52 protein-coding genes (2 of these 52 cut by a window edge) are annotated in these 57671 nt (G+C 42.2%); 42 read left to right on the top strand and 10 right to left on the bottom strand.

What is annotated here, in order from left to right:
- The 3 genes from NKI27_RS12055 to NKI27_RS12045 form a co-directional block, all read left to right on the top strand.
- A protein-coding gene (locus NKI27_RS12055) for a LysR family transcriptional regulator (RefSeq protein WP_265046299.1) crosses the window boundary here: on the top strand, window positions 1-165 show its 3' end. The gene continues 759 nt to the left of window position 1, outside the view; the window shows 165 of its 924 coding nt (coding positions 760-924); its start codon lies off the left edge, out of view; it ends in the stop codon at window positions 163-165.
- A gap of 148 nt (window positions 166-313) precedes the next feature.
- Complete coding sequence (locus NKI27_RS12050) at window positions 314-1645, top strand: Na+/H+ antiporter family protein (protein ID WP_265046298.1); 1332 nt, start codon at window positions 314-316, stop codon at window positions 1643-1645.
- Window positions 1646-2053: 408 nt separating this feature from the next.
- Window positions 2054-2941 carry a bile acid:sodium symporter family protein gene (locus NKI27_RS12045; protein WP_265046297.1) on the top strand — a complete coding sequence of 296 codons (888 nt, stop codon included), beginning with the start codon at window positions 2054-2056 and terminating at the stop codon, window positions 2939-2941.
- A 71-nt stretch (window positions 2942-3012) separates the two neighbouring features.
- Here the strand turns inward: NKI27_RS12045 and NKI27_RS12040 are convergent, their stop codons facing one another.
- Both NKI27_RS12040 and NKI27_RS12035 read right to left on the bottom strand, forming a co-directional pair.
- Window positions 3013-3738 carry a DUF481 domain-containing protein gene (locus NKI27_RS12040; RefSeq protein WP_265046296.1) on the bottom strand — a complete coding sequence of 242 codons (726 nt, stop codon included), beginning with the start codon at window positions 3736-3738 and terminating at the stop codon, window positions 3013-3015.
- A 134-nt stretch (window positions 3739-3872) separates the two neighbouring features.
- The gene (locus tag NKI27_RS12035; protein WP_265046295.1) at window positions 3873-4736 is read right to left on the bottom strand and encodes a hypothetical protein; all 864 of its coding nucleotides are present in this window, start codon (window positions 4734-4736) and stop codon (window positions 3873-3875) included.
- A 268-nt stretch (window positions 4737-5004) separates the two neighbouring features.
- On the opposite strand from NKI27_RS12035, the gene NKI27_RS12030 reads away from it, so the two are divergent.
- The 14 genes from NKI27_RS12030 to NKI27_RS11965 all read left to right on the top strand — a co-directional run bounded on the left by NKI27_RS12030 (window position 5005) and on the right by NKI27_RS11965 (window position 23012).
- Window positions 5005-6585, top strand: coding sequence for an AAA family ATPase (locus NKI27_RS12030; RefSeq protein WP_265046294.1), 1581 nt, complete (start codon window positions 5005-5007; stop codon window positions 6583-6585).
- 11 nt (window positions 6586-6596) lie between these two features.
- The gene (locus tag NKI27_RS12025) at window positions 6597-7610 is read left to right on the top strand and encodes a hypothetical protein (protein ID WP_265046293.1); all 1014 of its coding nucleotides are present in this window, start codon (window positions 6597-6599) and stop codon (window positions 7608-7610) included.
- A 2-nt stretch (window positions 7611-7612) separates the two neighbouring features.
- The gene (locus NKI27_RS12020) at window positions 7613-9388 is read left to right on the top strand and encodes a hypothetical protein (protein ID WP_265046292.1); all 1776 of its coding nucleotides are present in this window, start codon (window positions 7613-7615) and stop codon (window positions 9386-9388) included.
- 41 nt (window positions 9389-9429) lie between these two features.
- Window positions 9430-10020 (top strand): hypothetical protein, encoded by a 591-nt coding sequence (locus NKI27_RS12015; protein WP_265046291.1) that lies wholly within the window; start codon window positions 9430-9432, stop codon window positions 10018-10020.
- The gene (locus NKI27_RS12010) at window positions 10020-11363 is read left to right on the top strand and encodes a phenylacetate--CoA ligase family protein (RefSeq protein WP_265046290.1); all 1344 of its coding nucleotides are present in this window, start codon (window positions 10020-10022) and stop codon (window positions 11361-11363) included. Before NKI27_RS12015 ends, NKI27_RS12010 begins: the two co-directional genes overlap by 1 nt.
- Window positions 11364-11365: 2 nt before the next feature.
- Window positions 11366-11965 carry a nicotinamide riboside transporter PnuC gene (gene pnuC, locus NKI27_RS12005; protein ID WP_265046289.1) on the top strand — a complete coding sequence of 200 codons (600 nt, stop codon included), beginning with the start codon at window positions 11366-11368 and terminating at the stop codon, window positions 11963-11965.
- The gene (locus NKI27_RS12000; protein ID WP_265046288.1) at window positions 11935-13014 is read left to right on the top strand and encodes an AAA family ATPase; all 1080 of its coding nucleotides are present in this window, start codon (window positions 11935-11937) and stop codon (window positions 13012-13014) included. Before pnuC ends, NKI27_RS12000 begins: the two co-directional genes overlap by 31 nt.
- A gap of 65 nt (window positions 13015-13079) precedes the next feature.
- The gene (locus tag NKI27_RS11995; RefSeq protein ID WP_265046287.1) at window positions 13080-14537 is read left to right on the top strand and encodes a YcjX family GTP-binding protein; all 1458 of its coding nucleotides are present in this window, start codon (window positions 13080-13082) and stop codon (window positions 14535-14537) included.
- Complete coding sequence (locus tag NKI27_RS11990) at window positions 14534-15613, top strand: TIGR01620 family protein (RefSeq protein ID WP_265046286.1); 1080 nt, start codon at window positions 14534-14536, stop codon at window positions 15611-15613. Before NKI27_RS11995 ends, NKI27_RS11990 begins: the two co-directional genes overlap by 4 nt.
- 174 nt (window positions 15614-15787) lie before the next feature.
- Window positions 15788-17053 carry a phospholipase effector Tle1 domain-containing protein gene (locus NKI27_RS11985; RefSeq protein WP_265046285.1) on the top strand — a complete coding sequence of 422 codons (1266 nt, stop codon included), beginning with the start codon at window positions 15788-15790 and terminating at the stop codon, window positions 17051-17053.
- Between the two features lie 199 nt (window positions 17054-17252).
- The gene (locus tag NKI27_RS11980) at window positions 17253-18278 is read left to right on the top strand and encodes a helix-turn-helix domain-containing protein (RefSeq protein ID WP_265046284.1); all 1026 of its coding nucleotides are present in this window, start codon (window positions 17253-17255) and stop codon (window positions 18276-18278) included.
- A gap of 159 nt (window positions 18279-18437) precedes the next feature.
- Window positions 18438-20126 carry an AMP-binding protein gene (locus NKI27_RS11975; RefSeq protein ID WP_265046283.1) on the top strand — a complete coding sequence of 563 codons (1689 nt, stop codon included), beginning with the start codon at window positions 18438-18440 and terminating at the stop codon, window positions 20124-20126.
- A gap of 72 nt (window positions 20127-20198) precedes the next feature.
- On the top strand, window positions 20199-22244 hold the full coding sequence (locus NKI27_RS11970) for a hypothetical protein (protein WP_265046282.1): 2046 nt from the start codon (window positions 20199-20201) through the stop codon (window positions 22242-22244).
- A 153-nt stretch (window positions 22245-22397) separates the two neighbouring features.
- On the top strand, window positions 22398-23012 hold the full coding sequence (locus NKI27_RS11965) for a MarC family protein (protein WP_265046281.1): 615 nt from the start codon (window positions 22398-22400) through the stop codon (window positions 23010-23012).
- A 31-nt stretch (window positions 23013-23043) separates the two neighbouring features.
- Here NKI27_RS11965 and NKI27_RS11960 read toward each other — a convergent pair whose 3' ends face one another.
- On the bottom strand, window positions 23044-23901 hold the full coding sequence (locus NKI27_RS11960) for a PA4780 family RIO1-like protein kinase (protein ID WP_265046280.1): 858 nt from the start codon (window positions 23899-23901) through the stop codon (window positions 23044-23046).
- Between the two features lie 386 nt (window positions 23902-24287).
- On the opposite strand from NKI27_RS11960, the gene NKI27_RS11955 reads away from it, so the two are divergent.
- The 13 genes from NKI27_RS11955 (at window position 24288) to NKI27_RS11900 (ending at window position 34889) form a co-directional block, all read left to right on the top strand.
- Entirely contained in the window at window positions 24288-24494 is a 207-nt protein-coding gene (locus NKI27_RS11955; protein ID WP_251812809.1) for a cold-shock protein, read from the top strand.
- 153 nt (window positions 24495-24647) lie between these two features.
- Window positions 24648-25376 (top strand): patatin-like phospholipase family protein, encoded by a 729-nt coding sequence (locus tag NKI27_RS11950; RefSeq protein WP_265046279.1) that lies wholly within the window; start codon window positions 24648-24650, stop codon window positions 25374-25376.
- Between the two features lie 504 nt (window positions 25377-25880).
- A complete protein-coding gene (locus NKI27_RS11945; RefSeq protein WP_265046278.1) occupies window positions 25881-27476 on the top strand; it encodes an isocitrate lyase in 1596 nt (531 codons plus the stop codon).
- Between the two features lie 250 nt (window positions 27477-27726).
- Window positions 27727-28671, top strand: coding sequence for a LysR family transcriptional regulator (locus NKI27_RS11940; protein WP_265046277.1), 945 nt, complete (start codon window positions 27727-27729; stop codon window positions 28669-28671).
- 155 nt (window positions 28672-28826) lie between these two features.
- Window positions 28827-29855, top strand: a complete 1029-nt coding sequence (astA, locus tag NKI27_RS11935; protein ID WP_265046276.1) for an arginine N-succinyltransferase — start codon at window positions 28827-28829, stop codon at window positions 29853-29855.
- Between the two features lie 31 nt (window positions 29856-29886).
- A complete protein-coding gene (locus NKI27_RS11930; RefSeq protein WP_265049511.1) occupies window positions 29887-30693 on the top strand; it encodes a DUF1338 domain-containing protein in 807 nt (268 codons plus the stop codon).
- Between the two features lie 385 nt (window positions 30694-31078).
- A complete protein-coding gene (locus tag NKI27_RS11925) occupies window positions 31079-31477 on the top strand; it encodes a GFA family protein (RefSeq protein ID WP_265046275.1) in 399 nt (132 codons plus the stop codon).
- A gap of 49 nt (window positions 31478-31526) precedes the next feature.
- Window positions 31527-32039, top strand: coding sequence for a GNAT family N-acetyltransferase (locus NKI27_RS11920; RefSeq protein WP_265046274.1), 513 nt, complete (start codon window positions 31527-31529; stop codon window positions 32037-32039).
- Window positions 32040-32233: 194 nt separating this feature from the next.
- On the top strand, window positions 32234-32749 hold the full coding sequence (locus tag NKI27_RS11915) for a hypothetical protein (protein WP_265046273.1): 516 nt from the start codon (window positions 32234-32236) through the stop codon (window positions 32747-32749).
- A gap of 254 nt (window positions 32750-33003) precedes the next feature.
- A complete protein-coding gene (locus NKI27_RS11910; RefSeq protein WP_265046272.1) occupies window positions 33004-33396 on the top strand; it encodes a DUF7079 family protein in 393 nt (130 codons plus the stop codon).
- 77 nt (window positions 33397-33473) lie between these two features.
- Window positions 33474-33674, top strand: a complete 201-nt coding sequence (locus tag NKI27_RS19465; protein ID WP_406802390.1) for a DUF3465 domain-containing protein — start codon at window positions 33474-33476, stop codon at window positions 33672-33674.
- Window positions 33665-34042, top strand: coding sequence for a VOC family protein (locus tag NKI27_RS11905; protein ID WP_320109463.1), 378 nt, complete (start codon window positions 33665-33667; stop codon window positions 34040-34042). The genes NKI27_RS19465 and NKI27_RS11905 overlap by 10 nt, the downstream gene beginning before the upstream one ends.
- 49 nt (window positions 34043-34091) lie before the next feature.
- A complete protein-coding gene (locus NKI27_RS11900; protein WP_265046270.1) occupies window positions 34092-34889 on the top strand; it encodes a PhzF family phenazine biosynthesis protein in 798 nt (265 codons plus the stop codon).
- Window positions 34890-35548: 659 nt separating this feature from the next.
- On the opposite strand, the gene putP is transcribed toward NKI27_RS11900, so the two are convergent.
- The 4 genes from putP to NKI27_RS11880 form a co-directional block, all read right to left on the bottom strand.
- Window positions 35549-37078 (bottom strand): sodium/proline symporter PutP, encoded by a 1530-nt coding sequence (gene putP, locus NKI27_RS11895; RefSeq protein ID WP_265046269.1) that lies wholly within the window; start codon window positions 37076-37078, stop codon window positions 35549-35551.
- A gap of 29 nt (window positions 37079-37107) precedes the next feature.
- Window positions 37108-40341, bottom strand: coding sequence for a bifunctional proline dehydrogenase/L-glutamate gamma-semialdehyde dehydrogenase PutA (gene putA / locus NKI27_RS11890; RefSeq protein ID WP_265046268.1), 3234 nt, complete (start codon window positions 40339-40341; stop codon window positions 37108-37110).
- Between the two features lie 314 nt (window positions 40342-40655).
- Window positions 40656-42089: a wax ester/triacylglycerol synthase family O-acyltransferase gene (locus tag NKI27_RS11885; protein ID WP_265046267.1), complete on the bottom strand. Its 1434-nt coding sequence runs from the start codon at window positions 42087-42089 to the stop codon at window positions 40656-40658.
- A gap of 171 nt (window positions 42090-42260) precedes the next feature.
- Window positions 42261-43034 carry a pseudouridine synthase gene (locus NKI27_RS11880; RefSeq protein WP_265046266.1) on the bottom strand — a complete coding sequence of 258 codons (774 nt, stop codon included), beginning with the start codon at window positions 43032-43034 and terminating at the stop codon, window positions 42261-42263.
- A gap of 272 nt (window positions 43035-43306) precedes the next feature.
- Between NKI27_RS11880 and NKI27_RS11875 the strand changes: the two genes are divergently transcribed.
- Window positions 43307-45268: an AarF/UbiB family protein gene (locus tag NKI27_RS11875; protein WP_265046265.1), complete on the top strand. Its 1962-nt coding sequence runs from the start codon at window positions 43307-43309 to the stop codon at window positions 45266-45268.
- Window positions 45268-46002 (top strand): TIGR01621 family pseudouridine synthase, encoded by a 735-nt coding sequence (locus NKI27_RS11870; protein WP_265046264.1) that lies wholly within the window; start codon window positions 45268-45270, stop codon window positions 46000-46002. Before NKI27_RS11875 ends, NKI27_RS11870 begins: the two co-directional genes overlap by 1 nt.
- 13 nt (window positions 46003-46015) lie before the next feature.
- On the opposite strand, the gene NKI27_RS11865 is transcribed toward NKI27_RS11870, so the two are convergent.
- The gene (locus tag NKI27_RS11865) at window positions 46016-46201 is read right to left on the bottom strand and encodes a hypothetical protein (protein ID WP_265046263.1); all 186 of its coding nucleotides are present in this window, start codon (window positions 46199-46201) and stop codon (window positions 46016-46018) included.
- 151 nt (window positions 46202-46352) lie between these two features.
- Here NKI27_RS11865 and NKI27_RS11860 point away from each other — a divergent pair, with 151 nt between their 5' ends.
- The 3 genes from NKI27_RS11860 (at window position 46353) to NKI27_RS11850 (ending at window position 49279) form a co-directional block, all read left to right on the top strand.
- The gene (locus NKI27_RS11860; protein WP_265046262.1) at window positions 46353-47228 is read left to right on the top strand and encodes a cell envelope integrity protein TolA; all 876 of its coding nucleotides are present in this window, start codon (window positions 46353-46355) and stop codon (window positions 47226-47228) included.
- Between the two features lie 178 nt (window positions 47229-47406).
- A complete protein-coding gene (locus tag NKI27_RS11855; protein ID WP_265046261.1) occupies window positions 47407-48414 on the top strand; it encodes a methyltransferase in 1008 nt (335 codons plus the stop codon).
- 67 nt (window positions 48415-48481) lie between these two features.
- Window positions 48482-49279 (top strand): methyltransferase, encoded by a 798-nt coding sequence (locus NKI27_RS11850; RefSeq protein WP_265046260.1) that lies wholly within the window; start codon window positions 48482-48484, stop codon window positions 49277-49279.
- 30 nt (window positions 49280-49309) lie between these two features.
- On the opposite strand, the gene NKI27_RS11845 is transcribed toward NKI27_RS11850, so the two are convergent.
- Window positions 49310-49816, bottom strand: coding sequence for an acyl-CoA thioesterase (locus tag NKI27_RS11845; protein WP_265046259.1), 507 nt, complete (start codon window positions 49814-49816; stop codon window positions 49310-49312).
- A gap of 148 nt (window positions 49817-49964) precedes the next feature.
- Between NKI27_RS11845 and msrA the strand changes: the two genes are divergently transcribed.
- Window positions 49965-50606: a peptide-methionine (S)-S-oxide reductase MsrA gene (msrA, locus tag NKI27_RS11840; RefSeq protein WP_265046258.1), complete on the top strand. Its 642-nt coding sequence runs from the start codon at window positions 49965-49967 to the stop codon at window positions 50604-50606.
- 110 nt (window positions 50607-50716) lie between these two features.
- On the opposite strand, the gene NKI27_RS11835 is transcribed toward msrA, so the two are convergent.
- The gene (locus NKI27_RS11835) at window positions 50717-51133 is read right to left on the bottom strand and encodes a hypothetical protein (RefSeq protein WP_265046257.1); all 417 of its coding nucleotides are present in this window, start codon (window positions 51131-51133) and stop codon (window positions 50717-50719) included.
- A gap of 444 nt (window positions 51134-51577) precedes the next feature.
- On the opposite strand from NKI27_RS11835, the gene urtA reads away from it, so the two are divergent.
- From urtA to NKI27_RS11805, 6 genes are all read left to right on the top strand, one after another.
- Window positions 51578-52870 carry an urea ABC transporter substrate-binding protein gene (gene urtA / locus NKI27_RS11830; RefSeq protein ID WP_265046256.1) on the top strand — a complete coding sequence of 431 codons (1293 nt, stop codon included), beginning with the start codon at window positions 51578-51580 and terminating at the stop codon, window positions 52868-52870.
- 125 nt (window positions 52871-52995) lie between these two features.
- On the top strand, window positions 52996-54642 hold the full coding sequence (gene urtB, locus NKI27_RS11825) for an urea ABC transporter permease subunit UrtB (protein WP_265046255.1): 1647 nt from the start codon (window positions 52996-52998) through the stop codon (window positions 54640-54642).
- Window positions 54643-54645: 3 nt separating this feature from the next.
- The gene (gene urtC / locus NKI27_RS11820; protein ID WP_265046254.1) at window positions 54646-55731 is read left to right on the top strand and encodes an urea ABC transporter permease subunit UrtC; all 1086 of its coding nucleotides are present in this window, start codon (window positions 54646-54648) and stop codon (window positions 55729-55731) included.
- A 104-nt stretch (window positions 55732-55835) separates the two neighbouring features.
- Complete coding sequence (gene urtD, locus NKI27_RS11815) at window positions 55836-56564, top strand: urea ABC transporter ATP-binding protein UrtD (RefSeq protein ID WP_406803153.1); 729 nt, start codon at window positions 55836-55838, stop codon at window positions 56562-56564.
- A gap of 4 nt (window positions 56565-56568) precedes the next feature.
- Window positions 56569-57264 carry an urea ABC transporter ATP-binding subunit UrtE gene (urtE, locus tag NKI27_RS11810; protein WP_265046252.1) on the top strand — a complete coding sequence of 232 codons (696 nt, stop codon included), beginning with the start codon at window positions 56569-56571 and terminating at the stop codon, window positions 57262-57264.
- A 123-nt stretch (window positions 57265-57387) separates the two neighbouring features.
- On the top strand, window positions 57388-57671 hold the start of the coding sequence (locus NKI27_RS11805; RefSeq protein ID WP_265046251.1) for a spermidine synthase. 391 nt of this gene lie beyond the right edge of the window; 284 of the gene's 675 nt are visible here — the first part of the coding sequence; its start codon is at window positions 57388-57390; the stop codon falls past the right edge of the window.

The raw sequence follows: 57671 nt of genomic DNA, 5'->3' as shown, positions 1-57671 counted from the left end.
GGAAGATTGGTTCTCTTAACATTGGAGTCGCCCAGGCTTCCTGAAGACATATCGGTAGCTTGGCGTCGCGGCAATACAGGAAAAGGCCTCAATTGGTTTGTTGGGCGCCTTAAACAGATGAGTCTTGACCCTCAGCAGGGTGTGCTGACTCAAGATATTGAATGATGTTGATCATAAGAAGGGGGGGATTTATGAACATTGCCCTGCTTATTTTACAATCTGACTACATACTTTTTTAGTGACTATGCTATCTTTCGTGCGCCCAGTTATCCGGCCCGTTTTTAATCATTTATCAAATTTATAAAGGTGTTATATGAATGCTGTTTTAGTCGCGGTGACGTTGATGTTAGCTCTAAGTGTGGCGCGGCTTCATGTTATGCTCTCCATGATCGTCGCAGCCTTTGTGGGTGGTTGGATTGCCGGTATGGATGTTGACGCCACACTCAAGGCTTTTAATGCAGGTATTGGAGGGGGAGCAGGTATTGCATTGAGCTATGCGCTTCTCGGTGGTTTTGCTGTTGCTATTTCGTTATCAGGTTTACCCCACTTATTGGCTAAAAAGATTCTATCTCTTATTGGTAGTGGGCAAACGCCTTCTAATAAAAGTACGTTTTTACTGCGTAATGCCTTACTGCTAGGATTGATGTTAATCGCGGTGAGCTCTCAAAACATCATACCGATTCATATTGCGTTTATTCCTATTCTTGTACCGCCCCTATTACTCGTGATGACACGATTAGATCTAGACCGACGTTTAGTGGCTTGCGTATTAACATTTGGGCTAGTGACGCCTTATATGTTTTTACCTATTGGTTTCGGGAATATTTATTTGAATGAAATTCTATTATCTAATGTGGGTAGCGCAGGGCTCGATACTGAAACTGTATCGGTTGTTTCTGCGATGGCTATTCCTGCATTAGGTATGTTGATTGGTTTATTGATTGCGGCTTTATTTAGTTATCGTAAACCTCGACATTATAAATTAGAGACTGATCAAGCAGTCGTAGATCAAACAGATCAAGAATTCAGTGCTAAATCGTTATGGGTTGCAGGGGCTGCAATAGTAATCGCCTTTGTGGTTCAGTTGTATCTAGGCAGTATGGTGCTAGGTGCAATGGCCGGTTTTTTATTGTTCTCGGCGACAGGTGTTATACACTGGAGTGAGTCTGATGGCGTGTTGGTTGACGGTATGAAAATGATGGCTTCCATTGGCTTTATTATGATTGCAGCTTCTGGTTTTTCTGAAGTGATAAAGGCGACTGGTCATATCGATAGCCTAGTAAATGGTGCTTCTGGTTGGTTGGGGGATAATAAAGCCTTAGCCGCTTTACTATTATTAATCGTGGGTTTAGTGCTCACTATGGGAATTGGTTCATCATTTTCGACGATTCCGATTATTGCCGCTATTTACGTGCCTCTATGCATGCAGTTAGGCTTTAGCCCATTGGCTATCGTGGCGTTGGTCGGAACCGCAGGCGCATTAGGTGATGCGGGTTCTCCTGCATCAGACTCTACGCTAGGCCCAACGGCAGGCCTAAATGCTGACGGACAGCATAATCATATGAGTGACACGGTGATTCCAACGTTTATACACTTTAACTTGCCATTGTTGGCGGCGGGTTGGGTGGCTGCAATGGTACTTTAAAGACTACTGGTTGATTCATAATTAAGCCTATTTAAAAAATAGGCGTATTATAAATATACTATGCGGCCTTATTAATGATCGTTTAGGTATTCTTATTACGGTTTTACCATTCTTTGCATGTAAAGCACATAGACTTAATCGCTATAGTCGAGGATACGCTCTTAAACTTGACGGCAAGTGGTGAGCTATTGAAGATGAAGGGGAAAATTGAAAGGCAGGCTTTAGCAGAGTTAACTTCAAACTAAGAACCCCATCATATACCGCTCTATTTCTACTAGATTTGATAAACGTTATCTAATACTGTTGTGTCAGGCTCGTTCTTCTACTGACTAAGTGTTATAGGGACATGCTAAACAGACGTAATGGAATGGCTTCATCTAATAATAATTATAAAAGGGTACATGCAGGATGAATGGAGTCTTAGCATCGATAGTTCTCCCGCTGAGCTTGGCGGTTATAATGCTTGGAATGGGCTTATCGCTCACAGCAGCAGACTTTAAACGCGTTTTATTTTACCCCAAAGCTGTCGCGATAGGTCTTGCGGGGCAGATTCTGATATTACCTTTTATAGGTTACTTTTTTGCTTCTCAGTTTGGGCTAAGTCCAGAAAATGCTGTTGGTTTAATGGTGTTAGTGGCCTGCGCCGGCGGTGCTACGTCGAATCTAATTGTTTATTTGGCGAGAGGGGATGTGGCACTCTCTGTAACGCTTACAGCAATTAGTAGTTGTATCACGGTGCTTACCATTCCCTTTATTGTTAATTTTGCGCTCTTTCGCTTTATGGGCGCGACAGAAGAAACCGCTTTGCCTATTGGCAGCACCAATATGAAACTGTTTTTCATTACTGTAGTGCCGGTATTATTGGGAATGCTAATTCGATATTATTTTTCCGGCTTTGCCAAACGCATGGAAAAGCCAATGAATAAACTGGCTACGGTATTTTTTATACTGATTGTTGGGGGGATTCTGCTTAAAGAATATAAAGAACTTGTACAAAGTTTGCTGACGGTTGGTCCTGCGACATTTTTACTTAACTTAGCGAGTATGCTTGTGGGGTTTGTTGCTGCTCGCTTGTTCCTCCTGAACGATCAACAAAGTACAACCGTCAGTATTGAAATTGGGGTTCAAAACAGCGCGACAGGCATATTTATAGCGACAACGTTATTAAATAATTCTGAGATTGCGATAGTGCCAGCTGTATATTCATTAATGATGTACATAAATGCGGGGTTGTTACTATTTTTGATGCATGGGCGAGTTAAGCGAAGAGGCACCAAGGGCAGTATCACAAACTGATGGCTTGGCTTTAGAGACTGTATTTTTTAAAAACTAGGCTAATGAAAATGCTTCATTAGCCTAGGGCTAAGTTAGATCTTATAAACGAGAGTAATCGCCGTTTCACGATCTGTTTTATCTATGTCTGCAGCAACATCAGAATTATGAATGACGTTGTAGCTTACTTTCATCGATAAATCACCTGCCACTTGGCTTGTTAGTGCCACACCAAAACGTGTTTCAGTGTTGCTTTCACCTGACTCGACTTTTAAGTGTTGGTTAAAGGTAGATGATTTGCTGAATTTCCATTCAAAGATTTCAGCCGCACGTACAATGGCATCTTCTTCTGTATTGTAACTCTCATCTTCAGTTTTACGATAACCTGGTGCGAGCTCAAGATTAAGTTTCATTTCGTTGGTTCTAATCGCTTTGTAACCTAGACCTGTCGCGATAGATGCTTGATAGTTTAAGCCACTAAAGTTGTCGTTTTCCCAGTTGGCTACACCAAAGGCATAGGTTCTGTCGCTTAACGCGTAGTCTGATTGACCTTCTACTCTATATTTTTCAGCTGAACGTATATCGTTTGAAACACTTTTAAGTGCCTCTAGTTCAACTTGATGAGTCCACTTTGTATACGTTGTTTCTGCTTTAAACTTGGTGTTAAGTGTTTCAGTATCTGAATTCCCTGATGTCTTGATATAACCTAACTCTGCCGCAGCATTCCACGTTTGTTCAACTTTTGCGTCTTCTGCTTGGGCGTATAGACTGCTTGAAAGGCAAAGAATTGAAATAGGTAAAGTTAGATGTTTTTTAAGCATGAAATAGTGATCCTTTTTTGTCGATGAATGTTTGTGTTATTTTCGGCGCAGGATGATACACATAAAGAAGGTATAAGCCTAGTTAGCAGGTAACCAGGCCCTAGAGTGTAAGTAATAACGTTAGAGCTAAAGTGTTAGGAATTATCGTTAGGTTTGTAGGTGATGATCTTGTAAGTAATGATATAGCCCACCAGCTTTATACCCAGCCATAAAAAAGCAATCGGCATAAGCAGAGTTAGCAAAACGAAAGAAATGATTAGATCTGTCATGTTATCGACTGCATTGCTGGCTTTGTCTTTGAGTTTTTCAAGATCAAGTGTGTTGCTCATGCTCTCTTGAAAGTTATCCCACTTGTTCTTCATGTCGTTTAAAAATGAACGCTCTTGGTCGTCAGTTTTAACCTGTATTGATGGGCTTGCTTTTATCTCTTCAGCGGAGATTTTGAGAGAGGCTAGGGATTCACTTTGGTTGCTTTCAATGATATTTATATAAACGGCTTGGTTGAGCAGCAGGCTTAAAGCGATAAAGAACCTAAAGACGATAAGCAGTAAGCAGGTTTTATATGCAACAATTCGAACCCCTTGAGGTGCAAGTTGAGGTTTTAGAATAAGCACTAAACCAGTGAGAGTAGACAGGACGACTAATAGGTTTATAAGTGTTGTTGAAGCGATGCTGATTAAAATTTGTTGAATGCCCAGTGAGGTGATTGCTGCAAGTACCACCAACGAAAAGCGCTCGATCATATCGTTAATAGGGTCAAGTACCTCTCCCACGGTTAACGTGGTGCCAACCCCCGCGGGTGATAACGTCACTTCAGTGCCTTGAGCTATTGAAATACCGGCATTCAGGGACCTCGCAACTGCAAAAGTAATTGCTGCGATTTCTATTTGCTCAGCGGCATATTCACTGCCTTTATTATCACACCAGCCTGTGAATGTTAAAATTACGATTATAAGCGCTGCAATGGATATTGATATTTTGTACTTTGTAGATGCCATTTTTAACCCCGTTGATGTTATGTTTACTGGAAAAACAGGTGTTGAGCAAACGTATTAGTATGCCCCATGATGAGTCAAAGTACTTGGCCGCATTGAAAATAAGGGCGCGTCATTATAATAGTATGTGATAAATGTATAGTTTTATCACTTGCGACCCACATCAGGGGTGTTGATATCGCGACTGTTGTATATTATCGCGTTAACATTCAAATGAATATTTGTTAGAAAGCGGCTTTGATAAGAAGGAACTAAACAATGAGAATGATTAATGAGTAAGTTTAATCTATTTGGTCGGCTATCTGCTTCACCAACAAACCCCAAGAACCACCCAAAAGCTAAATCATTTGATGTTGCTGACCTTTATGCAGGCCCCTTTGGCGCTGATAATAATGAGTTATCGGAGCAAACATTGGGGTTGGATGAAAAGCTTAGACAGGCGTACTTTTGGATTGTTAATAACGCCATTATCAGCCCTCATTACGATATTGAATACAACGATAAACCGCCTCAGCAGTTTCGAGCGGGTGATAGCCATAGCACGATTAATCTACCCACAGAGCAGTCTTACTCAAGCTATATATTGCTTCCATTGCTTACGTTCGCAACCCAGAGTAAATGCCTTTTTATTGGTGGGCCAGGGCGGGGAAAGACCGCTAGCGCTTTGCTGATGGGTGTTTTGGGCGGATACACTACCAAAGAAGTTAAAAGAGCGATGCAGCATGGTCACCCTCAGATGACGGTGGCAGATTTGTTGGGCAACCCATTGCCGGCAGACTTGGCGACGGCTCAATCGGTTGAAGATATTCGAATATCCTGGCGTAAATGGTTAGGCATGCGGGTCAAAATTGTAGATGAGTACAACCGAATACCCACCCGAACACAAAGCTCACTCCTCACAGTGATGGGCGACAATTATGCTGAATTATACAATCAAGTATTTGAATGCCCTGACGCAGCATGGTTTTTAACCGCTAATGATGATCAAGGGGGCGGTACGTACCAAGTCATTGAGGCGTTAAAAGACCGAATTGATGTGGTCGTTCAAGCGCTATCATTCAACCCACGTTTTTTGAGCCAATTACTCTTACGTATTGAAGAAGGCGTAAAGCCTGAAGATATGGTGCCCCCTCAAATTATTTTCTCAGAAGACGAAATCAGCCAGATGTCGCTGGCGATCAGAAATATTGAGATACCAGACGATATTCGACGAAGAATTGAGTTTTTTGGCAGTCACTTTGAGTTCTCAGAATATTCTGCTTCACAGTTCGAATACAAAACTAAAGATACCTCTCGGTTATCGGGTGTTAAAGCCCACATTTTAGCGTCTATGGATAACGGACGTGACAGACTCAAAGACTTAGGTTGCCAGACGCTTAATGGTATTTCTGTTCGTTCGCTCATGTCATTACTTCAGTTCTCAAAAGCTTTAGCGTATTTCAGAGGAAACGACGCCGTTGAGCTAGATGATGTGAGGCAAGTGTTGCCTTTTGTTTTTCACTCACGCTTATTTGCAGACTGTGACTCACCGTTTTTTGAGCTGCCAGAGAACGCGTTTTTCCGAAGTGATAAAATTGGTTGGCTGCGGTTCTTGTTTGATTCTTCTTGTAGGGAGTTTGATCGGTTGGGCCTAGGTAACAGTGACTCCGTTGAAGCGCTTTCAAATGAGTTTGATGAAGGTTTAGATGGTTTGACGGTTAAGGCGGCTAAAAAACGTATCAATCGAATTGAGACAGAAATAGCGCAGTTGGTTGAAGGTAAAAAAATGTATGGCCATATCTATGAGGATGTCGTAAAGCTCAAGTATCTTCATCAGCGATATACCAATTACTTAAAATGGCTAGAGTCCTGAGCGCTTATCTTATGAAGTCTTTAGCGTTACAACTTTTTTTTCAGGCAGAGCGTGAGTTATGCAATCAAATGGTTGCCAGTATTCGACATCAATCTCAGCAATTTGATATGGGTGAATTTAATGGCTTTTTATCTAATTGCTTAGACCCGTTAATGGTTAATTTTGATGGCCACAGCAATAAGGACTCGTTTGCTGTGGCACAGGCCGGCTTTACCCATGGCCTAGAGCTCGCGTCGTTAAATTGGTTAAAACAAGGAATTAAACAAGACATTGTTTTAACAACTTGGCGTGAGTTTCATCAAAATACGCTGACTATTATTCAACAAAACCCTAGCAAGGCTTTTTCTGAAACAAGCAACGTATTAAGTCACTTGCTTGGATTTGGTGATGACAAGCCGATGAAGTGGCTCGCCTTGATGAATAAGGTAATAAGCCAACTTGATACCCGTGAATCACTTAAATGTGCGGGCGTTGTTTGTGCGTGGATGTCAGGATTGGCGCATTTTAGGCCCTTAGCATTAAAACAATTAGAGGATTTATCATCCCAAATCGGCCGCATATTGTTAGGTGTTTCTGAGAGCGATGATTTAGGCCATCACTTACAAACGCTAAAAACGAATCGGTGGTCAATGGTTAGCCCTTCGAGGCCTCAAGATGACCAAGCACAATATCATGTGGAGAGGCGAATAGGGCGATGCGACTTATTAGGCGGTGAGTTTAAAACCCCTCCAAACGTTTTTGCTTCGGGTGATCAGTTGTACGTATGCGCGGGAGACCACGCATGGAAACTGTATGTTGATGGGTTTGGTGAAACACTTTTTCCATTTGATATTGATGAGGTTAAAAGAATAGCTGAGGCATCTAATCCAGCGAGTGATTTGTCTCGTTTTAGTCAAATGGATGGGTTAAGTGATATCAGTGAAGTCACCTCAGTTGTTACGTTAAATGATACTGTAGCCCTCACATCCAATGAAACGTTTTCTGTGGTTATCTTAAGTATTACAAGCCCAGCGGCAGGACGTTAAAGATGGGAGCAGCTGAGTTGTTAGTATCGCAATGGCAAACATCTTGGGATGACGCATTAAACCTGTGGAGCCGCTACACAAAAATTCGATCACCTAAATTATGTAAAACCCATGTTGAGGCCTCGAAAGAGGGGTTGTCAGAAAGCTTTGCAATGATTCGGCTTCAAGATCAAACCGTCGTCGTTGACCTTGAAGCGATTGCTAAGTATCAGTTGCAAGACTATGCCGTCGAAGTCTTAGCGCACGAAATAGGGCATCACATTCTGTCGCCAGCCACCATTACTGATCATGCCAAAATGATTTCGCGGATGCATGTGAACCTCCCTACGCTTGAGAATAAAGCAGGCATGGTGGCGAATCTGTATTCCGACTTATTGATTAATAATCATCTAAAAAGACAGTTCGGTTTACGAATGGATGAAGTTTACCAAAAGCTGAATAACGGTCCTACCCATAGCCGAGTTTGGAAACTCTATATGCGGGTATACGAAAATCTATGGCTGCTAAAGCCCGGTTCGTTAGGGGGGATATGCGACTCAGATGCCATGGAAGGAGACGCATGGTTAGGTGCAAGAATTATTAAAGTCTATGCGAGCGACTGGCTTAAAGGTGCTTCAAGATTTGCGGCGTTATTATTGCCATATTTAGTAGATGAACGCGAAGGCGATGATCAAATCGCTAAGTTGATGGATACTAAGCATGCGGGTGATGGGCAGTTTCCATCAGGTTTGATCAGTAAAGATTTAGGTGAAGACGATAACGTTCACCCCTCAAATGACCCTGAGCTTGTCGGAGAGTCAAATGGCAACGACACCGACGCTGACAGTGAATGGCCGATTGAAATTGAGAACCCAGAGCAAGGCTATGGTCAATTTCGGGAACCGTTTGAGTATGGTGAAATTCTTAAATCAGCCGGTTTGAATTTGTCTGACCATGATATCGCTGTTCGTTATTACAAAGAGCGGTCTGTGCCTTTATTGGTTCCTTTTCCTTCTAAACGATTACCCTCAAAAGCTGATTTAGTACCAGAGGGTACGACGCTATGGGAGCCAGGTGAACCCGTTGAAAATATTGACTGGTTTAGCTCTATGTCGATGAGTTCTGTGGTCATACCAGGCGTGACCACCGTCCAGCGTGAGTGGGGCGAGTCTGAAGGTTCTGAGCCCGATACGGAGCCATGTGACTTAGACCTTTATGTCGATTGCTCTGGCTCTATGCCGAACCCGCAACAGCATATTTCTTACACAGCGCTAGCGGGTGCTATTTTGTGCCTTTCGGCACTTAGGGCTGGTTCCGCCGTTCAAGTCACGCTTTGGAGTGGTGTTCATCAATTTAAAACCACGAATGGGTTTATAAGAAACGAAAAAGAGATTTTACAGGTACTCACTGATTACTTTGGTGGTGGGACTGCATTTCCAATCCATATACTGAGAAAAACACATATAGAAAAGCGTAGAGAGCGTCACTCACATGTGGTTATTTTATCTGACGATGGTGTCACTACGCTGTTTAATCAAGACGAAAAGGGAAATTATGGCTGGGATATCGCTAAGCAAGCATTAGACAATGCAAAAGGAGGGGGAACAATGGTGTTAAACCTTAACTGGAACTACGCTGATAATTCGCCCCCTAAGTGGTATGCAAAAGACGGTGCGCTATTGAAACGGGCAGAGAAAGAGCAAGGGTGGTCTGTTTTTCCTGTTTCATCTTGGGAAGAAATGACCAACTTCGCTCAAGCGTTTAGCCGTAAACACTATCAATCTGCAGAATCGGTCTAGGCAAAGATGCCATTTAGTCGAAAAAGGGAGGCAAATATTCCATGAGTGACACACCCTGCGTGGCATCACACTATCAAGAAGGGCCGGATATTAATGTGTTGCATCATCGCCTAACGGACTTTCCAGAGGAGTGGATGAGTGCAGAACTGCCTCATTATTTTTCTGCCATCATTCATGATGTTGTTTTTGCTCATTGCGAAAATATACACGCCTCAGAGCTTGCCGTATTTCGCAGACCTCAACAACAATGTGAGTGGTACAGAATGAGCCTCCTTGTTGCTTATTTTTTGGCTGATGAGAGCTTTGATTCATTTACCTTTACATCAAACACACTCATTTTACTACTAGAGGCAACCGCTAAAGCGTTAGCCGAAGCGGGGCAGAATAACGTTTATATTAATGATGTTGATCGTAGAGAAGAATTTATACGGGTTGTTTTAGATGCTTTAGGTTTATTTCCAAAAGGCGAAAACAGTACGGTGGCAGATGATCGCCTGCAAGCAGTAAGTTCTCAAGCACGATTAAACGTGCTTCGAGCAGCCAAGGCCGCTGAAAAACGTTCAAACGATTTGCGTGTAGCGTTAGCAAAGCAAAAAGCCAGAGAGTCGGCTGACAAAATGACACGAGAGTGATGATGAAGGCCTATTCTTTAGACGCCGATGAGCGAATGCCTGACCTACACCTTGAAGGTAGTGAAAGGTTAAACGCGTTAATCGATCAACCTCATGCGCCCATATATAGAAACCGTTCAGGCCATCATCTTCAACCTGCGGAGCTTGATGCGTTAAAACAATTCACAACCGAAGAGTTCGCTAAAAAAGTTTCAGCCAAGTGTGCAGATAATGATTGGCTACAACAATTCATTGCTCATTGCTTTAGTGAGGTTCCTTTTTATCGTCAATATGTCCGTTCGTCCTACGATATTGAGGCCATTCCGACAATCAATCGAGCCGATTTGAGCCAAGATATTACAGGTTTTGTGCCTGACGGCCTGCCGACCGATCGCCTTATAACATTTGAAACGTCAGGCACCACTGGCCACCCCTTAATGATACCTTCGCATCCTACTGTTGCTGCAAAATACAGTGCTTATCATAAGAAGGCGTTAGCCTGGAACGGGGTGAATACCGATGATTTTAAAAGTGATCTAGCGATAATACTGGCTGGTTATCAAGAGAAGTGCTTTACCTACGCATCCATTTCGCCTTATTTGAATAACAAAGGGTTAGTAAAGCTCAACTTTCATCCAAATGATTGGCATGACCCTGATGATAGGCACCAATATATCGATAACAATAAACCAGATTTAATTTCGGGCGACCCTATATCATTGGGGGCGCTTTCAAAAATCCCTTTTTCGCACCAACCGAAAGCCATTTTAACGACGTCAATGACCTTACTTTCAGGCTGTAAACAGCTACTTAATCAACGTTTTGGTTGCCCGATTATTGACCTGTACTCGTTGAATGAAATTGGACCTGTAGGCTGTAGTGTTCTAGGCAAAAAAGGGTTTAAGCTGCTTCAATCTAAGCTGTATGTTGAAATACTAGACACGAATGACACTCCTGTTGCGCCAGGGCAACGAGGGGAAATAACCGTCACCGGCGGTTTTAATCATTACCTCCCTCTATTACGATACCGAACAGGCGATTTTGGTCGGCTTGAACAAGAAGGGAATGATTGGTTTATACAAGACTTAGAAGGGCGTCCGCCTGTGCAGTTTAAGACGTCGAAAGGTGTCTGGCTCAATAATGTCGATGTCACCCATCTTTTGCAGGCGTTTCCTTTAACTCAATTCTCGTTGCATCAGCATGTTGATGGAACACTTACGGTCAAAGTATTAAAAACAGCCAACACAGATGAGCTTATCCATGCTTTAACTCAAAAATTTGGTTATCCGGTAGACGTGAAGCAGATAGAAAAGGTCAACAGCGAAAAGAAAATTATTCAATATACCAGCGATTTAAGGGCTTAAACTTGATTAGTTATTTAGAGTGGGCCGCTAATGCGGTGTTTGTATTAAGTGTAGTATTAGCTGCCAGGAATAATATCAACACATGGTGGACGGGCATCATTGGTTGCGGTCTCTTTGCTGTATTATTTTATCAATACAATCTATATGCTGATGTGACACTGATGATATTTTTTATCTTCACCAGTGTGTATGGCTGGACCTATTGGGGGGCAAAGAAAGAGTTGCACGCGATTCAGCGTACCCCCGTAACTGCGTTTATAAACCTTGTACTCCTTGCCGCACTTGCGACAGTGGCTTACGGTTGGATTCTTCACTCGTCGACAGATGCCTATGCACCGTTTATTGATTCCATCATCTTGATGTTTAGTGTGTTGGCTCAGTTTTTATTGATGCAAAGGCGAGTTGAAACTTGGGTTTGCTGGCTTATTGTTGATACCGTGGCAGTGCCACTTTATGCCTCGAGAGAGCTTTATTTAACCTCATTCGTTTACGGCTTATTTTGGTGTAACGCATGGTTCGGGCTATATACATGGATCAAATTATATAAAAAGGAAAAGTCAGGAGCGGATAAGTGGCCAACAAACCCTATCGCCGCGGATTAGTCGTTGGAAAGTTTTCGCCTTTCCATAAAGGCCATGAATACCTGCTAAATGTAGCCGCTCAACATTGCTCTGAAGTGCTAGTTATTAGTTATTCTAGGCCTGAGTTTCCGTCCTGTTCAGCCGCAGTGAGAGCGTCTTGGCTTAAACAATTTGCCCCGAACGCAAGGGTTCTGAGTGTTAACGCGGCTACGGTTGAACGGTGGCGATCAGAAGAGGGGTGGCCTTTAGAAATGCCTCTCAATTCAGATGATGATGAATCGCATCGCGAATTCACCTATAAATTGATTGCCGAAAAACTCAAGCTAGACATCGACGTTGTATTGACTAGTGAAGACTATGGAGATGGCTTCGCCCGATACCTTAGTCATCATGAAAAAGGGTTTGGTCATACCGTTCAGCATGTATGTGTTGATAGGCATCGCCTTATAGTGCCTGTGAGTGGCACCGCTGTAAGGCGCTCAAATACCTTGGCAGAGCGTAAAGTGAATTCCACAGTATGGGCTGATTTTAAGGTTCAAAAAATATGTTTTTTAGGTGCCGAGTCTACGGGAAAGACAACATTATCTAAGCTGCTTGCTGAGGCCTATGATGACCCTGTTGTTGACGAATACGGACGAACGTTATGGGAACTCAATAACGGCGTCTTGACGCCAGAAGACCTCGTTAAAATAGGCCAGACCCAAACAGAAAATGAAGATAAGGCACAACAGCTCGCTCGCAACTATATTTTTTGCGATACCTCACCTCTAACAACGTTATGTTATTCAGACGCACTGTTTAACGATAGACCCCGCATACTAGAAGCTTTTGCAGAGCAGCCTTACCACCATACTTTTTTATGTGAACCGGACTTTCCACTTGTTCAAGATGGTACAAGAAAGGACGAAGCATTCAGGGCGTGGCAGCATGGTTGGTATTTAAAAGTCCTTCGTCAACGCAAGATACCTTATACCGCATTAAAAGGACCTCTTAGCAAAAGGGTGCAGATGGTAAAAAAATGCATAGAGCAAGGTGCGTTGAAATTTTGTTCAAGTGCCATTATATCCTAAGGGGTAAGTGTGGCTTATACTGTAAATCGTTGTACTCGCCTTCATAAACTGAAATACAGAATCTAATGAATCAATCAAAAGACAAAACCGCTCAGTTTTTTCAGGGCGCCTATAAAAAAATGGCTAAGTTAACGGATGAAGGCTTGGCGAGTATGGATAAGCTGAGAGATCGGCGGTTCTGTATCGGGATTACTGGGTTGAGTCAGAGTGGTAAGTCGACCTTTATTACTAGTTTGATTAATCAATTACAGCAATATAAAACATCGAGTTTGCCAGGTTTTTCACCTGTACTTACTGAGCGTTTATTGAATGTTAAGGTTCATCCATTAGAAGACGTAGCGCTCACTCAGTTTCCTTATGATGAGGCCTATAAGCGTCTCACAAACCCCGATCCGCAATGGCCTATTCCGACAAAAGATATTAGTGGTTGTTTGTTGGAGCTTAGACTGGCTAAAAAGGTCAGTAAGTTGAACCCTTTTGGTCGCGACCAGTTTTCGCTCTTTTTAGAAATACGGGACTATCCTGGTGAGTGGCTGCTAGATCTTCCGTTACTCGAAACAAGTTATCTGCGGTGGTCTGCCCAGTGCAATACACAATATACCCAGCGACCTCGTTCTGAATTGTTGGGTGAGTTGTTGCACGACCTTCAGCACATTGACCCCTTAGCAGAGGTAGATGAAGCACATTTAATTGAATTGAATAAACGCTTTCTTGAGTTTCTACATGATTGCAAATACAAAGGGAAGGGGCTAAGCCTGATTCAACCTGGCCGATTTCTAATCCCGGGAGGCGTGGAAGACCCGAGTATCCTATGTTTTTTGCCGCTGCTTAAAAGTGGAAATTATACAGAGGGGCAGTTAGCCGCAGCCAGTGAAAATAGCTATTTCAAAGTGTGCGAGCGACGATATAAGCGCTATATCAAAGAGCTCGTTAAACCTTTTTATAAAAAATTCTTTAGCCGTATAGACCGACAGCTAGTATTAGTTGATGTGGTTAATGCTCTCAATGCAGGGCCTGAATACATTGATGATATGCGTCATGCGCTGACTAATATTACCGACAGCTTTGCCTACGGAAGTCAGAATCGTTTTCTTCAATTATTTAAACCTAAAATAGACAAAGTCGTATTTGCAGCGACCAAGATTGATCAAGTCGTATCAGAAGACCATGAGGCGGTAAGGCAATTACTGGCGGTATTAGTGAGTCAAGCATATAAAAATGCTCAACATGAAGGTGTTCATCCAACCTGTGAGGCCACCGCGGCAGTTCGTTCATCTAAAGAAATTGACCACGCTGGCGAGCGAGGTATTACGGGCCTAGGTAGTGATGGTTCGCCGATAGGTTATACACATCCTACTATACCGTCTCGTATACCTGAAGGCCGTGATTGGCAGCCGTTTATAGACTGGAAAATACCTGTATTAAAGCCACCTAAGGGATTATCGTATCAAAACTCTGATGCCATTCCCCACATTCGCCTTGATACTGTATTGAATATTCTCATAGGGGATAAATGTGTATGAGTACTAAGAAGGATGAGCGGTCGTTACGAACAGAAGGGCGACACTTTGATATTCCAGAGACGAATACAAAGGCTAAAAAAGGTGGCCGTAAAGGTAAGACGTTTATTCCTAGCCAAAACGACACGCTTAATCAGGTGCCAGAGTCAATTACAGCAGGAGAACGCTTACCGCATATATCTGAATATTCAGGGCTTTCGTTGGAGGCGGTGCCGGTAAAAGGTTTAAGATCATTTTTATATGGTTTGTTTGCGTTGTTAATGGTGCTAGTAGGGTGGGAGGTCTACACGGTTCTAAAAAGTGCACTAGATGTACACTGGCTGTTAGCAAGTGGGTTTGCAGGCCTTTTGGTGGTTGTGGCTGGGTTAAGTATTCGTTTGCTAAGAGGGTTCGTTCGTGACCAAGAAAACCTAGGTGCTTTAGAGGCCGTTCAAAAACAAGCAGAGCGATTGAGTGAAGCCTGTAATGTAGGTGATGCTAAGGTTTTTATTGACACACTACAGGTATTTTATGCCGATAAACCTCAGCTTGTTTATTTTCAGCGGTGTATTGAAAAACTGCCAGACTATAGTAATGATCGTGAAGTGGTCGACCATATTGAACGTGTCTTCTTAAAACCGCTTGATAAAGAAGCGTTACGAAGAATATCAAATGTAAGTTTGCAAACCGGTGCCGTTGTTGCTGCAAGCCCTTGGGCCTCTCTTGATATGCTCCTTTCATTATGGCGCAGTGTCAAAATGATTGATGACATTGCTCAGGTCTATGGTATGCGACCGTCGTTGGTTAACCGTTATAAATTATTGAAACTGGTCGTTCACCAAATGGCATTTGTTGGGGCCAGCGAAATAGTGATAGATCAAGTGATGGAGGAGTTTGGGTCGTCTACCCTAACCAGTATGGCAAGTGCGCGTTTAGGTCAAGGGTTGGGTGCAGGTATATACACAGCAAGAATAGGTATAGCCGCGATGAAAGTGAGTCGCCCCATCGTGTTTATTAAAGAGTCTCAACCCAGCACAAAATCTATCATAATTCCCATGATAGACCGCCTTAAATTAATGGTTAGAGGTTTTAGGGGGTAGTTCAAATAACAGACATGAGTAAGGCGCTCTATTTAACATCTAAATATGTATCTGGTTAAATAATGAACAGTTGTTGAATGCTCGACTATACTTAATCTACTTAAACCGCCAATGCAGTCTATGACGGTAGTGAATTACTATCTTTAACTATTCATTGTTATTGGAGGCTCCATCATGGCGTTCCAGCATAAAAGAATTGTTATTTGTTGTGATGGCACATGGAATAAACCTGATAGTGAACCTACTAATGTGGTTCAGCTAGCAAGAGGGGTTCTACCTTTTGCGAACAATTGTCATCAGGTGGTTTTTTATGATCAAGGTGTCGGTACAGAAGGTTTTTTTGATAAATATATCGGGGGGGCGTTTGGTGTCGGTGTCGCGAAAAATATTCTCGATGCGTATCGTTTTATTGTTCACAATTATCAAGTAGGCGATGAGATATTTTGCTTTGGCTTTAGCCGAGGTGCATACACCGTCAGAGCACTGGGTGGTCTATTGAATACTATTGGGTTACTGCCTAAGGGACGGCTCGAAAATCTTCCAGAAGCATATACATATTACCGTACACACCCAGAAGAACGCGATGCTAATGCCTATCAAGATTGCTTTCGCCCTGATATAAAAATGATGGGGGTTTGGGATACCGTCGGCGCATTAGGGTCGCCAACACCGCTTTTGGGTAAGCTTGCTAAGCGCCGTTGGATTGGGTTCTTCGACACGTCTATCTCTGCCTATATCAAAAATGCTTATCATGCGCTGGCTATTGATGAAAAACGGCAGCCTTTTAAGGCCGATTTATGGACCGGAAATATAAACGATGATCAATGTGTGGAGCAACGTTGGTTTCCGGGTGTTCATTCTAATGTTGGGGGAGGCTATGAAGATACCGGGCTGTCTGATTTGGCTTTATTTTGGATGGTAGGGAAAGCAGAACAGTTAGGTCTAGGGTTTGACGCGGCATTTATTCAATCATTAAGGCCTCACTTTAATGGTGAATTGTATGATTCATTTACATCGGTTTACCATTTGTTTGAAAATATAAATGGTGCGTCAGGTGTTCGTACTATCGAAGGCGAGAAAGACAATCCCCCTATAAATGTGCGTATTGACCATAGTGTTTATTTACGAACTAATATTGTTGCTGATTATCAACCTCAAAACCTTTTAGAAAAACATTTAGAAGAGGAAATGCATTTTACTATGGCTGTTCAGCATAGAGCGTTCATGCGTGAAGAGACACCAGGCCTTGTTGCTGAGGTGGAAATCGGTGCTCAATCGTCAGCGTGTAAAGTGGTTAATATATCAGAAGGAGGGGTTCAGCTAATTTATGATGGAGAAATTAAGGGGCCCGTTAAAATTAGCTCTTCAAAATTTAACACTAAAGTCGCAAATATCGCATGGCATCGAAAAAATCAATATGGTCTAAAGTTTGCTGCTTAGCGATTACTTTTAGGTTTGCAGAGCTTGAGCCTTTTGGCTATTCTGGCTGTGTTAGTTAGAATAGTCATTTCTATATATGACAGGGTAAGATGAAATTAAAGTCTTACCCTTATAATAATAAAGCTGTACCTGTATTTAACGGGTTTTATATTGTTCATTAAACCCTGATGGTTAGCAGCGCTGTTGGAAAACCACAATAATGAGTTCTGAACAAGCCAAAATAACCAGTAAGATGGTTCGCGGGTTAGTTAATCACTTAGTAAAAAAGGGTGTTTCTCGTGAGCTGGTTTTGAGCCAGCTACAAATCGACGAGCAAGATCTTAATAATCCCGATTATTATTTCCTCCTAGAGATCTATAATGATCTATATCAGCTTGGCGAAGTGCAAACTGGCGATACTTGTCTCGGGATGTCATTTGGATTGGACTCAGACCCCGACGTAGGAAGTCAATTTGGCTTAATCGCCCGCACCTGTGAAACCGTCGCTGATGTTTTAAAATATCAGCTCCGATTTTCTAGTCTTGTGCGTAACTTTGACCGTTTTGAAATTATCACAGAAGGCGAGAATTTTATTATTCGCTGGAGCAGTGAATCTCCCACGACTTTTCATTTAATAGAAGAAATTTTTTCTCGCAGAAGTGCTTTTATCAATAATTATGTTCTTGGGGCCGGCAACACCTTTTTTAAACAAGTGGATTTTAGGCACAGTCTTAATAACCGAGACCATACATACTTAGAAACAATAATGGATTGCCCCATTAAATTTGAGCAACCATATAATCAGATTATTAGTAGTCAGTCGGCTCTAAAATTGACATTAAAAACGCCCGACCGCGACTTACGCGAGTTTTATGAGGGGCTTGCTCAAAAGAAGCTTGTAGAGCAAAGTCAAAACAGTATTGTTGCACGGGTCAGTCGGTTGCTAATGAATGCCTTGCCCGATGTGCTAACTTTAGAACACCTCAGTGAAGACCTCTCCGTCAGTCCAAGAACATTACAACGCCAACTTCAACAAAATGGTTATACCCTAAAAGAGCTCTGTAATGAGGTTAAGCGTAAAGTAGCGCTCGAGTCTTTGAAGGCTGGTCACTCTCTGGTGACTATATCGTATAAGTTAGGTTTTTCAGAACAAAGCGCATTTCAACGTGCCTTTAAGCGATGGCAAGGGTGTACACCAAAAGAATTTCAACAATTGTACTTACATAATTTGAATACTGAGGAATGATTAAAACTTTTAACAAATATATATTGTTACAATTGGTAATAATGTTGAGTGTGGCGTGAACTGTCAATAATTTCAGGTTCAGGTCAATACACAGATGTTCTGCAAGGCTAATATACAAACTATAAATAAATTCTAATAACAGAAATAAAAGGGCTAGAAATGAATAACGGTAACAAACTCTATCCAACTCCCTTAGAAAAAGTCGCACATTGGGTAAAAAATACACCTAATAGCGTTTTTATGCGTCAACCTATAAACGGAGAGTATAAAGATTTCACATGGAAGGAAGTTGATAATCAGGCGAGAAAACTAGCATCAGCATTGCTGGGTCTAGGGTTAGAGAAGGGTGATCGAGTTGCTATATTGGCAAAGAACTCGGCGGAATGGTTTATTACAGATTATGCTATTCAGCTTGCGAGCTTAATTAGCGTACCGCTTTACCCTATGCAATCACCAGAGTCGATTGAATACGTTATCAACCATAGTGAATCCAAAGCAATTATCATCGGTAAGCTTGATGGCGCAAAGAGCATGGAATCTGGAATTCCAGCTGGCGTTATACGCATCGGTATGCCTTACCCAATAGATATGAAAATTGATCATCAGTGGAATGACCTTTTGGCTAAATATGAGCCAACTAAAGAGAATCCAGTACACGGTATGGATGATCTGATGACACTTATTTACACCTCAGGTACAACGGGTAATCCTAAAGGTGTTATGCACACCTACGGAACATTCAGCTTTGGCGCGCAAAACGCAGTTGAAACATTGCCTGTTAAGCCAGAAGATCGCTTTTTGTCTTTCTTGCCACTCTCTCATATCGCAGAACGCTTTATGGTGTTAGGTTGTGCAACATACTCGGGTGCTCAGGTATCGTTTGTAGAGTCATTGGATACATTTGCTGAAAACTTACAGGCAACGTTGCCAACCGTATTTTTTGCTGTGCCGCGCCTATGGAAAAAATTCCAGCAGCAGATCACCGCTAAAATGCCACAAGAAAAGCTTGATAAAATGCTGCGAATTCCTCTGCTTAATCGCATTGTGCGTTCGAAGATTAAAAAAGCATTGGGTCTTAATAAAGCACGTATGGTTGTTTCTGGTGCATCACCTATCGCCCAGAGTCTTCTTGAGTGGTATGCCAAAATTGGTATCGATATCAACGAAGGTTACGGCATGACTGAAAACCTTGCTTATGGGCCAGCTATTAACATGCCAGGAGCAGTTAAGTTGGGTTCAGTTGGCTCGATTACTGCTTTACCACATAGCGAAGTGCGCATCACAGAAGACGGTGAGATTATCGTAAGATCACCTTCGTTAATGAAAGGCTATTACCTAGAACCTGAAAAGACAGCTGAAACTATCAGAGATGGTTGGTTACATACTGGCGATCGTGGTGAAATCGATAGCGATGGCTACTTAAAAATTACCGGGCGTGTTAAAGATGTATTCAAAACGTCTAAAGGTAAATTTGTACAACCTAACAGTATTGAAGGGTTGCTGATGCGTAACACCAATATTGAGCAAATCTGTGTCGCGGGTTCTGGGCATTCTCAGCCGATCGTTTTGATCGAGCTAACTGAAGATGCTAAGTCACGTCTACCAGAAGACGCAAAAGCGATTGAAGATGATATTATGAGTACTGTTGTTCAAGTTAATAAAGAGCTTGAGCATCACGAAATCATTGATCGTATCTTTATTGTAGATGATGTTTGGACGCCTGAAAACGGGATGTTAACACCTACAATGAAGATTAAGCGTAGTGAAGTTGAGAGAAGATACGCGCCACTATGCGATAAGTATCGTGAGTCAAAGACTCGCTTTGTGTGGGAAGCACAAGAAGCTTAAATAGCTATTTTATACGACCTCTTAAGCGCTGCCCTATAGGGTAGCGCTCTGACATCGAAGATGGATCATTCTATGAAAAAAGTAATCAATATCAGCTTAGGCTCCTCAGAACAGGATTATGAGTTTCAAACTCGTTTTTTAGACGAAGATTTTACTGTTCAGCGGATTGGGACGAACGGTAATGAAACCGAGGCGTGGGAGCTGTTGCAGAGATTACAGAGTAAGTGTGATGTGATGGGTGTCGGGATGGTACCCGACGAGTTCAATGTTGGAGAGTTTAAGTTTGAAAACCCCGGCACTAAGAAGCTAACACGCGTAGTGACCCGCGTACCTGTTACTACAGGTGCTAGAATTAGACGTATTCTGCAGAATCTAGCGATAAGACACACGCAGAAAAAACTAGGTAATTACTTTAATAACAATAAAGTATTATTTTTATCAGGTATGGCCAATTATGAAATGGCCACGTTAATGGCTGAATATACGCCTAATTTGAAGTTTGCAGATGCCATTATACAAGCAGGACTTCCTAAGATGCTTAATTCTGTATCGGCCCTAGAGCTTTATGCTCGTAGCCGTTACAATTTGAACAAAGTATCGCCTGTTGATTTAAATCAAAGTCAAATACCGTCATTGCCGCAAGTTAAAAAGCACCTTATTCAAAAGGCGATGAAAGACTCTCACGTGGTTGTTGGGACCTGCGCTAGCCTTAAAAAGTATGGCAATAAAGAGTGTTTAGTCGACAAAACGATTATAACGTCATTTGTAACAGATGAAGATTTTGAGTATTTCAAAGAAGCTAAGGTGAACTTAGTGATTGATGTTACTCCAAACATGTTTGATCAAGTGGTAGGGGCTAACGTTCTTGAAGCGATGATTATAGCTGCATCAGATGTAGACTCTGAAGAGTTATCAACGGCTTGCCTTGAAGATATCATCAAAGAGTTAGATATCAAGCCTCGTTTGTTGCACCCAACGGGAACCTTTAAAAATATTCGACGGTTTGCTTTTGTTATTCACCCGCTATCTCAAGAATATATTCGTAACGTAACACCCATTCCTAAGCGCTTTGCTCATACGCCTTTGATGAATGCGATTGAGAAAGTAACGGCATTGGCACCCCCATTTGTATATTCTGAAGTGAAGGGCATTAAATCACCTTGTGGCGCTGAGGCAGAAGGTTGGTTGATTACTGTTGGCGGTACGCCAAAAGAGATGCTTTCGCATAGCCCAGAATTTACATACAAGCGTTTGTTAGCCGCTGCAAAAATGGCAGAAAAGCTAGGTGCGCAGATTATTGGTTTGGGAGCGTTTACTAAAGTTGTTGGTGATGCAGGTATTACTGTAGCGCGAAGAGCAACTATCCCTGTGACTACAGGTAATAGCTATAGTGCATCCGGTGCTTTGTGGGCGGCTGCTGATGCAATGAAGCGCTTGAAGTTGGTAGAGCATGAAGAAGGTAAACGAATTCCAGCTAAATCTATGGTGATCGGTGCAACGGGTTCTATTGGGTCTGTTTCAGCTCGATTACTTGCAATGGCGTTCGATGAAGTTTATCTCGGCGGTCGAAATGAAAAGACACTTAATATCTTAAGAGATTCGATTCTAAAAGATACGCCTGATGCGAAGGTGTTTGTGACGACTAACCCTGATGATCAATTAGGCGATATGGATGTTGTTGTAACCTCTACATCGGGTGCAGGCAAGAAAATATTAGACATCATGAAGGTTAAGCCAGGCTGTATCATTACTGATGTTGCTCGACCGCTTGATCTGCCTGCAGAAGAGGTTGCTAAACGACCTGATGTATTGGTTATTGAGTCGGGTGAAATTTTAGTGCCTGGTAAGTTAGATATGAAGAGTATCCAGCTTCCAGAAAACGTTGTTTTTGCCTGTATGGCTGAAACCATCGTTTTGGCATTGGAAGGTCGCTTTGAAGTATTTACCATCGGTCGTAATACTGAGTGGGAAAAAGTTAAAGAGATTTATTCCTTAGGCCTTAAGCACGGTATGAAGTTAGCCGCTATCTCAGGTGTTAATGGTGCTTATACAGATGAAGATCTACAGAAAGTTCGCGAGTTAGCGCTTGAAGCGCGTAAAACGTGGAAGTCTAAATAGGTTGTCGGCGTAAACCATTAACGCTAAAGCAATCTAAGCAGGGCAGTTGAATCGATTAGTTCATATAAACGATTAGGCTGCCCTGTTTTTTTGTTTATATTTAACCGATTTTCACGTCTTATATATCGTTTTAGTCAATTAAGTTGAGAGCACATGAATCCAATTATTGAACATGCTATAACCGTCTTTATGGCTTTTTTTGCCATTATGAATCCTATCGCTAATACAACTGTGTTTGCGGGCCTAGCCGGTAGAGAGAGCAAATCAGCGCAAGTAAAAGTGGCGACAAAATCGTTGCTAATTACCTTTGTTATTATTGTGTTGTTTTCGCTGCTGGGTAAGTCAATTTTTAGCTTATTTGGGATTACACTACCGGCATTACAAATTACGGGTGGGGTACTCGTGTTTCTCGTTGGGTATCATATGTTGCAAGGCGCAAATTCAAAGCTTCATACGTCGGAAGAGAGTGATGATACAGATATTGCGGTTTCTCCTTTGGCTGTCCCTTTGCTTGCAGGGCCAGGCACGATTGCGACCGCTATGAATTATTCAGCTGCTGGTGGTTGGATGGAAATAATGGTAACCGTCAGTATGTTTGCAGTGCTTTGTTTTATTACCTTTTTCTGCTTTATTTTTAGCTCAAAGATCATGAAGGCTATTGGTGAAAGTGGGTTAGGGATTGTGACGCGATTAATGGGGCTTATTTTGGCTGTAATAGGGGTTCAAATGTTGATTGAGGGTGTTAAGTCTGCGGCTAAGTTGGTGTAGGCAAAGATAAAAAACTCACTGAAGAGCTAGGTTATTCTAGCTCTTCAGAGTTTCTAAGGCGTTCTTGCCGGTCTCTTTCTTCTTCCATTGCCGCTTTAATTTCAAGCACCACAGCGTCAACATCGGCTGCTGTTTCATCTTCTTCAAAATAGCCCGTTAGTTTTGTTTCTGGTGTTAGCTTGCCATCCTCATAAAGTGTCCACATTTCTTGGGTGTACTTTGTTTGAAGTAGGTCGGGGGCAAACTGACCATAGTAAGTGGTCATGTTTTCAATATCACGCCCAAGCATTGATTGAGCGTTATTGTTTGCTGCCGCATCAACGGCTTGTGGGAGGTCGATAATAACTGGACCGTAATCATCTACCAGTACATTAAACTCAGATAAGTCGCCATGAATGATACCTGCGCAGAGCATGAGCTTAACGTAGTGCATAACAGTTGCGTGGTCTTCTCGCGCTTGCTCTGCCGACATAGATACATCATTAAGGCGGGGTGCTACGTCGCCATCGTCATCGGTCACAAGCTCCATTAATAGCACGCCATCAAAACAACCGTAGGGTTGCGGTACACGAACGCCTGCATCAGCGAGACGGTAAAGTGCGTCTACTTCTGCATTTTGCCAAATCTCTTCTTGTTGCTTGCGTCCGAAGGAGGAATTTTTCTCCATGGCGCGCGCTCGTCTACTATTACGAACTTTTCGGCCTTCTTGGTATTGGACTGCTTTTTTGAAGCTACGTTTGGCTGCATCTTTATAGACTTTTGCACAGCGAATATTATTGCCGCACCTTACAACATAAACGGTTGCTTCTTTCCCGCTCATTAGTTGGCGGATAACGTCATCTACCAAACCGTCTTCGACTAAGGGTTGGATTCTCTTTGGTGTTTTCATAGGGCTTTTATACATGAAATCAGTGTTGGATGGAATACTGGTAGAGGATCTTGATGGCGTAGATCAATTGAAAGCGAATTTAATGTCAATCCTTTGTATTAATGCTAAAAGTTTGAAATATAAGATTTTATGCGGCTGTTGGTTGTTTAGCTATATATGCCTCATGGGTAGTTGTATATATAACCTTTGCTATTGACTATATGCTCAATACCTATATAATGCTCTTCAGCTTGAAAGAACGTCTTATATTTATGCACACCATTTCGATGTCTCGTATTAGTAGCTCGTCCTGATTTCATAAGTAATAGCATTACATTTCAGCCAGTTCGCCCGATCTCATTTAGAGCAAAGGCTTAAATTACAAATTGAATTATTAGGATATTATTATGTCTACTACTACTGGAACAGTTAAGTGGTTTAACGAATCTAAAGGTTTTGGTTTTATCGAGCAAGAGTCTGGTCCAGACGTTTTTGCTCACTTCAGCGCTATCTCTAGCACTGGCTTCAAAACTTTGACTGAAGGTCAAAAAGTTGAGTTCACTGTAACTCAAGGTCAGAAAGGACCTCAAGCAGAAAACATCGTAGCGCTTTAATTTTATTAAAGACTACTGGATTTTCTCTTTAATTAGAGTTGATCTAGCTTAAACTCCAAGGAGTTAAAGCATAAAAAGGTGAGACCTCTGGTCTTACCTTTTTTTTTGGCTTAAATTTTGGGTTAACTCAGCATACAAATAAGGATGAATGCTATGACTCTACGAGACTGGCTTGCAGTTGAGCCATTTACCCTCAGCATGTCGTCTGGCTTTTTTAGTTTTTTTACTCATGCAGGTATGTTGGCTGCACTCGAGCAGGAGAACCTGTTACCGTCTAAGGTTACAGGTTCAAGTGCGGGCGCATTAGTTGGTGCTTGTTGGGCGTCTGGGTGTTCATCTGATGAGTTGAAAGAGCGCTTATTTAGTCTACAAAAAAGTGATTTTTGGGACCCTGCAATTGGCTTTGGCTTATTAAAGGGGCGCAGGTTTAGGGCGCTAGTTGCAGGTGCTTGCAAGGTTAAGTTGCTACAAGAGTGTAGCGTGCCGGTAACGCTTTCTGTGTTTGACTTATTAGCACTTCAAACAACTACGTTTAGTGATGGCTCCATTCAGGATGTAGTCTCAGCATCGTGTGCATTTCCATTATTATTCCAGCCAGTTTGTGTGAATAATAGGTATTACCTTGATGGAGGCATCAAAGACCGTCCTGGGCTTCAAGGTGTTAAAAATAATGAGCGGGTGTTTTACCATCATATAACATCTCGATCGCCTTGGCGCACAAAAAACAGTGCTGCGTTAAAAGTGCCAATCAGAGACAATATGCAGTGTTTAGCCATCGAAGGGTTGCCCCGTGTTGGACCCGGCAATATAACCGTAGGGCGTGAAGCATATAAGTTCGCTATGGATAAAACGCTAGAAGCGCTAGATGCTCAGCTAACTTGATTTGTAAATAGTGTGCTTTGCACGGAGTAAAATAATAACGTTTGCAAGTCCACTAACTCATAAGGCTATCGTCACCGACTGTTGTACTTATTATCGAGTTACGCCTGACAAAAGCTGCTTTAAAAGCTAATAAAATTGTTAATTATTATTTAGTTTTGTGATCGAGAGAGGGGGTTGTGAAGTTGTTTGCGCCTGATAGTTGGATATTTAAGAGTCGATATAATCAAATAAATTAATAGGTTAAAGGTGTTAGTTAATGCTAAACATAAGTTATGTTTTGTTTGCCTGTAACATCTAATACTCAAACGGTTGCCTTTATTCACAAAACTTATACCCGGTATATTTACTATATATTTTATTTATTGCGCCTAATTGGTTAGAATCCGCACCTGAAATAAGTACTCCGGTAAGCCAGACGACATTAATTGATTTAATAGCCTTTAAAACACTGTTAAATATTTATAGGCGGCTGGATACATTTACACTCAATAGAAGGACTAGTCTATGTCATATCAAGACGATATCAAGTCAGTTGCAGCAGTAGTTGAAGCTAAAGGCGATAGCTGGGCAGCAATCAACCCAGAGTCAATCGCTCGCATGCGTGCCCAAAACAAATTCAAGACAGGTCTTGATATTGCACAATACACTGCTGATATCATGAACGCAGACATGGCTGCATTCGATGCAGACAAGACTAAGTACACTCAGTCTCTAGGTTGCTGGCACGGTTTTGTTGGCCAACAGAAAATGATTTCTATCAAGAAGCACTTTGGTGGAAAAACTGATCGTCGTTACTTGTACCTTTCTGGTTGGATGGTTGCAGCACTTCGCTCTGAATTCGGTCCTCTTCCTGATCAGTCAATGCACGAAAAAACAGCTGTTGCATCTTTGGTTGAAGAGCTTTACACATTCCTACGTCAAGCTGACGCACGTGAACTTGGCGGTTTGTTCCGCGAATTAGACGCAGCTCGTGACGCTGGCGATTCAGCTAAAGAAGCTGACATTCAAGATCAAATTGACAACCACGTAACTCACGTTGTGCCAATTATTGCAGATATCGATGCTGGTTTTGGTAACGCAGAAGCGACTTACCTAATGGCTAAGCAGATGATCGAAGCAGGTGCTTGTGCACTACAGATCGAAAACCAAGTTGCAGATGAGAAGCAATGTGGTCACCAGGACGGTAAAGTAACTGTTCCTCACGCTGACTTCCACTCTAAGATCCGTGCATTGCGTCACGCTTTCCTAGAGCTAGGTATCGACAACGGTATCATCGTTGCACGTACTGACTCTGAAGGTGCTGGCCTTACTAAAGAAATCGCAGTTGTTAACGAGCCTGGCGATTCTGGCGATATCTACAACTCTTTCTTAGATGTTGAAGAAATCGACGTAGCTGACATGGCTGAAGGCGATGTGGTATTTAACCGCGGCGGTAAGCTTGTTCGTCCTAAGCGTTTACCTTCTGGTCTATATCAGTTCCGTCAAGGTACTGGTCATGAGCGTTGTGTATTCGATTGTATCGGTGCTCTTAATGCTGGCGCTGATCTACTTTGGATCGAAACTGCAGTTCCAACAGTACACGAAATTGCGGGCATGATGAACGACGTTCGTAAGGTTCACCCTGATGCGAAACTTGTTTATAACAACTCTCCATCGTTCAACTGGACGCTAAACTTCCGTCAGCAAACTTATGATACTTTTGTTGCAGAAGGAAAAGACGTATCTGCATACGATCGTGCTAACCTAATGTCTGCTGAATACGACGATTCTGAATTGTCTGCAGTAGCTGATGAGCGTACTCGTACTTTCCAAGCTGATACTGCTCGTGAAGCGAACGTATTCCATCACTTGATCACTCTTCCTACTTATCACACGACTGCATTGTCTGTTGATAACTTGGCTAAAGAGTACTTCGGTGAGCAGGGTATGTTGGGTTATGTTGCTGGCGTACAGCGTAAAGAGATCCGTCAGGGTATCGCATGTGTTAAGCACCAGAACATGTCAGGTTCTGACATGGGTGATGACCACAAAGAATACTTTGCTGGTGAGCGTGCTCTTAAAGCAGGCGGCGCTAAAAACACGTCTAACCAGTTCAACTAAGTTTGAATTGAGTTATCCGGTCAGACAGATTTGATCGGATGTGTTTAAAGAAAGGCCGAACACTCTTGTGTTCGGCCTTTTTTATTGTTTACAGATAAGTCAGTTGAAATGAAGGGTTATTACGGTTATACAAAAAATGTATGATCTATAAGTTTACTATTGATTTTGTGAATGTTAGTCTGTCAGCCTATTTTGTAAGGCTTCTATTACCTTGCTAGAAGAGCTAATTTTTGTGTGATGATGAGCGATAATGGATATCAACCGGGTAGACCTTAATTTACTTATACACCTTGATGTATTGCTACGTGAGCAAAATGTAACTAAGGCTGCTAGCCATTTAGGCATTACCCAACCAGCAATGAGTAATGGTCTTAAGCGCTTACGGCTTCTTTTTGAAGATCCCTTGTTAGTCAGAACCACTGATGGGATGGCGCCAACCGAGCTTGCACTAGAGCTAAAGCCTGCGGTTAGAGAAATTCTATTCAATATAGAAAAAGTTATTCAACCCGATCGAGGGTTTGATCTCGATAGTAGTCGTGTATTTCGGATTATGGCGAGTGATTACGCTGAGTCAACACTAATCCCTTCTGTATTAAATGTGGTTCGACAGCGCGCAGCTAACGTAACACTTGATATTTTAACCCCTAGCGATGTCTCGTTTGAAGATGTTGAGCAGGGGCGAGTGGATATGGCGATTAACCGTTTTGATACGCTTCCTCAATCATTTCATCAAAAAACTATATGGACTGACACATTCTCATGTCTGATGAATGCAGACAATGAAATCGCCAACAACTTTACGTTAGAAAATTACTTAGAGGCTAGCCATATTTGGGTTAGTAAAACAGGCTTTGGTGTAGGGGTAGGCATGAACCCTAAAGATGTTCAGCGACTAGGTTGGGTTGATGAAGCGCTCAATGAAATAGGCTACAAGCGCAATATCAGTGTATTTACGCGTCACTATCAAGTCGCGATGCTACTGGCGCAGCAGCATGACCTTATTGCTACACTTCCGAGCAAAGCCGCAGGCATAACAAACGATAGCGCTAAACTCGTTACAAAAGAACCGCCATTTCCTATACCCGCCTTTGACCTCAAGATGGCATGGAGTCCATTACTGCATCATAACGCTGGTCATCAATGGTTAAGACGTTTGATTGTAGATGTAGCAAATAATGGCATGGAGCAAAAATAGGGCTATATAGTGCTTACACGCTCAGTCAAGAATCGCAGTCATATTGGTGTGTGTTACCTATACATCGCCACCCTATCAAAATCATCACTCATAACATTTGCTTTAGCTATACTTAAGATAGCCTATTTATCTACGTATTCTGAAGTGGTTTCGTTATGATGATTATCCGCCCGATAAGAGAGTCAGATTACCCCGCGTTACTTAAGATTGCAGAAGAGTCAGGCTATGGGTTTACCTCTTTACCCGTTAGCGAAGAACTACTAAAAGCAAAAATAGCGCGATCAGAGAAAGCTTTTCGCTCAAGCTCGCACCTTGTTGATGGTTACAGCTATTTATTTGTTATGGCTGATTCAGACACAGACGAGGTGGTAGGCACGAGTGGTATCGAATCATCTGTGGGGCTTCGTGATCCGCTATATCACTATCACCAAGGGAAGGTGACGCATTATTCTAATGAACTTGACGTATATAATACTGTCGATATCTTAACCTTAGGTAACGACTATACGGGTTCAACCGAAATCTGTACGTTGTTTTTGAGTAAGCACGCAAGGCAAGGCTATAACGGCCGACTGCTATCACGGTGCCGCTTTTTGTTTATTGGGCAGAATCAGGCTCGGTTCTCAGATATTATTATGGCTGAAATGCGCGGCGTGTCAGATGAACTTGGGCAGTCTCCTTTTTGGGTATGGTTGCAGGAACACTTTTTCTCGATGAGGTTTTCTGACGCCGTTCATAGAGTTGGGATGGGGCAGAAATCATTTATTGCTGAGTTGATGCCAAAGTATCCCATCTATACAAGTCTTTTAAGCCCCGAAGCTCAGGCCGTCATCGGCCAAGTGCATGAACAGACTAAGCCCGCGTTAACGTTGCTTAAACAAGAGGGTTTTAGCTTTAGGGGTTATGTTGATATCTTTGATGCAGGCCCAACAGTAGAAGCTAGGTTGGTAGACGTTACAACCATCAAAAATCGTAAAGAGTATGGTGTAACGATTGGTGCAGTATCAGGCGGCGATAATTTTATCGTAAGCAATCTTGAAGTCATCGACTTTCGTGCCGCAGTGGCAAACCTAAAAGTTAATGACGAAGCGGGCACCGTTACCATGAATCAAGAAACGGCAGCAGCAATACATGTTAGTAATGATGACATTATCAGTGCAGTGCCTTTGAGTCATCAACAATAAATATTGACCCTAACAGAAGAAGGTAAGCATGATGAGCCAAACAGTAAATGATTTTTTTGAACGTTTGTGGGGTCAATATATTGAGATAACCCCATCTGCAAAAAAGATCCATCGCCTGCTAGGTAAGGGTGATAAAATTATTAATGACCATGTTGCGTTTAGGACATTTAATTTACCGACTATTAACCTAGATGTTTTGAGTCAATTCTTTATAGATATGGGGTATCAGGAGAAAGGCCAATATGAGTTTAAGGCTAAAAAGCTCAATGCCAAACATTTTGAGCACTCAGATTACAGGTTACCTAAAATATTTATTAGTGAGCTAAAGCTTGAGTTATGCTCTGAAAAATTGAATAGCATCGTTAATCAATGCGTTTCACAAATAGAGAATAAGGCACTCGATAATCATAGTTTTATGTATTCTGGAAGGCATTGGAACGTCAGCTATCAAGACTATATAACACTCCTAGAAGAAAGCGAATACGCAGCATGGCTCGCTGCTTTCGGCTTTAGGGCTAACCACTTTACGGTGAGTGTAAACCATTTGGTCGGGTACATGACGCTATCTGAAGTCAATCAAGTGTTAAAAGACAACCAATTTATACTGAATTCAGCAGGCGGGGAGATCAAAGGCTCTCCTGAAGTGATGCTAGAACAGTCCTCAACGCTTGCCGATAAATGCTTAATCGACTTCATCGACCTGAAAAAAGCGATACCGGCGTGTTTTTATGAGTTCGCGTATCGTTACCCTCAGCCAGATGGCTCGTTATACCAAGGGTTTGTTGAAGCCTCAGCGGATAAGATCTTTGAAAGTACGCATAGTGGAGCTGGTGACTAAGCAGGTCGGAAAACGCTTAATCACAGACTCTAATATAGGCAGTCCTACCTCTTCAGTTTTAAATTCCCCATTCATAGGGGCAGACCTATTTGTTTGTCCTTAATCACGTAAAACTCACACCGCATTTAAGCCTTCTTGTCACCCTTGCGTAGGCGGAGATCCATTGTTTTGGGAAAGCGTAAAGTCACAGACTCCCGCCTTCGCGAGGATGACAAGAAGGACTGTATGAAAACTAACTACATGTTTTATTAGTATATTTCAGTGCTTTATTTGTGAGGTAAGTGATAATATTAATTTAATAAACGGATATACTTACTTCTGACTAACGCGTTAAAAGCGGAATACGACTAAGAAACTGCTATGTGAATAGTACTAAGGAGATATCATGAAAGGTAGCTGTCTCTGCGGCGAAATAGAATATGAAGTCAGTGAACTAGACTCACCGATTCAGCATTGTTGTTGTATTACGTGTAGGAAAGCACATGCTTCGGCGTTTAATACGGCATCAGGGGTTCAAAGTAGCAATTTCCGATGGTTAAAAGGTGAGTCGTTGCTTTCTAAATTTGAATCATCACCAGGAAAAATAAGGTATTTTTGTTCAATGTGTGGAACTCACTTGATTAAATCGAAGGAGGGAAGTCCAGTTCTAGTCTTGAGGGTGGCAACGCTTGATGAAGATCCTGGGAAAATACCGGAGTTCAGAATTTGGTCTTCACATGAAGTTCCATGGTTAAACTACACCTCAGCAATGCCTACTTACGATGAGTGGGAACCTGGGAGATGAAATTAGCCCCTTCGTGGCTTGGGCAGCGTTAAGTTTTTAGGAGATTTCGGTGTTTGTCAGGAAAATGGAAGAGAAGGACCTTGACGCTGTAAGTGCAACTTGCATGGCTTCGTTTATGCAGTCCGTTGCAGGCACATTGTCTGAGGAAGGGGTTTCAACCTTTTCTAAAATTGCTGCGAGTAATGCCTTTCTTGACAGAATGAAGGGCGACAACTTGATGCTGGTCGCAGAAATTGATGGAAAAGTTGAAGGTGTAATCGAGCTCAAGGAAGGTCGTCATGTTGCAATGCTTTTTATTAGCCCTGAACGCCAGAAAAAAGGTATTGGTAAGAAATTGCTTTCATCGGCTCTGAATCACGCAAAGGTTGAAATTGTCACCGTTAGCGCGTCCCTGTCTTCAGTTCCCGCCTATGAGAAGTACGGGTTTGAGTGCAAGGGCGAAGAAGGAGAGTCGGCAGGTTTGGCCTATCAGCCTATGGAGATCAAACTTAACAATTATCGGCATAGGGTTTCGTTTGGTACACTTGGCGCTTTATTTGGTGCGCAGGAAAATAACAATTAAAGCGTTCAGACCCTTTATCAATTGCGGAGTTCATCTAAGAAACTAGGGTGGGAACCAGTTAGGCATTTATGATTGGTTGTTTGTATCGGTATTGCAAGGTGCCTAGTCATTCGTTCAACTAAAGAGCCATTAAGGGCTCTTTATAACATCTACTCTAAAGTTTATTAACGCGTTTAAAACTAAGGAAGGTTTATATGAATACTCTCTCGACGATTAACCTGTTAGCGATTAAAACTCTCATCATCTTTATCGCTAGTAGCTTTACGCTTGCCCAAGCTCAAGAAACAAATCTGCTAATGCACCAGATGACTCAAAAGCCGTTAGTTTTGGATATTCGATTTTGTGCCTGCAAAGCTATAGATATTGAGTCAGACGCAATAGAACCCATACCGCAGTTTCTAGTAGAGGCAACGTCTATTAAAGTCGGCGTGACTGAAAATGATATAGGCTTTGTATCTGCAGCAGGGTTAACATTTGGATACTCTATTTCACCAGGTAAAGAAGCGGGCTCTTTCGTAGTGGAGTATTCACAAGAGTATATTGAAGGTGAAAATTCACAGACCTCGCAGTCTGAACTACATTTAGATCTGAATAGTTGGATGACTATTAGTGGTTTTGAAAATATTACTGATCAAGGCAATGACTACTTCAATGTGGCAATAAAGCTTGCTGCGAGTGAGGACGATTTTTCCAACCAGATGAAACACTGAACACACCTGAGGAACTGCAATGCATTGAGGAGAAGATGTGAAAGGAACCATTCCGACGCTATACTCGTTAGTTATGTCCGCGCCCACGGCAACCAGAAATGGTCTATATAAAAACTGCTGTGGTATCTTCAATATTTGTCGGAGTCAATTCCGACCTAAAAAAAGATAATATATTGAACTAAATGCCCTTAAGTAAATGCCATTCGGCTCAGTCTCTTTAGAAGGATAATCAGAAAATAAGGACAAACTAAAGCATGCCACTTACCGATCCCCAAATAAAGCAGCGACTCCCTCTGTGGAAAGCACTTTCTGATTTATGGCTAGATACAGAGCTTGAGGGTTATGACTATGCATACATCGCTCGAACGATCAATGAATCACCTTTCACACTAGAAGAAGCGTTCACTATTCATAAATATGAAGTGGCCCCTGCTGTTTTTATTAACTTAATGAGTGTGGCTGGAGAATGGGCGATGTTTGATGAAGAGTGGTTAAAAAAACGTTGCTTAGCATCAGCAAACAAGAGAGGGCGGATGTTGAATCGACTTATGTGCGCTGCTTTAAGCCCGTTTATTAAGTACCATACAGATCACCATTGTCAGGAAATCAGAAAGTGTTATGTCACACTGAAGGCTGATCTGAATTAGGGCTAATTTACACGCATAAAGCAATCGTTTATAGCGACTGTAAAAGGTTAATTTATGGCTCATGAGAAATATTGAACATGAAAAAATTACTTATCTTATTCATTTTATCTGTACTTTCTCTTGTGGGGTTTGCAGGTGAGCAATCAATTTCCTCTGCTTACGAAACAAGAACAAGCGACGTACAAGTTCGTAATACTGGCAGAGTGATTAAAATTTTACCAGACGATAATAAAGGCTCTGTATGCTCGACAAAAATACAGGACGTATTGTGCAAGTAGAAAGAATCGATCATTTGGTTTTAACCGTTCGGGATATTGAGCAAAGTATCAACTTTTACGAGCGGGTAATGGGGATGAATAAAGTAATATTTGGACAGGGCAGGATTGCTTTATCGTTTGGTAACCAAAAAATTAATTTGCACCAGCTTGGTAACGAATTTGAACCTAAAGCAAGTAATGTTAGTGTGGGTAGTGCTGATTTATGCTTTATTATAGCGACCTCCGTTCTAGAGGTCGAAGAGCACTTAAAGACATGTGGTGTGCCCGTAATAGAGGGGCCGGTAAGCCGTACGGGAGCCATGGGGAAAATAGAGTCGATTTATTTTCAAGACCCAGATGGCAACCTGATAGAGGTTTCAAACTACTAAAGCTTACGGCATAACAATATAGCTGAAAATTAAAATAAAAAGGAATTGAATGGAACTCGAAATAACAGTGGTAGATGCGTTTACGGATTCTATATTTGGCGGAAACCCCGCTGCTGTGGTGATTACCGATGAGTGGCTACCTGATGATTTAATGCAGTCTATAGCATCAGAAAACAACCTTTCAGAGACTGCTTTTTTGGTTCTGTCTCAAGCGTCAGTTTACCAAATTCGCTGGTTTTCGCCGCTGACTGAAATCGATTTTTGTGGCCATGCAACCTTAGCATCTGCTTTTGTTTTGTTTGGCAAGTGCCCTGAGTTATCGGTGATTACATTTACTGCAAAGGCGGTTGGAGAGCTAAAAGTCAAGAAAACTGAATCAGGTAAGATTCAGATGAACTTCCCAAATACGAAACCTGAAAAGGTGGACGTTATTCCAGATAACTTGAAACAAGGTCTCTCTATTCCACCAGTCGAAGTCTATCGTAACTCGCAAGCATATTTCGTGATTTATCAATCAAAGCTTGAAGTGCTATCTGTACAACGCAATAACGAAGCCTTGGTTTTACTCAAACCGCTTGATGTAGTGGTAACCTGTAAATCTGAATCGCAAGAATACGACTTTGTATCTAGGTACTTTTGGCCTGCAAATGGCGGAGATGAAGACCCTGTAACAGGCTCAATTCATACTGGCCTAGCCCCGTTATGGGCTGAACGTCTTAGGAAACATGACCTAGTAGCCTATCAAGCTTCAAAACGAGGTGGCGTACTCAGCTGTTTAATTTCCGGAGATAGGGTACTGATTTCTGGTAATGCAGTTCAATATTTGAAAGGAACTATCACAGTTTAGCGTTGTGAATACCTAACAAATAAGTCTATCTCGTTCGGTTAGCGGGGGATTATCAATATACTGAAATGCCGTTATTTACAGCAAAATTTAAGGGGCGAGTGCTAGTATTAATTTATTGTGAGTGATGCTGATTCAGCCTAATGTGTGAAAAGCGGTAGCCATCCGTGAAGCGGTTTTGCATCGCGGAGCTGTTCTATCACCTTCGGTATTTGATTTTGACGCAATCAAAAAAGATAACGAAAAGACGATACCTTCTCATATCGAGCCAACGCCTAAACAAGAAACCTATTCTAAATTGATCTTTTTCGGGGGGGGGATTGGCGTAGTACTTAGGATTGTCAACGGTAGCTAACCATCAGATAAAGGCATTGAAAAAGTCAGAAGGTTTATACGAAACCTATCTCAACGCATCACCTGTTAGTGCTTAAAACACTCATCATTTTCAGAAAATCTGAATTCATCGTACAAAACAAATATGCATCAAGTGGCAATATATGAAAGAAACAGGGAAGATTAATTATGTTGCAAAGCCATCCAGTGATCTTGAAACTACAAAAAGGTTTTTTGGTGATGCCTTTGGTTGGTCATTTGTAGACTATGGTCCGAATTGCCGTGAAATTAAACCACCCTCATCATTGAGGGTGGTTTGAATTGACGCTTTACTTAACTCTGTGAGACACCTCAATCTCGCCGTCATTGTTTAGCTCTTGTACCATCTTCTCGAACTCTTGCGTAATATCTGAAGACGGCTCTGCGCTAGCCAGTGAAGTGATAACAATAGCCAGAGTACTGAACAGTACTCCCGGTACGATTTCGTAAACATCGAAGATGCCGCCCGTTAGCTGCTTCCAAGCAACAACGGTAATGCCCCCCACTATGATGCCCGCTAATGCGCCGTTGCGATTTATACGCTTCCAATACAGGGATAATAATAACGCTGGTCCAAAGGCTGCGCCGAACCCTGCCCAAGCATACGATACTAGGCCTAGAACGGTATTATCGGGCGATAGTGCAAACGAAAGTGCAACGACCGATATTAATACAACCCCTAAACGGCCAACCGACACGACTTGCTCAGGCGTGGCCTCTTTGTTCAAAAGCACTTTGTAGAAATCTTCGGCGAGTGCTGAGGATGATACTAATAGTTGAGAGTCCGCTGTACTCATTACAGCTGCCAGAATGGCGGCTAGCAGAATGCCGGCGATAACCGGATGGAATAATGCATTAACCAATAGCATGAAAATTTTCTCAGCGTCAGCAATCTCTCCACCCATCGCGGTGTTAACGTAAATCAGGCCGGTAAAACCAACAAATAACGCACCAAACTGACTGAGGCCAGACCAAATAACAGAAATACGACGTGCAGTTGGGATATCTCGATTAGAGCGAATGGCTGCAAAACGAGCTAAAATGTGAGGCTGACCAAAGTAGCCTAACCCCCAAGCAACGAGAGAAACAATAGAGATAATTGAAAGCGTCTCGCCTTTGCTATCGGTAAACATATTGAGTAGGTGAGGGTTGGAGGCTTCCATGCCATCAAATAAGGCAGTAAAGCCACCTTCACTTTGCATCGCGATAACCGGCACAACGAGCAGTGCTGCTGCCATTAACAACCCTTGAACCAAGTCTGTCCAAGCAACGGCTAAAAAGCCGCCAAAGAGTGTGTAGGATATAACGCACAAAGTGCCAATAATAACAGCCCAGGTGTAGTTAAGACCGAATACTGTTTCAAATAACTTACCGCCGGCCACCAAGCCAGAGCTTGTGTAGAAGAGAAAAAATAGTAGTATAAAAAAAGCAGAAATGATCTGAAGTAATTTACTGTTATCTCTAAAACGGTTAGAAAAGAAAGCAGGCAGGGTGAGGGAGTCGTTGGATATGATGGTATAGACTCTTAGTCTTCTTGCCGTTATTAACCAGTTCAGCCAGAAGCCTAGCAGTAACCCTCCCGCCAACCAAAACGCTTCAAAACCGGATGCTAAAGCGTAGCCTGGTAAACCTAATAATAACCACCCGCTCATATCAGATGCGCCTGCGCTTAATGCGGCAGGCCAAGGGCCAAGCGATCGGCCTCCTAGAAAGTAATCAGACGAACTCGTGGTTCGTTTGTATGCAATATAGCCTATCACCATCATCATGATGAGATAGATGATAAATGTCGCCGTGACGACTAATGAATTTTCTATCATTTTTAGCCCCTTTTCATTTTATAGTTATTTTAATGATCGGTGATCTTCTCGCTCTCCAACGATAATAGTGTTGCGTTACCCCCTACGGCGGTGGTGTTAATTGTTCGAGTCCTCTCTGTTGCAAAACGAAATAAGTAGCGTGGACCGCCTGCTTTTGGGCCTGTACCAGAAAGGCCTTGGCCACCGAATGGCTGAACGCCCACTGCAGCACCAATTTGATTCCTATTGATGTAAACGTTACCGACACGCACTTTGCTATCGATATAGCGTGCCGTCGTTTCGTTACGGGTATGAATACCTAAGGTTAGGCCATAGCCTGAATCATTAATTTGTTTAATAACTTGATCTAATTCACTAGCTTCATAAGTGATGACATGTAAAATTGGGCCGAAATGTTCTTTTTCTAGTTGGCTCATGTTCTCTATTTTGAAAGCAATTGGCGCTACGAAGTGCTCTTTTTTCAGTGACGCGGGCATGTTTGTTTCATAAATGACCATTGCGTTTTTACGCATATTTTCTATGTGATCAAGCAGCATATTTTTAGCATTGCTATCTATCACGGGTCCTACATCTGTTGCATGCAAGGAGGGGTCACCAAGGCTTAACTCAGCCATTGCACCCTTTAAAAGCGCTATCATTCGTGGGGCAACATCTTTTTGAATGTATAACACTCTAAGGGCAGAGCAGCGTTGACCTGCGCTTTTAAAGGCTGACTCAACGACATCTTTAATGACTTGTTCTGGCAGCGCGGTGCTATCAACAATCATCGCATTTTGTCCGCCCGTTTCGGCAATCAACGGTGCAATGGCGCCTGAACGCGCCGCAAGGTTACGGTTAATGCGTAATGCTGTGGCTGTCGACCCTGTGAAGGCTACACCGGCTATGCGATCATCTTGAGTAATTGCATTGCCAACCACGGAGCCTTCACCAGCCAATAATTGAACCACGTCTTTGGGTATTCCGGCTTCATGGAGAAGGTTGACGGCTAGGCTTGCAATTAAGGTGGTTTGTTCTGCAGGTTTGGCAATGACGGTATTACCCGCCACTAAGGCTGCAGCAACTTGACCAATAAATATCGCAAGTGGAAAGTTCCAAGGGCTAATACAAGCAAAGACTCCACGGCCTTGAAAGTACAATTCGTTAGACTCACCTGTTGGGCCAGGCATCACAAGAGGCGTTGCAAAATGGACGCGCGCTTGATGAGCATAGTAACGACAAAAATCAACCGCTTCACGTATTTCGTCGATGCTATCTTGAATGATTTTCCCAGCTTCTCTGTGGCATAATGCAACGAGCTCTGGCGTGTTAGCTTCTATTAAATCAGCCATTTTTTCTAAGTAACGCGCACGCGCTTCAACAGGTGTTTTATACCACTGTTCAAATGCAGAGTAGGCAGATTCGATGGCTGTTTCTACACCTGCTTCATCTGTCCATGTTACATGACCGACGATGCTACTTAAGCGGTAAGGACATTTGATCTCAATGACGCGACCCGTTGAAGGCGCTTCCCCGTTTATAATAGCCCCCCCTTGCCATTGCTTAGTCATAAAACGACTGACCTGCGTGTTAAAAGGCGTCCACTGACTCGCAATATCAATGTTGATACCTGATGAGTTCTTGCGTTCTTTACCAAAGATATCAGAAGGAAGTGGGATTTTATTATTTCTAAGTGGTGATTGTTTCCACAGAACCTCCATAGGGTGATGTACTAGGCTTGAAATAGGTGTATTTGCATCAACTAGACGGTGCACAAACGATGAGTTTGCGCCGTTTTCTAATAACCGTCGTACTAAATAGGGAAGCAGGTCTGCATGAGCACCTACAGGCGCATAAATACGCACTTTATTGGCTTTTTGGTCTGACTGATTACTCTTTAAAACAATATGGTACAGCGCATCCCCCATGCCATGAAGGCGCTGAAATTCATAATGGTCGTGGGTCGCGATACTTTTAATACTGGCAACAGTGTGAGCATTGTGCGTTGCAAACTGAGGGTATATTCGGCCTCTTACCTCGTCACTAAATAAAAAATGGGCACATGCTAGGTAAGAAACATCTGTCGCTTCCTTGCGCGTAAAGACAGGATATTCTGTAAGACCTGCTTGTTGGGATAGTTTGATTTCAGTATCCCAGTAAGCCCCTTTTACGAGGCGTAAAGGTATTAAGTCGCCTTGCTCTCGTGATAAAGCCGTAAGCCAGGTTAAAACAGGTAGCGCTCGCTTGGAGTAGGCCTGGACGACTAAGCCAAAATTACCCCAGCCCTTGACCTCATCAGACTGATAAAGCTTCTCGAATAGTGTTAGAGATAACTCAAGTCTATCCATTTCTTCTGCATCAATGGTGATGCCAACATTGAGTTGTCGAGCCTGTTTGATGAGTGTTAATGCACTTTGGTATAGCTCGGTGATTACACGGTGTTTTTGACCTTCTTCATATCGAGGGTGCAGCGCTGAAAATTTTATTGAAATCGAAGGGTGCAAGATGTTTTTTCCGCCGTGAGTGACGGTATTTGTATCGTTATGGGTGTCTGATAGTTGAGCGTTGTACTGTCCAATACGGGCGATAGCTGTTTGATAGTCTTTAAGGTATTTATCGGCATCGGAACGCGTTAACGCGGCCTCACCCAACATATCAAAAGAGTAGGTGTAGCCTTCGGAAAGGTTTTTCTGTGCGTTTTTAAACGCTTCTTCGATGTCTCTTCCGAGTACAAAATGTTTGCCCATGACAGACATGGCTTGATGCATGGCTTTTCGTATAACGGATTCGCCTAAGCGCTTAACGAGACGGTTTATAACGTTAGCAGGGGTGCCGTTAATTTTTCGATCGAGAATAACGACTTTGCCCGTTAGCATCAGCCCCCATGTAGCGGCATTAACGAGTACTGATTCACTTTTCTTAAGGTGTTTTTTCCAGTCGGCAACGCCGAGCCGATCACTAATTAATGCTTCTGCTGTTTCTGAGTCGGGAACCCTCATAAGTGCTTCAGCAAGGCACATCAACAAAATACCTTCTTGTGTGTCTAGGCTATATTGCAATAACAAAGAATCAATCATATGGACTGATCCGTCTTGAGCTCTTACTTGTTCAATTAATCTGGTGGCTTGCTCTGCGATGGATTTTGTATCGTCTGTTTTAACCAGCGCTAACAGTTGTTCTAGGTAGCTGTTTTCGTCAACACAATAGTTGGATGATATATATTGCTTCAGTTCAGCAGCCGACTGCATCATGAACTGTGGGTTTGTGGAATCTACTGCCTTAAACATCAGATAGCTCCTATCTTGATTTTAGCTCGATGGGTAGCGTGAGTTTTGTGTGCTTTAGTTCAACTGTACGTATTAATTGAATAAATAGTGATCAACTTGATACTAGCCTATAAGATCCATCTTAACAATCTTCATCGTAGGCTGCGGGTCCGTAGATAGCTGCAAGCAAGTAAGTGGGTTCACGCAGGTAGAACATGCAGGTAGAACAGGCAGGTAGAAAAAGAGTGCAGGAGGGGGGGGTAAAAGGAGCTTAAGCGATGTGGGGGCTGTATTGAGGTGGGCGGGCAAGGTAGTCGGTTACCTTGCCCGAATGATCATGATTTAACAGACAGTCGCTTCGCTGCTAAAAACTCAGTACCCATATCAGGCGACATGACTACCTTTTCTAGCTCTTCAAATTCTTCATAAATAAATCGACCCAGAACATTGAGGTCTGGCAAAAAGTCAGACGCTGCAATAATACCAAAATCAAGTTTACCGTTATAAGAGAACATCGTGACATTGAGTCTGTGACCTGGTCCTAACGTGCTCACTGGATACCATCCGAGCAACTCTGCACCTTCAAGATAAAGTGCGTTTTTGGGCCCTGGAACATTCGATACGATAGTATGAGAAAGTGGTGGCACTAGGCCTGCTACATTAGCTGTATCTGCAAGTTGTGATAGCCCATTGGTAACTAATGAATAAGCTTGAATGCTCGCGGCGGGTGATTCATCAATCTGGTGACGAACCGCTTGAAGTGATACGCCAATCTCTCTTAATCGAATAAAAGGGTCATCGGTTTTAGGGGATAGCTTGGTGGTCACTAAGCCAATTTGATTACCACCTACTTTGGCATCTTCTTTACGCAGGCTTACCGGCATGGTGATGGTTAATGTTGCGTTTAATGGATTGCCAATATGATCAAGGTAACGATGAATAGCACCATCTAAGCAGGTAAGGGCGATGTGATTTAAGGTATTACGTGTAATCTTACGCAGGTGGTTAACCCTGTCTAAAGGGAGTGATGCTGTGGTAAATGAACGCTTGGAGGTCACGCTACCTGTTAAGGGTGAAATAGCTGATGTAAAAGGCAATGATATTGCATTTTTGGTCAGCCCCATCGCTTCTAAACAAAGCTGGGTGGATATGCGCGATAACCCATAAGCCGTTTTAGCATTGCCAGTGGCTGCGCCTATTAATTTGTTCATTAATGTGGGCTTAGGGCGGCTAGACTTTTTGTTATATAAGTTGTCTTTCATTGCCCAAAAAGGAGGACGTCCAGTTTCAGCGGCATCTGTACTGAGGCTTCTTTCCATGATCTTACCCGCAGAAACACCGTCAGATACGCTATGATGAAAACTGAAGTAGATGGCAAACCTGTCTTTCGTTAAACCGTCTACAAAAACACAACGCCACATAGGTTTAGAACGATCGAGGTTGGCTTCATGAAGTTCAGAAATTAGGGTGTAAAGTTCACCCCGGCTGCCCTTTTTTAGCGATAAAAACTCAACATGATTGCTTGCCTTAAACGAATCACATTCTGTCCAATAAGGCGATAAAGGGTTCTGGGCGTTTAATTTAAGATTGTAAGGCGCGCAAGCGTCGTCTTCTTTTGACCATCTTTCTGAAAGGTTTTTTACAAAGTTTTTTGGTGCGTTTATCGGCTTTTGATAGATTTGTAAACCCGCAATGTGTTTGGGGCTGTTTTTTGTTTCAGTGATTAAAAAACCATTATCAAGAACGGAAAGATAACGTCTGTTTTCCATTATTTGCGCTTCCTGTATATCGTTGTTATCAAGTCAATTGATCGTGTTGAGCCTGAACACCTAGTTTATAAACATAGTCGGTATTAAGAGAATGGTGAGTATTTTAAAGATAATATGTGAATCGGTATTGACCAAAACATACCTAGATTGACGCCGCGCGCCATTAATTCCTTATTTCAAGTTGGGTGTTATATTAGGGACCCAGTTAGGAATATAGTGCTCATCCCAACCAAGCGAATTTAATGTTTTTTTGAAATCATCTTGTAATGGCGCTTTCAAGTGGATGCATTTGTTCGTAACGGGATGCAAGAAGGTTAGAGCGACTGAAGCCAGTAACAATCGATGACTATCATGGTGTTCAGAGAATGCCCTGTTTAGATTGCCTTTTCCATGCTTGGCATCCCCTATAATAGGATGGCTGATATGCTTTAGATGTTTACGGATTTGATGGGTGCGTCCGGTTTTTGGGTACGCGGCAATTAACGAATAGCGTGTAGACGGGTATCGGTCGATCGAATAGGGGCGCTCTGTGGTTGCCAGTTGTCTAAAGAGTGTCAGCGCATCTTGAGGTGCCCTTTGTTCAACGAGTTTTTTTTGGTGCTTGAACATAGCCGTTTCTTTTATCGGGTGGCGAATAATGCCACCGAGCGGTGTATGACCTCTAACCACCGCAATATACATTTTCCTAACGCTATTATTTGTAAATTGTTCTCCTAAATTTTTGGCTATTTCAGGCGATAATGCGAAAAGAAGTAGTCCTGAAGTAGGTTTATCTAAGCGGTGAACGGGGTATACCCACTGGCCAATCTGATTTCTTAAAATCTTCATGGCATATCGGGTTTCATGTTTGTCTATTGGGCTTTTATGAACCAGTAAACCGGATGGTTTATTAATCGCTATAATATGTTGATCTTTATATATAATATCCAGTTTTTCTTGTTCCATAACCACACTATAGCCGTATATGTTGTATTAATTAGTCAGAATATGATGAATTGGGCTGATAATCTTCTATTTACATAATAGAATGGTAACAGTTTGTATTGACCCATACGTAGAATTATTGAGTTAGCCTTAACGGGTGTCCATTTTTAAACCCTGGATCTCGCCTTCGCAAGAATGACAAAACTGTACAATTACAGTATTTCAGGATGGGTACTAACTTTAGAATCATAGCGTTATAGAACTACAGTCTTTTTGAGAGTAAGTGATCAGGTATGGTGGAGAAGGAAAGCAAGAAAATAGTTGAAGTTAACTTACCGATCCTAAAACAGCGCACGGACAGCGTATTACGAGGTGCTAGTGGCTTTGCTGTAAGCACCGTTAAGTTGCCAAAAGCGTTCTGGCCGGTTGCGCAGTTATTAATACGTGAAAACAACATCACACGTGACGAGTTGTCGAGTGACTTAGATAACCTATTTGAGGTGTTATACCAACACCCTTTATCTGAACATTCACGCTTATTTACGACGTACTTGAGAAAGTACAAACTGCTGCCGAATGAAGAGTCGACCGAGAACCTAATTCGTTTTCTAGTTAAGCAAGTCGTTGCACGTAGCCCAGTAGAAATTCCTGATGTTATCGTCGAAGAGTTCTGGTCATTCTTTCAAGAACTTATTAGTGCGCCTGAATTAAAAGGGCTGGTTGAGTTAAACCTCGATATTGTTCGCCTAGTGTTAAGAACATACGAACCCTTACTGGTTGAGTTGATTAATAAGGTTAAACAAATCCGTAAAGTTAATCAGATCGCTGCGTCTGATATGATGCAAAAAACGCAGATTTTAAGGGGGGATCTCCGGATTTTACGTCGCCAGATTAAGGCTATTCGTTATATCAAACCCTTCTTACAAACTGACCCTAAAGATTTCTCAACGCAAGCTGAAATAATCTCTAAAATGGTTAGAGAGTTTGGGCCGTTATTTATAAAAATGGCGCAAGTGGCAGCGTCTAATGCTGACCTTTTACCGGAAGAGATCGCCTCTGAGCTTAGGGTTTTCCAAGAAGATGTTGACCCCATGCTACCTGAAGATGTGCTTCAGGCATTTATGGAAGTATTTGGTAAAGCGCCTCAAGAGATTTATTTTAATTTCGATATCGACAAACCCCTCAAGTCTGGCTCTATTGGCTCGGTTTATTTAGCTAAAAAGCCTATGGTCAAAAACGGTGTTGAAGTATTAGTGCCTGTTATCGTGAAAGTGGCTCGGCACAACCTTGAACGCGAATTTCAAATGGGTTCTTTAGCCATAGAACTAATGCTGATGAGTAGTCAGTACTGGGCACCACACTCAAAACTATTACCCTTCTTGTCAGCAATGTCTGAGCAGATTAAAGAATTTACCAAAGGGTTTGAGCAAGAGCTTAACTTTGAAGATGAAGCTGTAATACAACGGCGTTTTGTCGATCGATCGCAAAAGTCTAATATCTGGCATGTTCCTCAGTTATATTTTTCCTCAGGAAGAATATTAGAAATGGAATTCCTAGATGAAGCGATGGCGATTAAACAAGCGATTAGTGAGCATGAAGGCAAAAGTCGAAGTCGCTTTCAGCGTAAGATCGCTGAAAACTTTTTGTTTACCATTTTAGAGCATTTGATCGTTCATCAGGAGTTTCATGGTGATCTTCATCCGGGCAATATCATGGTGGGTGCAGATGCGCAGCTCTACCTTATCGACTGGGGAAATGCCGTCGACATGAACGGTAAATGGTTGCTTATATGGAATTACTTGACCTCTGTGCTCGCCGGCGACACAAGTAAATTAGCACGTGTTTTGATTGAAATGAGTACCACGCCAGAAGCGAATGAGCTTCGCTTTGAAGAGATTAAAAAGGCGTTGGATGAAACATTGGCCAAGAAGAAAATTACACCGCTTGAGAAAAATATTGCAATAACGTTGTACCGAGAAGGGCAAGAGGGGCTTCATCGACGACTTCAAGCGTCACTACAGTTAATTTCTAATACCTACCAATTAGGAATCGTAATGCAGAGTGATTACTTGCACCTTTCTCGATCAATCGTGGCGATGGCCGGTACGTATCTTAATATGTACAACGGAGTCTCTAAATTGACAATGACGGCTGACTTAATCAAAGACTTATCGTTATTCCCCGTTAATCTTCTTAAAGACCGATTATCACTCAAGCGTGAAAGTGTTCGGCGTGCGTTGACGGTGGCTGAATAGTGAATATTGAGACAACGGATTCGACAGATACTTTTTCTGATGACGCGTTTCAACTAGTCGCGCAGAACGAGCAGTTTATTATTATTAATAAAATGCCGGGCATCTCTTTTCATACTGAAAATGAAGTACTCGGTATCGTTGAACGTGTTAAGTCTGCAATGGGGGTTAGTGAGCTGTACCCTGTACATCGCCTGGATAAAATAACCTCAGGGTTATTAGTTTTGGCGAGAACACCTGAGGCTAATCGTGCAATATCAACGCTTTTTCGTGAACGGCGGGTAGACAAGTATTACTTAGCTGTTTCAGACCGAAAGCCAAGTAAGAAGCAAGGCATGATAAAAGGGGATATGGTTCGTTCACGCAGAAGTATGTGGAAGCTTAGTAAAACCCTAGAAAATCCAGCGATTACGCAGTTTTTTTCGACATCACTTGTATCTGGTAAGCGCTTATTTTTGGTAAAACCAAAAACAGGGAAAACCCATCAAATACGCGTAGCGTTAAATAGTGTGGGGGCGCCAGTACTTGGTGACCCATTGTACAATACCGATTCTATGAAAGTGGCATCAAGAGGTTATCTTCATGCCTATGCAATTAGGTTTAACTTAGCTGGTACGGACTATTGCTTTGTCAGCGAGCCAACAGTAGGGGCGTTATTTACGTCACCTGCTTTTAAGCAGGCCATTAAGCAATACGCAGAACCTTGGTTATTGGCATGGCCTAAAACAAACGTTTAACCTGAACAGTTTATTACAGCGCTTTTGTTTTTCGCTCACCACATCGATTGCATTGATAGAGCGTGATTAACTTGCCCTGCTTAACATCAAACTGTTTTTCTTTCACTATTTCCCATTTATGGAAACCACTTTTGCAAAGTGTTTTCCCTTTGTGTTTTTCTTTAAGTGAAGGGCGTTTAAATTGAATGACATTAGACATAACGGACGCCTGAATATGAAACGGAATAGCATAATTATCGAGCTATTATGACCTTAAGTAATACGAGAGGCTACTTTTCAGTGGATTGATGTGGTAAAAATACTGATAAAATGATGTATTCAAATAACAATAAAATGAACACTCTCCCTCAATGTTAAATAATCAGTCCAAAATCATTTTCTCGGTCTTGCTGATCGTCAGTATATTGCTGCACATCCTGGTCTGGTGGTGGGTTGATATAAACGAACTATTTAAGCCAGACCCCGTAACGGACTCAACAACAGTTCAGGTAACGCTCCAACAGCCAAAAGTACCACCTCCGCCACCCGTACAAAAGCCCCCGCCGCCAGAACAAAAGACTCAGCAACCCAAGTCTAAGCCAAAGAAACAGCAGCCCCCTAAGGAGAAGTTAAACGAAGAACGGCATCTACCCATGCACAATGCAGATACGTTTGCCTCATCCAACAACACCGACCATACAGCCAAGAAAATAAAAAATGACAAACAAGTAGGCAACGCTGACAAAGACCTTGTCGGTGACAAAACTAAAGACAATAAAAAAGAAGAGCTAAAGGCCGAAAAAACAGAAAAAGCTAAAGCCAAGACCGTTGCTACTAACCTTAAAAATGCTGATAAAAACACCAAAACTACTGATAAAAAGCCTGATATAGCCGAAACTAATAGCGAGCAAAAGAGTAAACAGGTTTATAGTGAGAATCAGTCAGATGAACTGAAAATGGTTAACTTATATTTGGCGCGTATGAAGCAACAGATTATTGAAAAAATCATACAGCCAAGAAACCCCGTTCGACCCGGTAGAGGGGCGATCAGTTTTGATTTAGGAAGTGATGGTTATTTAATTAGCGTTGAGATAGTGAAGAGCAGTGGAGATTTTGTGCTTGATTTGACGGTATTAGAGGCTGTTAAGCGTGTTCATCGTTTTGACGTTCCAAGCTCTAAAGCTATAGCGGCTAAATATTATAAAGACTTGGTGTTTTACTATGATGAGAATATCTTGAAGCAGTAACTCTGTGATGATTAAAATTTGATTGCTGTAGTTTAATTTGAAAACCCTGATTCCGTTCACACCTCACTACATCAGGGCTACGGTACGGCATGTTTATATGTAGAATTATTGATTATCTGCGCGTAGATTTTTTGAAACTGCGCTATAATCCCCCTTTTTTTAATGACGAGATCTCTTCATGCAAAACACCTCACAGGTCGTGGCTAGAAACCTAAATATATTCGACGGTTCATCTTTGTTGATTGTAGGCATGCCCGATGACGACCTGTTGTCTCAGCTAGATTACTCTCAAGCATTTACTTGGGACTATTCGGTTTATTCAATGCTTAGCCAGAGCGGTTTTGAAAACCTTTCTTGGGGAGCTGAACTTAAATCAGATCAACTGTTTAAACAGGTTCTGATGTTTATGCCTAAGTCCAAACCTGAACTTGATCTACTATTTGCTATGGTGTCTTCAAAAATGGAGATCGGGGGAGAGCTTCTTTTAGTCGGAGCAAAGAAAGAAGGCATTAACAGTGTCGCTAAAAAACTAAGTACTGTGGGTGAAAACCCAATCAAGCTTGATATGGCGAGGCACTGTCAGCTTTGGAGTGTTATTAAGTCCATTGAAAGTAAACCGTTTAATTTAGATGACTGGTTAAAAGAGTATGAGTATAGTGCAGGCGAAGATACGTTAACGGCCGTTTCTATACCGGGTGTGTTTAGCCACGGGCGACTTGATGATGCAACGGCATTACTCCTCGAAAACTTAGGTAAAATACCATCAGGTAGAATTCTAGACTTTGGCTGTGGTTGTGGTGTATTGGGTGCGATGATATCCAAAAGAAACCCAGAAGCCATGGTTGAGTTAGTAGACATTAATGCGTTGGCTTTATATTGTGCTGAAAAAACGCTAGCGCGTAATAACCTTAAAGGAAAAATCTATCCATCTAATGGCTTGCGCGATGTTACAGGGCGCTTCAACGGTGTATATACTAATCCTCCATTCCACAGTGGTGTTAAAACAAACTACAGTATCACTGAAACGTTTATTCGCACGGTACCTGATCACATGGCGAAAAACGCACCTTTTCGATTAGTAGCAAACAGCTTTCTTAAGTACGCTGAGTTGATTGACGGAGCGCTAGATCGTTACGCTGTCGTGACAGAAAATACAAAATTCAGAGTCTACAAAGCATTTAGATAAAGTCTTCCTTCTTATGGTCTTCAGGTTTTCTAAAGGGCATTAATATTGCCCTTTTGGTGATTTATAAATGAACAAGTATGAGCACACTCAAGACCGTAATTTTGACGGATTGGCAGAGCATTTTAAGAAAAAAATATACGGCTCCTCTAAGGGTGAGATCCGTCTGCAGTTATTATGGGAAGACCTCGAAGAGCGCCTTTTAAATGATTTACCTGAGGCGGCGAGTTTATCAGTTCTAGATGTAGGTGGCGGGATAGGGCAGATATCTGCAAAATTGGCCGAGGAGGGTCATAATGTCATCGTGACGGATGTCTCGAAGGATATGCTCGAATTAGCCCAGCAGCATTTTATCGCTGAAAATATCCCTTCTGAGTATTACCAGTTAAAGAATCTAGCGCTTGACCAGCTGCCGCAAGCCACCGCTGAGCCTTCTGATTTAGTGATTTTCCATGCAGTGCTTGAATGGTTGGCAGACCCTCAGGCAGGGTTAACCCACGCAATGAATGCGGTTGCAGATGATGGGTACTTGTCTCTGATGTTTTACAATAAACACTCAGTGATTATGAAAAACCTATTAAAAGGGAACTTTCGAAAAGTAGTGTCTAATGATTTCATAGGCGAAAAGGGGGGGTTAACACCCATTAGTCCGTTAGACCCCCTTGATGTTTATGGTTGGTTGGAGAGCGCCGGGTTTGATATCGTGAGCAAAACCGGCATCAGAGTGGTTAATGACTATCTAAATAGAGACCTTCAGGCGAGTCGCAGCTATGAAGATATTCTACATATGGAAAAGTTATTATGTCGCCAAGAGCCTTACCTATCGCTTGGGCGCTATATCCACGTCATTGCTCGAAAGCGGTCATAACATCTACTGTAAGCTGTTATGGATGTGAGATTAACGTTCTATAGCTTCATAATTTTTAAGTTTTTCTATTGTCTGTAGTCTTGCTTCACGTCGAACTGCTGCCTGCTGAAAGCGTCTTTCTTGTAGTGCAGACTCGATCGTTAAAGCGGGGACTTTAGCGGGTTTATTATTTTCATCTAAGGCAACAAACGTAAAATATGCCGATAAAATGTGTTTACTGTCGCCTGTATAGCTATTTTCAGCTTCTACTCTTACGCCGATCTCCATTGAAGAACTCCATGCCCTGTTGATCGAGACTTTAAATACCAATGTATCATTCTCTTTTGCAGGTGCCATAAAGTGGATTGAATCAACCGACGCTGTAACACAAACGTATCCGCTGTGCCGTTCGGCGACGACTAGCGAAAGCCGATCGCACTTTGCCATAATCATTCCGCCAAATGCCGTGCCGTGTGCATTTAAATCGTTTGGAAAAACCTTATATACTTGCCCCTCTATAGAGGAGTCAGAAACGGGTTTGGTGCTTTGTTGAGACATAGGTTGTCCTAGGTGATAATAGCTTTATGGTCAGACCCTAAAGACGCGACTAAATTGCCTTAGGTAGTATAGACTTAATAGTGTACTGTACTGAGTAATGTTATCGATTTTACAGGTAGTTTAGACGTTACACCACAAAGGAAAAATAATGTTGAATCCTTATCCACCACAAAAACACCTCCTTCCTACTGTAGATACCGCTTTGCCTGGGCGAACGAAAGAAATGGCCGTTGACCCTGTTCACTTTGTTTCAGGTAACACCATTAAGACACCATTTCCTGAGCGCTGTGAGCGCGCACTCTTTGGTATGGGGTGTTTTTGGGGCGCTGAAAAGAAGTTTTGGAATATTGATGGTGTTTATTCAACCGCGGTTGGTTATGCAGCGGGTATAACCCCTAATCCAACCTATGAAGAAACCTGCACAGGGCTGACAGGGCATAATGAAGTGGTTCTTGTTGTATTTGACCCTAATATGGTCAGCTATAACGATCTTCTAAAGGTATTTTGGGAATCTCATGACCCGACTCAGGGTATGAGGCAGGGGAATGATATGGGCACTCAATATCGCTCAGGTATTTATTATTATAGTGAGCAACAGCAATCCCAGGCCATTGAAGCGGCTGATCACTATCAACACCAACTAGAAAATGCAGGAAGAGGCCCTATAACCACCGAGATAACGGCTGCTACTGAGTTTTATTATGCAGAAACTTACCACCAGCAATACTTAGCGAAAAATCCAAAGGGCTATTGCGGTCTAGGTGGAACAGGTGTTTGTTATAGTGAGTAAGAATGAGTAAATATCAGGCAAAAAAAAGCCCCTGGGGATAGGGGCGAATGATCTCTAGCAATCGATATAGTGTAAAGATGCTAGGGAGGGGTAGTGCTTACTTCTAAAACTTAGCTAATCACTTTACCTTTTAACTCATTTGCTTTTTCTAGCAACGATTTGATCTTACCGTCAACAGAAGTCAAATAGTCGCTGATGACTGGCTTAACGTCGTTGTTGAATTTGCTTTCAGCTTGAAGCTTTGCATATGCGCTCATCATAGTGGCATTCCATGATAGTTGCTTGCGAGTATCATAGGTTGCCGAATCTAAATTAAGTATTAAGCGCTTAAGTGTAGGGTTGTGTTCGCGTATCTCTGCAATGACTTCTGCAACTGTTTTTTCTTCAATCGCATTTGAACCTAATTGGCTGAGTACTTTTTTACCTTCTTTCGTTGCTTTATCTAACTGAGGTTTTAATTGAGACTGAACTTTCTCGCTGACTGTTTGAATCTGCTTAAGTTGAGTTTTAAATGTTTCTTGAATCATTAAATGCCCCAGTGCTGTATGTGATAGTTAGTGTTTTTGATCACTAAATTGCCTATAAAATCGATATTAGGGAAATAAATTAGAATATTCATCCTAATTTACTATTTAAATCATTCCTCTTATAAATCATGTTGTTTTTTAGTTAGTTTGCCTTCTATTGGTGCTGTGCACTATTGCGTATTCAAACGTAGTGCGTTTTTTTCGTTGATCTTGCTTAAATCGCTTTTAAATGGTGCGTCATGATATTTTTATGCTTTTAAGTAGTGCTTACGTTGATAATTATAGTGTTAAAAATAGCTTATAAATCTCCATAACATATTGTAAATAAAGTGTTATATAGAACTTGGATTGAAAAATGATTAATAACTCAAGTATGTGCATTCATAAAAAAGATGTGTACTGATAAAAATCATAATTCAGTTAGGGTCTCTAGGAGAGATAGGAATGAAAAAAATTACTGCTTCAATTTCGGGCATAGCGGCTGCGGTAGCGCTTAGCCTTTCAGCGTCTCAGGCTATAGCGGCTGATGAAACAATCAAAGTGGGTATCTTACATTCACTGTCCGGCACTATGGCGATTAGTGAAACAACATTAAAAGATACCATGTTGATGCTGATCGAAGAGCAAAATGCAAAAGGGGGCTTACTCGGCAAAAAGCTTGAACCTGTTGTTGTTGACCCTGCATCAAACTGGCCTCTTTTTGCTGAGAAAGGCAGAGAGTTGATCGACAAAGAGAATGTATCCGCTATTTTTGGTTGCTGGACGTCAGTATCACGAAAATCTGTTCTTCCTGTAGTAGAAGAGCTCAATAGCCTTTTATTTTACCCTGTTCAGTATGAAGGCGAAGAGTCGTCTAAAAATGTTTTCTACACTGGCGCAGCGCCAAACCAACAAGCGATCCCTGCGGTTGACTACCTAATGAAAGATCTGGGTGTTAAACGTTGGGTACTTGCAGGTACTGACTACGTTTACCCACGCACCACTAACAAAATTCTTGAAGCCTATTTAAAAGCTAAAGGCGTAAAAGAAGAAGACATAATGATTAACTACACGCCGTTTGGTCATTCAGATTGGCAGAGCATTGTATCTGATGTTAAGAAATTCGGTTCTGCTGGTAAGAAGACAGCGGTCGTTTCAACAATAAACGGTGATGCTAACGTTCCATTTTATAAGGAACTAGGTAACCAAGGTATTTCTTCAGAGCAGATTCCTGTCGTTGCTTTTTCTGTAGGTGAAGAGGAACTTTCAGGTATTGATACCAAGCCATTAGTGGGTCACTTAGCCGCTTGGAACTACTTTATGAGTGTTGAAGATGATTCAAACGAAGCATTCATTGAGAGCTGGCAGGCATACATTAAAAACGAAGAACGTGTAACCAACGACCCAATGGAAGCGCACTACATCGGTTTCAATATGTGGGTTGAAGCGGTTGAGAAAGCAGGGACTACTGACCCTGCTGTCGTGCAAAATGCGATTATCGGTGTTTCTGTACCTAACTTAACCGGCGGTATTTCGTCAATGATGCCTAACCATCATGTGACTAAGCCTGTACTTATTGGTGAAATCCAAGACGACGGTCAGTTTCAGGTAGTTTGGCAGACAACAGGTAATGTAGCAGGTGATGCTTGGTCTGATTTCTTACCTGGTTCAAAAGATATTATCTCTGATTGGCGATCGCCTCTTTCTTGCGGTAACTACAACGTTAAGACCGCTAAGTGCTCTGGTCAAAACTTCTAATATTTGACTGCTTAACACTAGCAATGCACCGCAGACCACTGCTCTTAGAGTGGTGGTCTTTTATCATTTTCATCCTCTAAAGTTTGCAGTCATAGCAGGCAGAGCGATTGAATAGGGAAAAAGAAATGTTTTGTTTTAGAAAGCACGACTTAGCAAAATGTAAATCAAAGCTTGAGATCGTCAGTATGATCATGCTGCTCATCGGAATGTTAGCTTCCGCTACGGCTTGGTCTGACACATACTTTGATCAATCAATGGTTAAGTTACAGGGGAAAAACTTTAAGCGTGTTACAGAAGGAATAGACCTACTAGCTCAGAGTCGTGATGAACGTTCAGAACGATTACTGAAAACGTTGCTGGCGGGTGACTTATATCGATTGAAAAAAGAAAAACGACTGGTCACCATCATAGAAGAAGTCGGTAAAGGCTATTTGCTTGCTGACATCTTAGACACTAGCAAAACCTACACGGTGAGTAGCAAGCGGAAAGTTAAACGTGTTGCGATTAATAATACGTTACGTACCAAGATAAAAGCGGCAATAGCTCAGATACAATTATCGGACCCAGACCCTGCTAAAAGAAGTGCAGCCGTAATCAGTTTATTTGACGTGGTTGATGACAACCAAATTGCGCTTTTTGAAACCCTGTATAAGCAAGAAAAGAATGAGAAGGTTAGGTCCCTTATTGAATCAGGGATTGCCATTGGTAATTTAAAAACGGGTTCCGTAGTAGAGAAATTAGCCGCTATAAAGACGCTAGAAGATAGTTTAGAGCCCACGGTAAGAAATGCATTACAAACTGTCGTTAATGATGAAACTGAAAAGCGTGTTATTGATTCAGCGACTAAAACGCTCGCTAAAATTGATAAACGAATAGATAACTATGCGTTGATGGAAACGTTGTTCTTTGGCTTAAGCCTTGGATCCGTTTTAGTGTTAGCTGCAATAGGGTTGGCAATCACCTTTGGCGTTATGGGCGTTATTAATATGGCTCATGGCGAGTTAATCATGCTAGGTGCCTATACGACATACGTGATTCAGTTAATCATGCCGAATAATATTGGTGCATCGTTGTTTGTTGCTATACCTGCTGCATTTCTGGTGTCTGGTTTAGTTGGTATTGCCATCGAGCGAGGTGTTATTAGGCATCTATATGGTCGTCCACTTGAAACATTATTGGCCACTTTTGGTTTAAGCTTGATATTGCAGCAAGCGGTACGTTCAGTTTTCTCACCACTCAATCGAAGTGTTGAAACCCCTGACTGGATGAGTGGGGCGCTTGAAATAAACCCTGTTTTTTCCATCACCTATAATCGTCTATATATCATCATTTTTTGTTTGATTGTGTTTGCCATGTTGTTCTTTGTGCTTAAGAAAACCACATTAGGTTTAAAGGTAAGAGCAGTTTCGCAGAATCGTGCTATGGCGCGAGCGATGGGCGTTCGATCTGAGTGGGTTGATGCATTAACGTTCGGTCTGGGTTCTGGTGTTGCCGGTGTAGCAGGTGTCGCTTTAAGTCAATTAACCAATGTAGGGCCCAACTTGGGGCAAGCATACATCATTGATTCATTTATGGTGGTGGTGTTTGGTGGTGTAGGAAACCTTTGGGGAACCTTAGTTGCCGGCATGTCATTAGGGGTGGCTAACAAAGTGTTAGAACCTATGTCTGGTGCTGTACTCGCAAAAATACTGGTACTTATTTTTATTATTCTCTTCATACAGAAAAAACCTCGTGGGCTTTTTCCTCAAAAGGGCCGTGGAGCGGAAGGGTAAATCATGCATACTAATAAACAATTATTTGATAAGAAATCTCAAATATTTCTAATCGTTCTCGCGATCGTAACTGTTGCCGTTCTAGGGTTAAACATATTTGTACCTGAAGGCAATGCGTTACACATATCAACCTATACCGTCACGTTACTCGGTAAGTATTTAACCTTTGCATTACTCGCCATAGCGGTTGACCTTGTATGGGGGTATATGGGCATTTTAAGTTTAGGGCACGGTGCATTTTTTGCCTTGGGTGGTTACGCCATGGGTATGTACTTGATGAGGCAGATTGGCGATCGGGGTGTGTACGGTGATCCGATCCTTCCTGACTTTATGGTGTTTCTAGACTGGAAAGAGCTGCCTTGGTTTTGGCAAGGGTTTGATATGTTCTGGTTTGCCATGATTATGGTGGTGTTAGTACCTGGCATTTTAGCCTTTGTGTTTGGTTGGTTGGCATTCCGTTCACGTGTAACGGGTGTATATTTGTCAATCATTACTCAGGCCATGACCTACGCGCTTATGCTCGCGTTCTATCGAAATGAAATGGGCTTTGGCGGAAATAACGGTCTGACAGACTTTAAAGACATATTAGGGTTTAGCTTACAATCCAATAGTACAAGACTCACCTTGTTTGCGCTTTCAGCGGTGTTTCTTGCTCTTGGCTATATTGCCTGTCGATATATAGTGACGTCTAAACTCGGTCGAGTATGTATGGCGATACGTGATTCGGAAGATCGAACGCGTTTTATCGGATACCGTGTCGACAAAGTTAAGCTTTGGGTCTTTGTATTCTCCGCTGCGCTAGCCGGCATTGCGGGTGCGTTATATGTTCCTCAAGTGGGGATCATTAACCCGAATGAATTTTCACCTCTTAATTCCATTGAGTTAGTGGTCTGGGTCGCGATTGGTGGACGAGCAACACTATACGGTGCTGTCATTGGCGCGATTGCGGTGAACTATGCCAAAAGTTACTTTACCGTAGCAATGCCAGAAGTATGGCTATTTGCATTAGGTGGCTTGTTTGTTCTTGGTACGCTATATCTTCCAAAAGGCATTGCCGGCTTTATGAACCGTAAGGGGGCAGCCGCATGAGTATTTCAGTTACGACTTATTTAGACTCTATTCGTGAGCGTGATCGTGTGTTTGACCTTGTGGCCCCTCAGGCAGATAAACGCCTTGAGATAAAGAATGGTTGCATGCTGTATGTTGAAGATGTGAGTGTTAGTTTTGATGGGTTCAAGGCTATTAATAACCTAAACCTCTATATAGATGAAGGTGAGTTGCGTTGCATTATCGGGCCTAATGGCGCAGGTAAAACCACGATGATGGATATCATAACCGGCAAAACCAAGCCTGATACGGGGACTGCGTATTTTGGCCAAAAGATTAACCTTCTTGAGATGAGTGAGCCAGAAATAGCCCAGGCAGGAATCGGCCGAAAGTTTCAAAAACCGACTGTGTTTGAAGAACAGTCGGTGTTCGATAATCTTGAGTTGGCGATGGCGGGGCCTCGCGGTGTACTCCCGACGTTATTCTCTAAGCTGAAGGGTGAGCAAAAAGATCATATAGAACAGGTGATGGTTCAAATTGGACTGCAAGAGCATAGTATGGCGCGATCAGGTGCATTGTCTCATGGCCAGAAACAGTGGCTAGAAATTGGCATGCTATTGATGCAAAACCCTAGGTTATTGCTGGTTGATGAGCCGGTTGCAGGTATGACCCACCAAGAAATGGATAGAACCGCTGAGCTATTGACCTCATTAGCAGGTAAACATTCCGTGATTGTCGTCGAGCATGATATGGACTTTGTTCGGTCAATTGCTAAAAAAGTGACGGTTTTACATCAGGGGAGTGTGCTTGCAGAGGGGTCTATGGATCAGATTCAAAGCGATGCACGCGTTAAAGAAGTTTATCTGGGAGAGTGATGACATGCTTACAATAGAAAACCTCAACCAGTTTTATGGTGAAAGCCATACGCTTTGGGATCTTAATCTTCATGTAGAAGAAGGGAAATGTACCGTTTTAATGGGACGAAATGGCGTTGGTAAGACCACGTTGTTAGGCTGCATTATGGGGTTGTTGCCCATTAAGTCAGGTAACGCTCAGTTTATGGGGCAAAGCCTATTTGATTACTCTGCTGAAAAAAGAGCATCAATGGGGATTGGTTATGTTCCTCAAGGACGACAAATATTCCCTGCGATGACCGTAGAAGAGAACCTACAAATTGGTCTATCGGCAAGAAAAGATAACATTAAGAAAATACCTGACTTTATCTATGAGCTTTTCCCTGTGCTTAAAGAGATGATTAATCGCAGAGGCGGTGATCTATCGGGTGGTCAACAGCAGCAGTTAGCGATAGGTCGCGCGTTGGTGGTTGATCCGAAACTGCTTATTCTTGATGAGCCTACAGAGGGTATTCAGCCTAATGTTGTGCAAGAAATTGGCGATATTATTCGTAAATTAAATCAAGAAACTGGGCTCACAGTGTTACTGGTAGAGCAAAAGCTACCTTTTGCCCGAAAAGTTGCGGATAACTTTTGTATTATGGAAAGAGGTAAACGTGTTGCTATCGGCAATATTGATGACTTATCAGAAGACCTCATCAAGGAATACTTGACGGTTTAAGCCCTTAAAAGAGACCGCCATTCTACCCCGCTAAGACCTATGCCATTAGTTTAAAACAATGGTATAGGTCTCCGTTCTCGCGTTATAATCTAGCCCCTTTTTTAACTCTCATTGAGTGTTTACATGGCCCGTTTTAATGAAATCGGTACGGCTATCATTCCTGGTCAAGGTTCTCAACTTAGACTCCTTCAACGTAATGATGAATTTGCAATCAAAATTGCAGGTAAAACCGGTGAGTTGATGAATACTCGCCTTCATGGCTCTGAAGATGCCTTAGCAACATTGGCGTGCGAACGTATTGCCAACCGCAAAGACGTTAAAGTGCTAATCGGTGGGATGGGGATGGGCTTTACGCTCGCAGCCGCACTAGGCTCGCTTAAAGACGATGCAGAAGTGACTGTGGCAGA

Source organism: Alkalimarinus alittae, assembly GCF_026016465.1.
Taxonomy (GTDB): Bacteria; Pseudomonadota; Gammaproteobacteria; order Pseudomonadales; family Oleiphilaceae; genus Alkalimarinus; species Alkalimarinus alittae.
The sequence above is the reverse complement of the archived record's forward strand: the minus strand, read 5'-3'. Positions and strand labels throughout refer to the sequence as shown.

Coding starts and splice junctions, on each gene's coding strand:
- NKI27_RS12050 (WP_265046298.1), top strand. CDS start 314: ATGAATGCTGTTTTAGTCGCGGTGACGTTGATGTTAGCTCTAAGTGTG.
- NKI27_RS12045 (WP_265046297.1), top strand. CDS start 2,054: ATGAATGGAGTCTTAGCATCGATAGTTCTCCCGCTGAGCTTGGCGGTT.
- NKI27_RS12040 (WP_265046296.1), bottom strand. CDS start 3,738: ATGCTTAAAAAACATCTAACTTTACCTATTTCAATTCTTTGCCTTTCA.
- NKI27_RS12035 (WP_265046295.1), bottom strand. CDS start 4,736: ATGGCATCTACAAAGTACAAAATATCAATATCCATTGCAGCGCTTATA.
- NKI27_RS12030 (WP_265046294.1), top strand. CDS start 5,005: ATGAGTAAGTTTAATCTATTTGGTCGGCTATCTGCTTCACCAACAAAC.
- NKI27_RS12025 (WP_265046293.1), top strand. CDS start 6,597: ATGAAGTCTTTAGCGTTACAACTTTTTTTTCAGGCAGAGCGTGAGTTA.
- NKI27_RS12020 (WP_265046292.1), top strand. CDS start 7,613: ATGGGAGCAGCTGAGTTGTTAGTATCGCAATGGCAAACATCTTGGGAT.
- NKI27_RS12015 (WP_265046291.1), top strand. CDS start 9,430: ATGAGTGACACACCCTGCGTGGCATCACACTATCAAGAAGGGCCGGAT.
- NKI27_RS12010 (WP_265046290.1), top strand. CDS start 10,020: ATGATGAAGGCCTATTCTTTAGACGCCGATGAGCGAATGCCTGACCTA.
- NKI27_RS11995 (WP_265046287.1), top strand. CDS start 13,080: ATGAATCAATCAAAAGACAAAACCGCTCAGTTTTTTCAGGGCGCCTAT.
- NKI27_RS11990 (WP_265046286.1), top strand. CDS start 14,534: ATGAGTACTAAGAAGGATGAGCGGTCGTTACGAACAGAAGGGCGACAC.
- NKI27_RS11985 (WP_265046285.1), top strand. CDS start 15,788: ATGGCGTTCCAGCATAAAAGAATTGTTATTTGTTGTGATGGCACATGG.
- NKI27_RS11980 (WP_265046284.1), top strand. CDS start 17,253: ATGAGTTCTGAACAAGCCAAAATAACCAGTAAGATGGTTCGCGGGTTA.
- NKI27_RS11975 (WP_265046283.1), top strand. CDS start 18,438: ATGAATAACGGTAACAAACTCTATCCAACTCCCTTAGAAAAAGTCGCA.
- NKI27_RS11970 (WP_265046282.1), top strand. CDS start 20,199: ATGAAAAAAGTAATCAATATCAGCTTAGGCTCCTCAGAACAGGATTAT.
- NKI27_RS11965 (WP_265046281.1), top strand. CDS start 22,398: ATGAATCCAATTATTGAACATGCTATAACCGTCTTTATGGCTTTTTTT.
- NKI27_RS11960 (WP_265046280.1), bottom strand. CDS start 23,901: ATGAAAACACCAAAGAGAATCCAACCCTTAGTCGAAGACGGTTTGGTA.
- NKI27_RS11955 (WP_251812809.1), top strand. CDS start 24,288: ATGTCTACTACTACTGGAACAGTTAAGTGGTTTAACGAATCTAAAGGT.
- NKI27_RS11950 (WP_265046279.1), top strand. CDS start 24,648: ATGACTCTACGAGACTGGCTTGCAGTTGAGCCATTTACCCTCAGCATG.
- NKI27_RS11945 (WP_265046278.1), top strand. CDS start 25,881: ATGTCATATCAAGACGATATCAAGTCAGTTGCAGCAGTAGTTGAAGCT.
- NKI27_RS11940 (WP_265046277.1), top strand. CDS start 27,727: ATGGATATCAACCGGGTAGACCTTAATTTACTTATACACCTTGATGTA.
- astA (WP_265046276.1), top strand. CDS start 28,827: ATGATGATTATCCGCCCGATAAGAGAGTCAGATTACCCCGCGTTACTT.
- NKI27_RS11930 (WP_265049511.1), top strand. CDS start 29,887: ATGAGCCAAACAGTAAATGATTTTTTTGAACGTTTGTGGGGTCAATAT.
- NKI27_RS11925 (WP_265046275.1), top strand. CDS start 31,079: ATGAAAGGTAGCTGTCTCTGCGGCGAAATAGAATATGAAGTCAGTGAA.
- NKI27_RS11915 (WP_265046273.1), top strand. CDS start 32,234: ATGAATACTCTCTCGACGATTAACCTGTTAGCGATTAAAACTCTCATC.
- NKI27_RS11910 (WP_265046272.1), top strand. CDS start 33,004: ATGCCACTTACCGATCCCCAAATAAAGCAGCGACTCCCTCTGTGGAAA.
- NKI27_RS19465 (WP_406802390.1), top strand. CDS start 33,474: ATGAAAAAATTACTTATCTTATTCATTTTATCTGTACTTTCTCTTGTG.
- NKI27_RS11900 (WP_265046270.1), top strand. CDS start 34,092: ATGGAACTCGAAATAACAGTGGTAGATGCGTTTACGGATTCTATATTT.
- putP (WP_265046269.1), bottom strand. CDS start 37,078: ATGATAGAAAATTCATTAGTCGTCACGGCGACATTTATCATCTATCTC.
- putA (WP_265046268.1), bottom strand. CDS start 40,341: ATGTTTAAGGCAGTAGATTCCACAAACCCACAGTTCATGATGCAGTCG.
- NKI27_RS11885 (WP_265046267.1), bottom strand. CDS start 42,089: ATGGAAAACAGACGTTATCTTTCCGTTCTTGATAATGGTTTTTTAATC.
- NKI27_RS11880 (WP_265046266.1), bottom strand. CDS start 43,034: ATGGAACAAGAAAAACTGGATATTATATATAAAGATCAACATATTATA.
- NKI27_RS11875 (WP_265046265.1), top strand. CDS start 43,307: ATGGTGGAGAAGGAAAGCAAGAAAATAGTTGAAGTTAACTTACCGATC.
- NKI27_RS11865 (WP_265046263.1), bottom strand. CDS start 46,201: ATGTCTAATGTCATTCAATTTAAACGCCCTTCACTTAAAGAAAAACAC.
- NKI27_RS11860 (WP_265046262.1), top strand. CDS start 46,353: ATGTTAAATAATCAGTCCAAAATCATTTTCTCGGTCTTGCTGATCGTC.
- NKI27_RS11855 (WP_265046261.1), top strand. CDS start 47,407: ATGCAAAACACCTCACAGGTCGTGGCTAGAAACCTAAATATATTCGAC.
- NKI27_RS11850 (WP_265046260.1), top strand. CDS start 48,482: ATGAACAAGTATGAGCACACTCAAGACCGTAATTTTGACGGATTGGCA.
- NKI27_RS11845 (WP_265046259.1), bottom strand. CDS start 49,816: ATGTCTCAACAAAGCACCAAACCCGTTTCTGACTCCTCTATAGAGGGG.
- msrA (WP_265046258.1), top strand. CDS start 49,965: ATGTTGAATCCTTATCCACCACAAAAACACCTCCTTCCTACTGTAGAT.
- NKI27_RS11835 (WP_265046257.1), bottom strand. CDS start 51,133: ATGATTCAAGAAACATTTAAAACTCAACTTAAGCAGATTCAAACAGTC.
- urtA (WP_265046256.1), top strand. CDS start 51,578: ATGAAAAAAATTACTGCTTCAATTTCGGGCATAGCGGCTGCGGTAGCG.
- urtB (WP_265046255.1), top strand. CDS start 52,996: ATGTTTTGTTTTAGAAAGCACGACTTAGCAAAATGTAAATCAAAGCTT.
- urtC (WP_265046254.1), top strand. CDS start 54,646: ATGCATACTAATAAACAATTATTTGATAAGAAATCTCAAATATTTCTA.
- urtD (WP_406803153.1), top strand. CDS start 55,836: ATGCTGTATGTTGAAGATGTGAGTGTTAGTTTTGATGGGTTCAAGGCT.
- urtE (WP_265046252.1), top strand. CDS start 56,569: ATGCTTACAATAGAAAACCTCAACCAGTTTTATGGTGAAAGCCATACG.